Annotated in this window: 53 protein-coding genes, 1 other RNA gene and 3 pseudogenes (1 of these 57 cut by a window edge); 32 read left to right on the forward strand and 25 right to left on the reverse strand. The window is 53.2% G+C overall.

Annotated features, from left to right (window positions below):
* Positions 1–115 precede the first annotated feature (115 nt).
* A pseudogene (locus P3C52_RS08865) lies at positions 116–319 on the forward strand (IS4 family transposase); the annotation flags it as partial.
* A gap of 45 nt (positions 320–364) precedes the next feature.
* Here the strand turns inward: P3C52_RS08865 and P3C52_RS08870 are convergent.
* Positions 365–721: a hypothetical protein gene (locus P3C52_RS08870; RefSeq protein WP_275554656.1), complete on the reverse strand. Its 357-nt coding sequence runs from the start codon at positions 719–721 to the stop codon at positions 365–367.
* A gap of 180 nt (positions 722–901) precedes the next feature.
* Positions 902–1192: pseudogene (locus tag P3C52_RS08875) on the reverse strand (ABC transporter ATP-binding protein); the annotation flags it as partial.
* Positions 1193–1367: 175 nt separating this feature from the next.
* Between P3C52_RS08875 and P3C52_RS08880 the strand changes: the two are divergent.
* From P3C52_RS08880 to btsR, 4 genes are all read left to right on the forward strand, one after another.
* Positions 1368–2867 carry a PTS transporter subunit EIIC gene (locus tag P3C52_RS08880; RefSeq protein ID WP_275554657.1) on the forward strand — a complete coding sequence of 500 codons (1500 nt, stop codon included), beginning with the start codon at positions 1368–1370 and terminating at the stop codon, positions 2865–2867.
* Between the two features lie 77 nt (positions 2868–2944).
* A complete protein-coding gene (gene malI, locus P3C52_RS08885; protein ID WP_275554658.1) occupies positions 2945–3961 on the forward strand; it encodes a Mal regulon transcriptional regulator MalI in 1017 nt (338 codons plus the stop codon).
* Positions 3962–4242: 281 nt separating this feature from the next.
* Positions 4243–5931 (forward strand): sensor histidine kinase, encoded by a 1689-nt coding sequence (locus P3C52_RS08890; protein ID WP_275554723.1) that lies wholly within the window; start codon positions 4243–4245, stop codon positions 5929–5931.
* Positions 5925–6644, forward strand: coding sequence for a two-component system response regulator BtsR (gene btsR / locus P3C52_RS08895; RefSeq protein WP_275554659.1), 720 nt, complete (start codon positions 5925–5927; stop codon positions 6642–6644). The genes P3C52_RS08890 and btsR overlap by 7 nt, the downstream gene beginning before the upstream one ends.
* A 14-nt stretch (positions 6645–6658) precedes the next feature.
* On the opposite strand, the gene yjiA is transcribed toward btsR, so the two are convergent.
* The 3 genes from yjiA to P3C52_RS08910 form a co-directional block, all read right to left on the reverse strand.
* Positions 6659–7621 carry a GTPase gene (gene yjiA / locus P3C52_RS08900; RefSeq protein WP_275554660.1) on the reverse strand — a complete coding sequence of 321 codons (963 nt, stop codon included), beginning with the start codon at positions 7619–7621 and terminating at the stop codon, positions 6659–6661.
* A 13-nt stretch (positions 7622–7634) separates the two neighbouring features.
* A complete protein-coding gene (locus P3C52_RS08905; protein ID WP_275554661.1) occupies positions 7635–7838 on the reverse strand; it encodes a YbdD/YjiX family protein in 204 nt (67 codons plus the stop codon).
* A gap of 126 nt (positions 7839–7964) precedes the next feature.
* A complete protein-coding gene (locus tag P3C52_RS08910; protein WP_275554662.1) occupies positions 7965–10118 on the reverse strand; it encodes a carbon starvation CstA family protein in 2154 nt (717 codons plus the stop codon).
* 953 nt (positions 10119–11071) lie between these two features.
* Here P3C52_RS08910 and P3C52_RS08915 point away from each other — a divergent pair.
* Entirely contained in the window at positions 11072–12631 is a 1560-nt protein-coding gene (locus P3C52_RS08915; RefSeq protein ID WP_275554663.1) for a P-loop NTPase fold protein, read from the forward strand.
* 153 nt (positions 12632–12784) lie between these two features.
* Here P3C52_RS08915 and P3C52_RS08920 read toward each other — a convergent pair whose 3' ends face one another.
* Genes P3C52_RS08920 through P3C52_RS08945 form a run of 6 tightly spaced genes read right to left on the reverse strand, consistent with a single transcriptional unit; the run spans position 12785 to position 16745 of the window.
* Positions 12785–15100 carry a primase-helicase zinc-binding domain-containing protein gene (locus P3C52_RS08920; RefSeq protein ID WP_275554664.1) on the reverse strand — a complete coding sequence of 772 codons (2316 nt, stop codon included), beginning with the start codon at positions 15098–15100 and terminating at the stop codon, positions 12785–12787.
* Between the two features lie 13 nt (positions 15101–15113).
* Complete coding sequence (locus P3C52_RS08925) at positions 15114–15455, reverse strand: DUF5375 family protein (protein WP_275554665.1); 342 nt, start codon at positions 15453–15455, stop codon at positions 15114–15116.
* Entirely contained in the window at positions 15442–15708 is a 267-nt protein-coding gene (locus P3C52_RS08930) for a hypothetical protein (RefSeq protein ID WP_275554666.1), read from the reverse strand. The genes P3C52_RS08925 and P3C52_RS08930 overlap by 14 nt, the downstream gene beginning before the upstream one ends.
* Positions 15705–16229 carry a host cell division inhibitor Icd-like protein gene (locus P3C52_RS08935; protein ID WP_275554667.1) on the reverse strand — a complete coding sequence of 175 codons (525 nt, stop codon included), beginning with the start codon at positions 16227–16229 and terminating at the stop codon, positions 15705–15707. Before P3C52_RS08935 ends, P3C52_RS08930 begins: the two co-directional genes overlap by 4 nt.
* Positions 16230–16242: 13 nt before the next feature.
* On the reverse strand, positions 16243–16491 hold the full coding sequence (locus P3C52_RS08940; protein WP_275554668.1) for a hypothetical protein: 249 nt from the start codon (positions 16489–16491) through the stop codon (positions 16243–16245).
* On the reverse strand, positions 16488–16745 hold the full coding sequence (locus P3C52_RS08945) for an AlpA family transcriptional regulator (RefSeq protein WP_275554669.1): 258 nt from the start codon (positions 16743–16745) through the stop codon (positions 16488–16490). Before P3C52_RS08945 ends, P3C52_RS08940 begins: the two co-directional genes overlap by 4 nt.
* A gap of 508 nt (positions 16746–17253) precedes the next feature.
* Here P3C52_RS08945 and P3C52_RS08950 point away from each other — a divergent pair.
* From P3C52_RS08950 to P3C52_RS08960, 3 genes are all read left to right on the forward strand, one after another.
* Positions 17254–17964, forward strand: a complete 711-nt coding sequence (locus P3C52_RS08950) for a hypothetical protein (protein WP_275554670.1) — start codon at positions 17254–17256, stop codon at positions 17962–17964.
* Entirely contained in the window at positions 17961–18212 is a 252-nt protein-coding gene (locus tag P3C52_RS08955; RefSeq protein WP_275554671.1) for an ogr/Delta-like zinc finger family protein, read from the forward strand. Before P3C52_RS08950 ends, P3C52_RS08955 begins: the two co-directional genes overlap by 4 nt.
* A gap of 726 nt (positions 18213–18938) precedes the next feature.
* Positions 18939–20129 (forward strand): hypothetical protein, encoded by a 1191-nt coding sequence (locus tag P3C52_RS08960; RefSeq protein ID WP_275554672.1) that lies wholly within the window; start codon positions 18939–18941, stop codon positions 20127–20129.
* A 179-nt stretch (positions 20130–20308) separates the two neighbouring features.
* Here P3C52_RS08960 and P3C52_RS08965 read toward each other — a convergent pair whose 3' ends face one another.
* The 3 genes from P3C52_RS08965 to smpB all read right to left on the reverse strand — a co-directional run bounded on the left by P3C52_RS08965 (position 20309) and on the right by smpB (position 22582).
* Positions 20309–21499 carry an integrase domain-containing protein gene (locus P3C52_RS08965; protein WP_275554673.1) on the reverse strand — a complete coding sequence of 397 codons (1191 nt, stop codon included), beginning with the start codon at positions 21497–21499 and terminating at the stop codon, positions 20309–20311.
* A 192-nt stretch (positions 21500–21691) separates the two neighbouring features.
* Positions 21692–22055, reverse strand: a transfer-messenger RNA (tmRNA) gene (ssrA, locus tag P3C52_RS08970).
* A gap of 44 nt (positions 22056–22099) precedes the next feature.
* Complete coding sequence (smpB, locus tag P3C52_RS08975; RefSeq protein ID WP_275554674.1) at positions 22100–22582, reverse strand: SsrA-binding protein SmpB; 483 nt, start codon at positions 22580–22582, stop codon at positions 22100–22102.
* Between the two features lie 159 nt (positions 22583–22741).
* Between smpB and P3C52_RS08980 the strand changes: the two genes are divergently transcribed.
* Both P3C52_RS08980 and P3C52_RS08985 read left to right on the forward strand, forming a co-directional pair.
* Positions 22742–23176: a type II toxin-antitoxin system RatA family toxin gene (locus P3C52_RS08980; RefSeq protein WP_275554675.1), complete on the forward strand. Its 435-nt coding sequence runs from the start codon at positions 22742–22744 to the stop codon at positions 23174–23176.
* A complete protein-coding gene (locus tag P3C52_RS08985) occupies positions 23169–23456 on the forward strand; it encodes an RnfH family protein (protein ID WP_275554676.1) in 288 nt (95 codons plus the stop codon). Before P3C52_RS08980 ends, P3C52_RS08985 begins: the two co-directional genes overlap by 8 nt.
* Before the next feature lie 37 nt (positions 23457–23493).
* On the opposite strand, the gene bamE is transcribed toward P3C52_RS08985, so the two are convergent.
* The 3 genes from bamE to nadK all read right to left on the reverse strand — a co-directional run bounded on the left by bamE (position 23494) and on the right by nadK (position 26660).
* The gene (bamE, locus tag P3C52_RS08990) at positions 23494–23847 is read right to left on the reverse strand and encodes an outer membrane protein assembly factor BamE (RefSeq protein WP_275554677.1); all 354 of its coding nucleotides are present in this window, start codon (positions 23845–23847) and stop codon (positions 23494–23496) included.
* Between the two features lie 185 nt (positions 23848–24032).
* The gene (gene recN / locus P3C52_RS08995) at positions 24033–25694 is read right to left on the reverse strand and encodes a DNA repair protein RecN (RefSeq protein WP_275554678.1); all 1662 of its coding nucleotides are present in this window, start codon (positions 25692–25694) and stop codon (positions 24033–24035) included.
* An 87-nt stretch (positions 25695–25781) separates the two neighbouring features.
* Positions 25782–26660, reverse strand: a complete 879-nt coding sequence (gene nadK / locus P3C52_RS09000) for an NAD(+) kinase (protein ID WP_275554679.1) — start codon at positions 26658–26660, stop codon at positions 25782–25784.
* Positions 26661–26782: 122 nt separating this feature from the next.
* On the opposite strand from nadK, the gene grpE reads away from it, so the two are divergent.
* Positions 26783–27376: a nucleotide exchange factor GrpE gene (gene grpE / locus P3C52_RS09005; protein WP_275554680.1), complete on the forward strand. Its 594-nt coding sequence runs from the start codon at positions 26783–26785 to the stop codon at positions 27374–27376.
* Positions 27377–27416: 40 nt separating this feature from the next.
* On the opposite strand, the gene ung is transcribed toward grpE, so the two are convergent.
* On the reverse strand, positions 27417–28094 hold the full coding sequence (ung, locus tag P3C52_RS09010) for a uracil-DNA glycosylase (RefSeq protein WP_275554681.1): 678 nt from the start codon (positions 28092–28094) through the stop codon (positions 27417–27419).
* Between the two features lie 274 nt (positions 28095–28368).
* Here ung and grcA point away from each other — a divergent pair, with 274 nt between their 5' ends.
* Positions 28369–28752 carry an autonomous glycyl radical cofactor GrcA gene (gene grcA / locus P3C52_RS09015; protein ID WP_275554682.1) on the forward strand — a complete coding sequence of 128 codons (384 nt, stop codon included), beginning with the start codon at positions 28369–28371 and terminating at the stop codon, positions 28750–28752.
* A gap of 227 nt (positions 28753–28979) precedes the next feature.
* Here grcA and srmB read toward each other — a convergent pair whose 3' ends face one another.
* Entirely contained in the window at positions 28980–30329 is a 1350-nt protein-coding gene (srmB, locus tag P3C52_RS09020) for an ATP-dependent RNA helicase SrmB (protein WP_275554683.1), read from the reverse strand.
* 132 nt (positions 30330–30461) lie between these two features.
* On the opposite strand from srmB, the gene P3C52_RS09025 reads away from it, so the two are divergent.
* A complete protein-coding gene (locus P3C52_RS09025) occupies positions 30462–31199 on the forward strand; it encodes a tRNA1(Val) (adenine(37)-N6)-methyltransferase (RefSeq protein ID WP_275554684.1) in 738 nt (245 codons plus the stop codon).
* On the opposite strand, the gene nadB is transcribed toward P3C52_RS09025, so the two are convergent.
* Positions 31184–32803 carry an L-aspartate oxidase gene (gene nadB, locus P3C52_RS09030; RefSeq protein WP_275554685.1) on the reverse strand — a complete coding sequence of 540 codons (1620 nt, stop codon included), beginning with the start codon at positions 32801–32803 and terminating at the stop codon, positions 31184–31186. The two genes, P3C52_RS09025 and nadB, sit on opposite strands and share 16 nt — an antisense overlap.
* 452 nt (positions 32804–33255) lie before the next feature.
* Here nadB and rpoE point away from each other — a divergent pair, with 452 nt between their 5' ends.
* From rpoE to acpS, 11 genes are all read left to right on the forward strand, one after another.
* Positions 33256–33831 carry an RNA polymerase sigma factor RpoE gene (gene rpoE, locus P3C52_RS09035; protein WP_103060111.1) on the forward strand — a complete coding sequence of 192 codons (576 nt, stop codon included), beginning with the start codon at positions 33256–33258 and terminating at the stop codon, positions 33829–33831.
* Between the two features lie 30 nt (positions 33832–33861).
* Complete coding sequence (rseA, locus tag P3C52_RS09040; protein ID WP_275554686.1) at positions 33862–34512, forward strand: anti-sigma-E factor RseA; 651 nt, start codon at positions 33862–33864, stop codon at positions 34510–34512.
* Entirely contained in the window at positions 34512–35468 is a 957-nt protein-coding gene (rseB, locus tag P3C52_RS09045) for a sigma-E factor regulatory protein RseB (protein WP_275554687.1), read from the forward strand. The genes rseA and rseB overlap by 1 nt, the downstream gene beginning before the upstream one ends.
* On the forward strand, positions 35465–35932 hold the full coding sequence (gene rseC, locus P3C52_RS09050) for a SoxR-reducing system protein RseC (protein ID WP_275554688.1): 468 nt from the start codon (positions 35465–35467) through the stop codon (positions 35930–35932). Before rseB ends, rseC begins: the two co-directional genes overlap by 4 nt.
* Before the next feature lie 238 nt (positions 35933–36170).
* The gene (gene lepA, locus P3C52_RS09055; protein ID WP_275554689.1) at positions 36171–37970 is read left to right on the forward strand and encodes a translation elongation factor 4; all 1800 of its coding nucleotides are present in this window, start codon (positions 36171–36173) and stop codon (positions 37968–37970) included.
* A gap of 9 nt (positions 37971–37979) precedes the next feature.
* Positions 37980–38954, forward strand: coding sequence for a signal peptidase I (gene lepB, locus P3C52_RS09060; RefSeq protein WP_275554690.1), 975 nt, complete (start codon positions 37980–37982; stop codon positions 38952–38954).
* A gap of 130 nt (positions 38955–39084) precedes the next feature.
* Entirely contained in the window at positions 39085–39765 is a 681-nt protein-coding gene (gene rnc / locus P3C52_RS09065; RefSeq protein WP_275554691.1) for a ribonuclease III, read from the forward strand.
* The gene (era, locus tag P3C52_RS09070; RefSeq protein WP_275554692.1) at positions 39762–40667 is read left to right on the forward strand and encodes a GTPase Era; all 906 of its coding nucleotides are present in this window, start codon (positions 39762–39764) and stop codon (positions 40665–40667) included. The genes rnc and era overlap by 4 nt, the downstream gene beginning before the upstream one ends.
* Before the next feature lie 7 nt (positions 40668–40674).
* A complete protein-coding gene (recO, locus tag P3C52_RS09075; protein ID WP_275554693.1) occupies positions 40675–41409 on the forward strand; it encodes a DNA repair protein RecO in 735 nt (244 codons plus the stop codon).
* Between the two features lie 58 nt (positions 41410–41467).
* Positions 41468–42199 carry a pyridoxine 5'-phosphate synthase gene (gene pdxJ / locus P3C52_RS09080; RefSeq protein WP_275554694.1) on the forward strand — a complete coding sequence of 244 codons (732 nt, stop codon included), beginning with the start codon at positions 41468–41470 and terminating at the stop codon, positions 42197–42199.
* On the forward strand, positions 42199–42579 hold the full coding sequence (acpS, locus tag P3C52_RS09085; RefSeq protein ID WP_275554695.1) for a holo-ACP synthase: 381 nt from the start codon (positions 42199–42201) through the stop codon (positions 42577–42579). Before pdxJ ends, acpS begins: the two co-directional genes overlap by 1 nt.
* Before the next feature lie 12 nt (positions 42580–42591).
* Here acpS and P3C52_RS09090 read toward each other — a convergent pair whose 3' ends face one another.
* Both P3C52_RS09090 and P3C52_RS09095 read right to left on the reverse strand, forming a co-directional pair.
* Positions 42592–42846, reverse strand: coding sequence for a YfhL family 4Fe-4S dicluster ferredoxin (locus tag P3C52_RS09090; RefSeq protein WP_275554696.1), 255 nt, complete (start codon positions 42844–42846; stop codon positions 42592–42594).
* A gap of 59 nt (positions 42847–42905) precedes the next feature.
* The gene (locus P3C52_RS09095; RefSeq protein WP_275554697.1) at positions 42906–43745 is read right to left on the reverse strand and encodes a MurR/RpiR family transcriptional regulator; all 840 of its coding nucleotides are present in this window, start codon (positions 43743–43745) and stop codon (positions 42906–42908) included.
* Positions 43746–43976: 231 nt separating this feature from the next.
* On the opposite strand from P3C52_RS09095, the gene yfhb reads away from it, so the two are divergent.
* On the forward strand, positions 43977–44612 hold the full coding sequence (gene yfhb / locus P3C52_RS09100; protein ID WP_275554698.1) for a phosphatidylglycerophosphatase C: 636 nt from the start codon (positions 43977–43979) through the stop codon (positions 44610–44612).
* Between the two features lie 58 nt (positions 44613–44670).
* On the forward strand, positions 44671–45174 hold the full coding sequence (tadA, locus tag P3C52_RS09105; RefSeq protein ID WP_275554699.1) for a tRNA adenosine(34) deaminase TadA: 504 nt from the start codon (positions 44671–44673) through the stop codon (positions 45172–45174).
* 5 nt (positions 45175–45179) lie between these two features.
* Here the strand turns inward: tadA and mltF are convergent, their stop codons facing one another.
* Positions 45180–46637 (reverse strand): membrane-bound lytic murein transglycosylase MltF, encoded by a 1458-nt coding sequence (mltF, locus tag P3C52_RS09110; protein ID WP_275554700.1) that lies wholly within the window; start codon positions 46635–46637, stop codon positions 45180–45182.
* Between the two features lie 267 nt (positions 46638–46904).
* Between mltF and purL the strand changes: the two genes are divergently transcribed.
* The 5 genes and pseudogenes from purL (at position 46905) to glnB (ending at position 55454) form a co-directional block, all read left to right on the forward strand.
* Positions 46905–50795 carry a phosphoribosylformylglycinamidine synthase gene (gene purL, locus P3C52_RS09115; protein ID WP_275554701.1) on the forward strand — a complete coding sequence of 1297 codons (3891 nt, stop codon included), beginning with the start codon at positions 46905–46907 and terminating at the stop codon, positions 50793–50795.
* 704 nt (positions 50796–51499) lie between these two features.
* Positions 51500–52923, forward strand: a pseudogene (locus tag P3C52_RS09120) (HAMP domain-containing sensor histidine kinase).
* Positions 52924–52929: 6 nt separating this feature from the next.
* A complete protein-coding gene (gene qseG, locus P3C52_RS09125; RefSeq protein ID WP_275554702.1) occupies positions 52930–53658 on the forward strand; it encodes a two-component system QseEF-associated lipoprotein QseG in 729 nt (242 codons plus the stop codon).
* On the forward strand, positions 53658–54992 hold the full coding sequence (gene glrR / locus P3C52_RS09130) for a two-component system response regulator GlrR (RefSeq protein ID WP_275554703.1): 1335 nt from the start codon (positions 53658–53660) through the stop codon (positions 54990–54992). The genes qseG and glrR overlap by 1 nt, the downstream gene beginning before the upstream one ends.
* A 123-nt stretch (positions 54993–55115) precedes the next feature.
* Complete coding sequence (gene glnB / locus P3C52_RS09135) at positions 55116–55454, forward strand: nitrogen regulatory protein P-II (protein ID WP_038624670.1); 339 nt, start codon at positions 55116–55118, stop codon at positions 55452–55454.
* A gap of 88 nt (positions 55455–55542) precedes the next feature.
* On the opposite strand, the gene P3C52_RS09140 is transcribed toward glnB, so the two are convergent.
* A complete protein-coding gene (locus P3C52_RS09140; protein WP_275554704.1) occupies positions 55543–56235 on the reverse strand; it encodes an aspartate/glutamate racemase family protein in 693 nt (230 codons plus the stop codon).
* Between the two features lie 38 nt (positions 56236–56273).
* Positions 56274–57415, reverse strand: the 3' portion of a protein-coding gene (hmpA, locus tag P3C52_RS09145; protein WP_275554705.1) for an NO-inducible flavohemoprotein. The gene runs 43 nt beyond the window's last position; 1142 of the gene's 1185 nt are visible here — the last part of the coding sequence; the start codon falls outside the window, past its right edge — the gene reads right to left on this strand; its stop codon occupies positions 56274–56276.

The following is a 57415-nucleotide window of genomic DNA, read 5'->3' on the forward strand; positions in this document are numbered from 1 at the left end:
TTTACTCCGGCCGATTATCTCTCGCGGGTAGGTATGGTAAAGGGTGAACGGGCATCATCAGATGAACTGTTGAAGCCCCAATCCTGAGAACGCTGGATACAAAAGGCTTACGGATTATCTTGCTGGAAATGAAGGATTAAAGCGGGGATGCCAGGCGCGCAGCATTAAGCCACGACAGGTAATCTCGTATCTGAAATTAACGGAGAATGTCCTGTACCACTCTCCACTAATTTTAAAACGAACGGCATTAAGTACCGTTCTTGTTCACTTCCTCAGAACCTACCGAAATAGAGTGCTGGTTCAGTTAGCGCTGATTTAATGGATCCCTCAGCGCTAACGCAGCCTTTTTAAGGGTAGAAGAAGGTTATTCGCTGACTTTGTTTTTCAGCTCGTTAGCGCCTTCTTTGGTTTTGTTCCAGCCTTTTTCCGTTCCTTCTTTCGTAGCGTCCCAGCCTTTCTCGGTGCCTTCTTTGGTGTTATGCCACGCTTTTTGCGTACCTTCGCTGGCTTTGCTGCTCAGGCTGTCGCTTTTACCTTCGGCGGCATGTTCCGATTTAAGCTTTAATTCCTGCCCCTCATGCTGCGTTTGATGCAGTTTTTCTTTAGCGTTATTGGCCCCTTCATGGGCGCTGGCGACAGTGTCATCCGTTGCGTGTGTGGTCGCGGCGAAAACGGGAGAAGCCAGCAGCAGTGCTGATAATGCCATAATTGTTTTTTTCATCATTCCCTCACTAAATCAACGTCATTAATCTCTTCGTATGGTTAACAATGGCACGGTTAGCGCGCATCTGCCTTCGGAATAAACTGGAAACCGCGCCGGCAGCGCGGGGCGTCAGAAGCGGGGGCAAAGTCGCAGGAAAGCCGCCCGGGGGGCGGCCAGAAAGGGAAGTGCTACGCCGCGTTAGTCAGCGTAATAGTGGATATGTTTTTTGCCGTGTACCGGCGATGGCGCGATTTTCGTTCTGACGTTAAATACTTCCCAGAGCAGGGATTCGGTCAGGACATCGTCTGGCGTGCCGTGGGCAATAATCTCGCCGTTGAGCATCACAATCAGCATGTCGCAAAACAGGGCTGCATGATTCAAATCGTGAATGGCGACGATGCTGGTAACCGGCAGCTCGCTGATCAGCTTCATCAGCTGAATTTGATGATGAATATCGAGATGGTTGGTCGGCTCATCCAGCAAGATTTCCCCCGCCGATCTTTGACGGGCTTCAAACAATCATTATTCCCTATGACTGAACGTACGATTCCTGTTGCAGGTCGTTAACGCTTATTTCACGATAGTAGAACGTTTTAATAGAACGTTCTACCTACAATAACAGCGCGTTTTTAGCGTGATTATCGGCCTTTTCCGGGGAATAACTATGAGTCTGGGTACAGGGTTTATTAAGTCGTTGTCTAAGCTTTCGATGATTGGTCGCGCATTAATGCTGCCTATCTCTCTACTACCGGCCGCCGGGCTGCTGCTGGCCTTTGGCGATAAGTTTCATTTACCGCTGATGATGAACGCGGGCGGGGTGATTTTCGATAACCTGCCGCTGCTGTTTGCTATCGGCTCTGCCGTAGGACTGGCGTCTGAATCGGGGATCGCCGCGCTTTCCGCCGCCGTCTCGGTATTTATCACTAATATGACTATCGGCACCGTCCTGTCGATTACGCCGGAAATGGCTGCGCAGGGCGGAAAATACGCCATGGTGGTCGGTATTCCTACGCTGCAAATGGGCGTATTCGGCGGCTTGCTGTGCGGCATTCTCGCTGCCTGGTGCTATAACCGCTTTCACGCGATTCAGCTGCCTGAGTTTCTTGGCTTTTTCTCAGGTAAACGCTTTGTCGCTATCGCCACGGCGTTTCTCTCTTTTCTGCTTGGCCTGTTGCTACCCTATATCTGGCAATATATTCAATCCGGTATTGATGCGCTGTCAGTCGTGGTTAACGGCGATAATCAGGCGGCCTCCACCTTTATTTTCGGCCTCGTTGAACGTGCGCTGATCCCGCTGGGCCTGCACCATATCTGGTATCCCTCTTTCTGGTATTCGTTCGGCGATTACACCACCCAGGCGGGGCAGGTGATTCATGGCGACCAGACTATCTGGTTTAAAATGCTGGAGGAGGGCGTGAAATCCTTTAGCAGCGACAGTTACCAGAATGCCGGTAAATTCATGCAGGGTGAATTTCCGCTTATGCTGTTTGCGCTGCCCGCAGCTTGCCTGGCGATGTATCACGAGGCGCAAACCAAAAATAAAAAAATCGCCGCCGGGATCTTATTTTCCGCCGCACTCACCTGCTTTCTGACGGGGATAACCGAGCCGGTTGAATTTACCTTTATTTTTGTCGCGCCGATTCTGTATGTCTTTAATGCAATAATGGCCGGGCTTTCCTATATGTGTATGTATCTGCTGCATGCGCATATCGCTAAATCGTTCTCGGCCGGATTGATTGACTATATTTCATTCGGCATCCTGCCTTCCTTTAACGGCTATCAGACCAACTTCCTCAATGCCATTATCATTGGGGTGCCGATGGGGCTGATTTATTACGTGACGTTCCGCTTTGTGATTCGCCGTTTTGATGTCAAAACGCCGGGCCGCGCTGATGTTACCGCCGATGCCAGTGATAAAACCGATGAAGAACTCGCTACGGAGATTGTGGGTCTGCTGGGCGGCGCCCGCAATATTGATTCCGTCGGAGCCTGCATTACCCGTCTGCGACTGGAAGTGACGCAGGGCGGGCTGGTGGATAAAGATGGGCTGAATGCGCTGGGTGCGCGTGGCGTCGTCTTCGTCGGCGATCGAGGTGTTCAGGTCATCTTTGGTGCCAGGGCACAATTTATTGCGCAAAAACTCTCTGGCATGTTAGGCAAATAAGCGGAGCGAAACAAAAGCGACCTCTTGTGGAAACAGAGGAGGTCGAAATCGGCGTCATGCACTTTCAGGGAGAGGATGTGAAAAGGGTCAGTATCGTTGATGTCGCCAGAGAGGCCGGAGTTTCGGTTTCAACCGTTTCACTGGTCTTGCGCCAGAAAGGGAAAATATCTCCTGCCACCATTGCGCGCGTACAGGCGGCAATGGATGCGCTGGGTTATGTACACAATGTGGCGGCGGCGAATCTGCGCGCCAACACGTCTAATTTGATTGGCCTGATTGTGCGTGACTTCAGCGACAGCTTCGCGACCAAAGTGATGGCCAGTATTGTTCAGGCGCTGGAGCGCCAGAATTACATGGTGTTTCTTGGCCAGCCACAGGACGAGGAGCAGGCGCTGGAACGCTGTCTGCTCTCTTTCAAACAGCAGGGCATCGCCGGCGTTATTTATCTTTCATCTGATAACTCCACCTCAACGCTGCCGGAAAAGCTCCGTCGCTGTCAGCTGCCGCTGGTGGTCGTCTCGCAATCTTTGCCGGAAGAAAACTGTGATTTGGTGATGCGCGACAACCGCCAGGCCGCCAGCCTGGCTACCCGTTATTTAATCGAGCGCGGGCACCGCAATATCGCTTATATCGGCGGCGCGGAAAACGATCGGATTCGTTTACAGCGGCTGCTGGGGTTTCGCAGCGCGCTGAGCCAGTACGGGATGGCGTTTCGTGAGGAGTTTACGCCCGCCTGTGCCGAGAGTACCCAGGCGGCGAGCCAGGTGACGCGTCAGCTGCTGGAGAGGAACAATACCGTTACGGCGCTGCTTTGCCATTCGCCGAATGCGGTGATTGGCGGCATTAGCGGTATTCATCAGGTTGGCCGTACGCTTGGCAAAGATGTGTTTCTGACGCAGCAGGTCGCGCTGCTTGGCTTTGAAGATATGCTGCATATTAATCTTACCTCGCCCTCTGTTACCTATGTCTCCTCTGCCAGCGAAGAAACGGGCCGTCAGGCAGCCGGATTAATTCTGCGTAAGATTGGCGAGCCGGATCTTCTGCCGCAACGCATTACGCTCTCCGGGCATCTGGTCGTCCGCGAGTCCGCATAACGCTTGCTGTTTTTTAGTTTTTTCCGCTGCGGAAAGCGGCGCTTCGCCTGAATAGCGGGCGGCGCTTTCAGGAATTGCTGTCGAAAAAGAGCGGGGCGGTATCAAATAACAGGCCCAGCGCGCAGCGTAACATCAGGCGCTTAATGTTGTACTCGCCGCCGTTCAGCGGGTGACTGCGCCGCTCTTTGTTGGCGAGCAGCTTTATTATTTTTAGGCTGTTTCAAAGTAATATTTTTTTGCAGGCGTTAGATTACGCGCATGATGGATTACGGATGTCCGAGATGTATGAATTTAATTTGATCCTGCTGCTGCTACAGCAAATGTGTGTCTTCCTGGTAATTGCCTGGCTAATGAGTAAGACCCGTTTATTTATTCCATTAGTGCAGGTGATTGTGCGTTTGCCTCATAAGCTGCTGTGTTATTTCACCTTTTCCATTTTTTGCATCCTGGGTACCTATTTCGGCCTGCATATCGATGATTCTATCGCCAATACGCGTGCGATCGGCGCCGTGATGGGCGGATTACTGGGCGGCCCGTTTGTCGGCGGCCTGGTCGGTCTGACGGGAGGGATACATCGCTATTCGCTGGGCGGAATGACGGCGCTGAGCTGCATGATTTCCACCATCGCTGAAGGGCTGTTGGGCGGGCTGATACACAGCGTTTTAATTAAGCGTGGGCGGATCGATAAACTTTTTAATCCGCTGGTGGCCGGCGCGGTGACGTTTGTCGCCGAAGCGGTGCAGATGGTCATTATCCTGCTTATCGCCAGGCCGTTTCAGGACGCCTTCGCGCTGGTCAGCAGCATTGCCGCGCCGATGATGGTGACCAATACGCTCGGCGCCGCCATGTTTATGCGCATTCTGCTGGATAAGCGCGCCATGTTTGAAAAATATACGTCGGCATTTTCTGCAACGGCGCTCAAAGTGGCGGCATCGACCGAAGGCATCTTGCGGCGGGGCTTTAACGAAGAGAACAGCATGAAAGTGGCGCAGGTGTTGATTAGGGAACTGGACATCGGGGCGGTCGCTATTACCGATCGCGAGAAGCTGCTGGCCTTTACCGGCATTGGCGACGATCACCACCTGGCGGGTAAACCCATCTGTTCTGATTACACCTGGCAGGCGATTGAAAACGGCGAGGTGGTCTACGCTGACGGCAACGAGCTGCCCTATCGCTGTTCGCTGCATCCCAACTGTAAGCTCGGCTCAACGCTGGTCATTCCGCTGCGCGGTGAGAACCGGCGGGTGATCGGCACGATAAAATTATACGAAGCGCGTAACCGGCTTTTCAGCTCGATCAACCGCACGCTCGGCGAAGGTATCGCCCAGCTTTTGTCGGCACAGATCCTCGCCGGAAAATTTGAACAACAAAAGGCGCTGTTAGCACAGTCTGAAATTAAGTTATTGCATGCGCAGGTCAACCCGCATTTTCTTTTTAATGCGCTGAATACTTTGATGGCGGTGATTCGTCATGACAGCGAGAAAGCCGGACAGCTGGTGCAGTATCTGTCGACGTTCTTCCGTAAAAACCTTAAGCGCCCTTCGGAGATTGTAACCTTGGCCGATGAGCTTGAGCATGTAAACGCCTATCTGCAAATTGAGCTGGCGCGATTCCCGTCACGGCTGAAGGTGGATCTACAGGTTCCGGCTGAGTTTTTGTCTCACAGTTTGCCCGCCTTTACCCTACAGCCGCTGGTGGAAAATGCGATTAAACACGGCACATCACAACTGTTGAATAACGGCCATATTGTTATTCGTGCCTGGGGTAAGGAACGAATGACCATCGTGGAAGTGGAAGATAACGCCGGGCTGTATCAAGCGGAGCAAAACGGTGATGGGTTAGGGATGAGCCTGGTAGATAAGCGCCTGCGCGCGCGTTTTGGTGACGATTACGGTATCACTGTCAGCTGCGAGCCAGATGCTTTCACCCGTGTTACGTTACGTCTGTCGATGGAGGGAGCCGGATGTTAAAAGTGTTGATTGTTGATGATGAACCGCTGGCGCTTGAGAATTTACGTTTGCAGCTACGGGACGAGGAGGATATCGATATCGTCGGCGAGTGTACTAATGCCATTGAAGCGATTGGCGTTATCCATAAGTTACGTCCCGACATCGTCTTTCTTGATATTCAGATGCCGCGTATCAGCGGTCTGGAAATGGTTGGCATGCTGGATCAGCAGCATCGGCCTCATATCGTTTTTCTTACTGCCTTTGAAGAATATGCCGTTGAAGCGTTTGAACAGTGCGCCTTTGACTATCTGCTAAAACCCATTCAGACGGCACGGCTGCAAAAAACGCTGGCGAGGCTTCGTCTTGGGCAGCGGGCACAGGATACCTCTTCGTTACCTCATTACCAGCAGCCTCTGAAGTTTATTCCCTGCCTTAGCAGCAACCGTATCTGGCTATTAAAAATGGCCGAGGTTGCTTTTGTCAGCAGTCGGATAGGCGGGGTTTATGTCACCAGACAGGATGGCAAGGAGAATTTCACCGAGCTGACGTTACGTACGCTGGAAAGCCGCACCCCGCTGCTGCGCTGCCACCGGCAGTATCTGGTGAATATTAATTACCTGAAGGAGATCCGCCTGGGGGATAAAAATCAGGCGGAGTTGTTGCTGAGTAACGGTCACATCGTGCCGGTGAGCCGCCGCTATTTAAAATCGCTAAAGGAGACGGTGGGGCTGTGAAAACCGCCGCCTCGTCACGCCGACCGTAACCGGTCAAACGCTGCGCGAATAGCGCTTTCGGGCAGATCTGAACCGATAAAAACCAGGGTGCTGCGCGGCGTTTCATCCGGCTGCCAGGCTTTGTCCCAGTCGGCGTTGTACAGCCGTTGCACGCCCTGAAACAGGAGTCGACACGGCTGGTCTTTGATCCACAACATGCCTTTATAGCGCAGCAGATTATCCGCAAAGCCGGAGAGCAACTCTTCCATAACGGCCGAAACGGCTGCCAGCTCTACCGGCCAGCTTAACTCCACCACGATAGAGGAGACGCTATTCTGCTTTGGCACGACAGGGCGGAACAGGGGTTTGGCCGCCAGTACGTGTTCGTCCAGCATAAAACCCCGGGTGTTAAACAGCAGCGCGGGATCGATATCGCCCTGGACTATTTTATAGACCGGCGCGCGCGCGTTAATCCGTTGCAGCCGTTCGAGCAGTTCCGGGTTCTCTCCGGCAACATCGGTTTTGGTCAGCAGGATACGGTCGGCATAGCCAATCTGCGCCTGGGCAAGAGGAAAACGATCCAGCTGGGAGTCAGCGTGCAGCGCATCAACCAGCGTAATCACGCCGTCCAGCACATAGCGCTCGCAGATAACCTCATGGGCGAAAAAGGCCTGAATAATCGGCCCGGGATCGGCCATGCCGGTACACTCAATCATTAACCGATCAAAGTACACCTCGCCCCGATCGTAACCGTCGAGCAAATCCAACAGCGCGTCTTCCAGTTCATTCGAACGGGTACAGCAGATACAGCCATTACTGAGCGTAGTGATGCGCGTGGCGCGATCGCCTATCAGCTGGCTATCGATGGGCATCTCACCAAATTCGTTTTCAATAACCGCAATTTTATCGTTCTGCTGCTTGTGTAATATCTGGCGTAAAAGGGTGGTTTTACCCGCGCCCAGAAAACCGGTTAATACTGTTACCGCAATCGGTGCCATAACTCTGTTCCTCTTAACAGCAGCGCATTCCGCCTTTGCCGTCACCGCCATAACGTGCCTGCTGGCGCTCACGGAAAAATTCTTTGTAGGTCATAACCGGCTGATCCGGGTGGTTAGTCTGCATGTGCAGAACATAGGTATCGTAATCGGGAATACCGACCAGCATGCGTGCAGCCTGACCGAGGTATTTTTTTGCTGCGCCTAAGTTGTCGAACATCGGTGACTCCTGTGAACATTTTCTTTGTCAGCGCATTAAGCGCCCCGTACCGGCTTTACATCGCTTCATGCAGGGATACGCCGGGGCTGAGGCTCCGGCGTTTTCGCTTAAGTAAACGACAAAGCGTTAATGACCAGAGGAGATTTTTATGCCGCCTTCAGGAACCGCAACATAAGGCGTCTCTTTATCGGTCCGCTGGTCTGATTTGCGTGCCTGCAGACAGGCGCGAATACCGTAGAAGATAATACTGTACACCACGATCAGGAACAGAATACTCAGCCCGGCGTTAGTATAGTTGTTGACCACGATATGCTGCATATTGCCGATCTGCTCTGGCGTTAGCTGTGCGGCCTCTGCGCTGATACGTTCTTTATACTGTCCCGCCATAAAGAAGAAGCCTTCCAGCTGCGGATTGGTGCTAAACAGCTTCAGGCCCAGCGCCCAGGTGGTGCAGATCAACAGCCAGAGGGCAGGAACGATGGTCACCCAGAGATACTTTGTGCGCTTCATTTTCGCCAGCACCACGCTGGCAAGGATCAGCGCCACGGCAGCCAACATCTGGTTCGAAATCCCGAACAGCGGCCACAGGCTTTTCACTCCGCCCAACGGATCGACCACGCCCTGATACAACAGATAGCCCCATAACCCGACACAGCCAGCGGTGCCGATCACACCGGCCACCAGCGAGTCGGTTTTTTTCAGGAACGGGATAAAGTTGCCCAGCAAATCCTGCAGCATAAACCGCCCGGAGCGCGTACCGGCATCCAGTGCCGTCAGGATAAACAGAGCTTCAAACAGAATGCCGAAGTGATACCAGAAGCCCATATCCGCCAACGGTAAAATTTTGTGGAATACGTGCGCAATCCCGACCGCCAGCGTCGGCGCGCCGCCGGCACGGTTTAAGACCGAAGGCTCGCCGATATCTTTAGCGGTTTGCAGGATTTGTTCAGGTGAAATCACAAATCCCCACGAGCTGACGGTAGCAGCGGCGTGAATCGTCACTTCTTTTAACTGCGCCATGATCAGCGGAGCGTTATCGCCGCCCAGCTCGTGCAGATTAGGCATCGTAATGCCCAGCCCCGCCGGTGGCGTGTTCATGGCGAAGTAAAGGCCAGGTTCGATAATCGAGGCAGCGACCAGCGCCATCACCGCCACAAAGGATTCCATCAGCATCGCGCCGTAACCAATGAAGCGGGCATCGGTTTCGCAGGCCAGCAGCTTGGGCGTTGTACCGGAGGCGATCAGCGCATGGAAACCGGATACTGCGCCACAGGCGATAGTAATAAACAGGAACGGGAACAGCGCGCCTTTCCACAGCGGCCCGGTGCCGTCGATATATTGGGTCAGGGCGGGCATTTTCAGCTCAGGATTGAGGATCACGATACCGACCGCCAGCCCGACGATAACGCCGATTTTCAGGAAGGTCGCCAGGTAATCACGCGGCGCCAGGATCAACCAAACCGGCAGCAGCGCGGATACGAAGGCGTAGCCAATCAGGGCAAAGGTAATGGTGGTGTCTTTGAAGGTTAAAGCCGGGCCCCAGTAAGGATCGTGGGCGATAATGCCGCCAAACCATATCGAGGCGATCAGCAGCAGTACGCCGATGACCGAGACCTCACCTACGCGGCCCGGACGAATAAAGCGCATGTAGATGCCCATAAACAGGGCGATGGGCACCGTTGAGCAGACGGTAAAGACGCCCCACGGGCTTTCCGCCAGCGCTTTAACCACGATTAACGCCAGCACGGCCAGAATAATAATCATGATCAAAAAGCAGCCGAACAGGGCGATAGTACCGGGAACCGGCCCCATCTCTTCTTTAATCATTTCGCCCAGCGAGGCACCGTTACGGCGTGAGGAGATAAACAGCACCATAAAATCCTGTACCGCCCCGGCCAGCACCACGCCAGCTAAGAGCCAAAGCACGCCGGGCAGGTAGCCCATTTGCGCGGCAAGCACCGGCCCGACCAAAGGACCAGCCCCGGCGATGGCGGCGAAATGGTGACCGAACAGTACGTTGCGGTTGGTCGGCACATAGTTCAGCCCGTCGTTGTTCAGCACCGCAGGCGTCGAGCGTGTAGGATCAAGCTTCATCACTTTTTGGGCGATATAGAGGCTGTAATAACGGTAGGCGACGAGATAGACCGATACTGACGCAACCACGATCCAGAGCGCGCTGATGTGTTCACCGCGCCGTAGGGCTACGACGCCCAGACAGCAGGCACCGAGAAACGCAAGTATCGCCCACGGTAAGTGTTTGAAAAGTTTTTTCTTATTCATAGAAAAACCTGGTTTTAATAGCTAACGAAATGCCCTTCTCAAATTAATGTAGTTAGGCTTGATGTCAGAGAAGGAGCCCTGTTTTACTCCGCGGCTAGGGTGACAAATTTAGCGGCTGACCAGGGGAAAATTTGCTTAGCGGTCACAGGCGGAAATAAGCGGCTATAAGCCAGGATAAGCGGTAAAAAACGGCGCGAAAGGGCTGAAAATTGGGATGTAAATCACAGGTGGTTTAGATAGGGCAGGGGAGCCGGCTCAGGCGGCACAAAGTGCAGGCACAAAAAAGCCCGCAGGGCTTGCGCCATGCGGGCTCTCAGGACTTCATCGGATGACTCTGGTAATCACCGATGGAGAATTTTGGTGGGCTGGCGGAGTCTGAGTTTTTATTGCAAGTACCTGTAATATTGGGTTTTTATGTAATTCAACTTTTATTTGTGTACCTAAACGTGTACCAATTATTTAATGCCATGTCCTAAACGGCTTCGCCAGGCTCACAAACGTTCAGCGTTAAATCCAAATAAAATGATTTATTGATAAAGTATTCACACTGTTCACTCTTGCTTTTTATTCATTGAATTCATCAGGTTGCATAGTGAATGGTTTTATAACAATGTTCATGAGTGAACACTAGGAGTAATCACCTACACTCGAGTAATTAGAAATCAGTCTAAGCCGGTTTAAGTGGAGGAAGTTATCAGGTGCTGCATGTTCACTGCACACCTGTCTCGTTGTTAGCATGGCAACGTTTGCAACGGTATCATGGTCGGCTTTGTGCCAAAAGCGGATACCATCGATAGTGTAATAAGAGGTAAACTGCTATTTTTAAGATAAATATTAATCTCATGTGCATTTATGTGATAAAGATTATCCTTTTTCAAAAAGTTAGGGATTGACATTAAATTATCTCATAAGCATATTTGATTTTAGTTTGGTTACTCAAAGGACTAAGCCAAGTGAACACTTTCATATTCAGAAATAATGATGAAATCGGGAAGTTAGAGGCTGAATCAGACACTTACTTAGACTCTTGCTTTTTAGAGACAAGTATATTCAAAGGTATCATGAACTTTGATTCATCTGAGAAAAATCCAGATTTCACAAAAAGAATCATAGTTGGAAGAACTGGTAGTGGTAAGTCAGCGCTTTTAAAAAAGATTATCGATGAAGGAAGCATAAAGGTTTATGATAAAATTGAAGCGGAAAATACTATTTTTGAACATGTTAAAAATAATGTTTTTATTTCATCTCTAAATGATAGCGGGATCGACTTGAGAGTTTTTTATAAGTCTTTATGGCTACACGCGCTACTAATAAAAGTCATTCCAGCCTTACATCGATCAACTTATCAAAGCTTTTTCAACAAAATTCAAGAATTAATTGGTGGGAAAAAGAAACCATATAATCCAGAACTAGCAAATGAATACATCGAACAATTTAAAGACGTTTTTTTTAATGACAAGGCTTTAGTGGAAATAAGCAATAAAATGCAGACCGAGTTATCTTCTAAGATAGGTATAAAGGGTATAGATCTCGGAGGTAAACTTGGTCGAGAAGATACACAGAAAGTACAATCTGAAACATCCAGTTATGTAAGTAGAGAGTTAATCAGAAAACAAAAAGAATTGATAAAAATATTAAATGAAGAGTTTTCTGAAGTTGGGCAATTTAGGATTATTATAAGTATCGATGATCTTGACCGCTCTTGGCTAAGCTCTAGCGATATAAGGTATGATTTTATAAATGCATTGTTAGAAGCATTTAGAGAATTGCTTGACGTTAAATCAGTTAAGATATTGATTTCGATCAGAACTGATATACTTATGGGTATCTATAACAAAACATTAAGGCAAGACGAGAAAGATCAGTCACTTATCTACTCAGTTTCTTGGAATAAAACTGAAATACGACAAATAATTGACATGCGCATTAATCACTTGGTTAAAAACAAATATCAAGGTTCTCGCAATATTACAATGAGAGATATTTTTGATTTTGATATTGATAACGTACATGCTGATGACTATATTTTGGATAGAACAATGTTAAGACCTAGAGACGCGATAAGCTTTGTAAATTATTGTCTAAAGGAGTGCGATGGAAATGTAAGCATTAATCAAGATATAGTTTTAATGGCGGAAGAGAAGTTTTTTTCTTCTAGAAAAAGAGCCCTGGTTTCAGAGTGGGTAACTATTTACAAAAACATTTCTGACTATATAGACTCTTTGTCCTTGTTAAAAAAGCACGAATTTTCATTAAAATCGATTGAGGAAGATAATAAAAATGAAATCTTAACTTATATCCTTGATAGGGCTTCATCAGACACCGAGAATGATTTACATTCCAAGATAGTAATGAACTTTGATGAATTAATGAAGGTATGGTTTATTGTTGGTGTCATAGGGATAAAAAGGACTGAAACTCTAATAATATACTCTTCATATGATAAACCTGATCTTGATATAACTGACATCAATCGCACCTTCATTATTCATCCTTTATTTAATAGAAGGTGAAACTTTTGGATAGGATCTTGATAAGGACTTGATCTAAATTTTCTACGTCCGCACCTCGCTCAGAGCTGACTTAGGATGCCCTGATTAATTGCGTAAACTTATCCAACATCAAATGTAAAAAACCGGCCTGAGCCGGTTTGCGTTTTACGCGGTTTACTGACTGCATGCGGGCAGCCAGTCTGCCTCGCTATCCTCGTGTAACATAAGGTTAGTCTGGACGCCGTTGCTTGTACGGCGCTTCAGCAGCACCCGCTCATATTCCTTCAGGGTCTGTGGTACAGCCTGACCAAACGCCGTCAGGCTGAGCGGGTGCTGATGGCCGCGCGATTCCATAAACGACAGATAGGCATGATAGAGGTAGCGCTTCGGATTTATCGGCCGGATATTAGCGTTACCCATAAACAAGCCGTTCGGCGTACTCAGCGGCATCAGGTAGCCGCAGAAATCAACCAGCGGGTCGGCCTGCCGCTTGATATCCAGCGCCTCGCCGGAGTTCTGCTGCATCTGTAGCAGCTCGCGGGCCTCTTCCGGATTTGCAAAGCGCAGCATCAGATGGCGCACGATAACGGCCAGCTCTCCGGCTATTTTGTCCAGCAGGCGCGGATCACGCTCCTTTGCCGGCACTACCTCCGGAAACGTCAGAATCACCCGGCGGCGCGACACGCCGCCGCTGCGATCGCTGAAGCGCATCGGGTTATTGTTCACCGCCAGAATTACCGCCGGGATATGCATTGAGTAGGCATCACGGTACTTCGGGTCAATAGCCACCGCATCACCGCCAGTGATCGCCTTAATGCCTGCGCCGTCACCGCTCCATTTTTCCTGGTCAGGCAGAATGATAAGCGAGAAGCCCACCACGCTGGCGCGCTCGCGGGATGACTCCAGCGTGTCGATGGTCGCCGACGTGGTGTTGTCCTTTCCGGCCAGCAGCGTGGCAATAGAGGCCATCACGCTTTTCCCGCTACCGCCGGGGCCGGTGACCTCAAGGAACATCTGCCAGTCGTAGCGGTTAGCCAGCACCATAAATAACGCCGCGAGGATACGCTCCTGCTTGTCGTGATTACGCCCGGCAGCCCGCGTCAGCCACTGCCAGAAAGACGGGGCGTGTTCTTCGAGGTTTTCCCCCGGACGCGGGTCGGTATAGTCCACGCTGTTAACCGTGCGCAGCCAGTTCTCCCGGCGGTGCGGGCCAAAGGTGCCGGTCACGGTGTCAAAGACGCCGTTGCGAAAGCCAATCAGGCGGCGGGCCGGTTCGCCCGTTTGCGGCACCATCAGCTTGAGCGTGTCCAGTACGCTGCCGATACCGGCAGCCGAAAAGGGCGCGCGTACCTTCTGAAACAGTGCGGCGATTTCGCGGCGCAGCGTCTGTACCGGTATTACCTGCCAGGCACCGTTCTCATAGCGGCAGATTTCCTCGCCCACCGGCGGTACGGCCAGCGCCTGACCGTAATGCTCCAGAAGCAGCTCCGCCTTTTCGCTGGCGCTCATGGCCTTCAGGTCAGCCTCGCTGACTGACTCAAACGGGCTGGGCTTCTGCGGCTGCGTAAAGGTAACAAGCTGCGCCTGCGTGGCGATATCCCCCTGCGCCTGCCAGACGTCGTTCCAGTCGCCATTAACCGGCGGCAGGGCAGCTTTGCCACCGCAGATTTTTGCCGCTTCCTCTGCCTTCAGCTGGCCGGTGCCGTTGTCGTCATGGTCTGCGGCAATCAGCATCAGCGCGTCGGGGTAAACCTGACGCAGCTGTGCTGCCAGTGCGGGCAGGTTGTTGGCGCTGAGCGCCACGTAAACTGCCTGCCCGGTAAGACGGTGAACGGTCAGGCCCGTGGCGTAACCTTCCGTAAGCCACAGCGTTTTGCCGTCCGGTCTGCCTGCCAGATGCCAGGCACCTTTTACCCGTCCGCCCGGCAGGGTGCGCTTGTCACCTGCAGCGCTGATAAGCTGCACGTTAACGGCCGTACCGTCTTCACCGGTCAGCGGTACGAGCAAATCCCCGGCGGCAAAACTGATGCCGCCACAGCGCAGCCCGGCGCTGAGCGTGAGCACCTGCGTGTCGTGCAGCCCTTTTGATAACAGGTAGGCATTATCCGTGCGGATGACAGCGGCGGCGATAAGCGCCTGCGCCTGCTCAGCGGCGTCAGTCTGTGCGCTTGCTTTGTCTTCCGGCTTACCGGGCCCGGTAAGAGTCGCCTGCGGCAGCGTGCCGAGCATTCCGGCCACCCTGACGGCGGCCTCTTTTGTGTTCACGGCGAGCGCCTTTTCCACCAGGTTCAGGCCGTCACCGGCCCCGCACTGGTTACACAGCCATGTGCCGCGTCCGTCCTGATTGTCAAAGCGAAAGCGGTCTTTCCCGCCGCAGACCGGGCAGGCGCCGTGCCGGCCGCAAGCGTGAATGCTGATGCCGAGCGCCGGCAGAAGCTGCGGCCACAGTCCGGTAGCCGCCTTTACAGTGTCAGAGACAATGTGTTTCATGTGCCGTTCCCCCTCAGTGCAGCGTGGCGCGGTTTGCGGCAGCCAGCTGGCTGCAGAACAGTTCATCCATCATGGTGACGCCGAGCGACGTGAGGCGCGGCGGCGCGGTCAGCAGGTCAGGCTCCACCATATCGCCCAGCATGGTGCAGGCCATTTCCATGCCCGCGTCCGGCCCGTGGCGACGCACGTAAAAGCCTTCCAGCTCAAGGGCGATGGTCATCTGCAGTTCATCCAGCGTGGCCGGGACGGTAATGCCCAGGCTTTTACAGGCGTTAAGGTAGCCCTGTGCCAGCGCACGGCGGTAAACGGCGGTGCGCACCTCAACGGGCAGGCAGGAGTGGTTAGTGGTCATCATGGCGGGCCTCCGTGGCAAACATCCGGGATTCACAGGTTTCAACGACTTTGCCGAGCTGGTCGGTCAGCAGGGCAACGACCGAGGCCAGCGCCGCGCCGTCGGGAACGCAGCCGGGCGCGCTCAGGCAGGTAACAGAATCAAACATGTCGAGGACAGTCACGCCAACCGAATGGGCGTGCAGCAGGCGCAGGTAATCGGCATGCGAAATGGAGCAGGCCGACTGGCTGTTCTGGCGTTCAGCTAGGGTGTTCATGCCGCCACCGCCTTAACCGGCAGGCGACCGGCAAAGGAGAGAACGTAGTTGCGAACGAGGCGGGCACGGGCGGTGCGCTCATCTCCGGCAACGGTACGCAGCATGCAGGGGGGCGCGAAGGTATCGGTGCGGCGCACGGCGGCAAAGATAAAAGTGAATTCGGGATGAGTGGCAGCAGGGGCCGTTGTCATGAGGACAATCTCCAGGGTTAGCTTTGTACAGCCACCACAAGAGTTCTCACGCTCTGGTGGTGACCCGAACGGGGGTGAGAAACCGGCAACCTTGGAAACCGGCCAGCCCGAAGGCTGCCCCGCCCGGGCCACCATAACTCGGATGCAGCTGCGGCATAAGAACCGCAGCGCAAATGACAGGCGCACGAGGGCAAAGACACAAAAAAAGACGCACGGCGCGTCTGGTGTCGCCAAGATTAAGCTCGGGTTCTCACGCCCGGCTGCCGATTTTGCGGCAGCGCGAAAACTGTATAACGGCCGCTTGCCAGAGAAAAGCCTTTTTTCACACATCAGGGCGTTTTCCTCAGCAATCGGTCAGGACGTGATCGGATTGCGGCGGATTTGATCGGAAGTTCTCACCTGAAGTAGTCCCATTATCCTTTGCCGGTTTCCGTTGCGCAGCAAACACGGAAATATGACCGTGACGGATGCTGTTGAATACGGGTGGCGTACCGGATTTGCCGCCAGCGGCGGAAAGGAGGCTTTCAGCCATGTATACGGCCTCCTCCCGGCTGAGCGGGTAGCTGCGGGTACCAACGTTCAGCTGGATCATGATGCACCTCCGGCACGCAGAGCAATACGTGCCTGCATCCAGTCATCAATCTCAGAGGCCAGCCACGCGACGTTCTTGCCGCCCAGCGAAATTTGTGACGGAAACTGCTCGCGGCAGATTAGGTCGTAAATAGTGGAGCGGGACAGGCCGCAGGTATTGATGACCTCCGGCAGGCGCATAAAGCGATCACGGGGATAAGTAACCTCGCGGGAAACGGGTGCGGCCGGGGCCGAAGTGGATGAAGCTGTGTACATGGTGTTACCTCTGTTTATGTCCGGCCGGTACTGACCGGCTACGGTGGTGTCTTCAGGTAACCCCCTATTTTGAGAATATTTTTTCCTGTGTAAACAAGCCCCGACTGAACAAAAAATAAGCGCGGGAGCCTTCTGTTCTACCCTGTTATCCACTGTTTGCCAAAACAGACCATCGATAAAAAATTTCGCTTAATTATTTAATGATTAACAGGTAAAAACATTCAAAAACTGCTCGCCAGAAAAAAGACGACTCAGAAGCGGATGAACAGGAGTGAAGACCGGGTGAACAGTAATATTTCAAGTATTCACCGTCTTAATGACTGTATTTATTATCTTTTTTTAAGGGTGAAGAGTAGTGAACAGTTTTATATAAACTTAAATTCAGGAAAGGGCTAACGGGCCGGTAAACGGGGCTGTTTGTTGAGCGACAGGCAGGCAGCAATGAAATGATTTGTTCGCTGGTGAACGACAGAATAGCTCCATCCTTTACAGACGATGAGACACAACGATGAGCATTCCGGAAAACAGTACCGCCCTGGGAAAATTTGAGCAGGCCCGCAACGCGCACATCGCAAAGATGAAAGAGTACAATGCCATCTGCGCCGATATTACCCGCTGCGGGAAAGAACGTGACGCAGCCATTGAGGCCGGTAAGGAAGCCGAAATTAACTGGCGCACGCGCTTTCGCAACCTGCGCGGTAATCTGACCGATGAAATGAAAGCTGAACACAGCCAGCGCATCGCCAGCCGTGAACTGGCTAATGAATTTACCGGCCTGATAGAAGAACTGGAGCTGGATAAGCAGCTCGCCATGATTGGCAGCTGTGGTACCGCTCATTCCTACATAAACGCTCACCGAATGGCTTTTAACGAGTTTGCCGACGTGACCTGGCAATCGGCCCTGCGCAACGTCAGTCCGTCCCTGCTGTGGGCCATCCGTCTGCGACTTCAGCGTGAGAAGGTTAATCCCCGTGAGGATGACGAACGGAGCGACATGCAGGTGGTAGCAGAGCTGGTTGGTAACGCGCTGACGCGGGCAGCGGCCGCACTGCCTGAAGAAGTGCTGAAGGAAGCTCCGGTGCTGGAAAATATTGGGCTGTGGCGCCCGTCGCTGACCGGCGTTGACATGAAATTGTATAACAGCCCATGCAGCCGTCACCAGCTGATGCAGTCAGTTAACGAGAAACGCGCCAGACTGAAACAGGGCAACGAAAAATGATGCACTGTCCGTACTGCAAAAGTCCGGCACACGCCAAATCGAGCCGCTACATGTCCGAACAGGTGAAAGAGCGTTATCACCAGTGTACAAACCTTGACTGTTCCTGCTCGTTTAAGACTAGCGAGAGCGTTACAAAGGTAATTACTGCGCCGCCACAGCCTGAACCGGCGAAAGTGGCTGCGCCAGAACCGGTAAAAGAGTGGCAGACGCTCGGGCGTTATGGATCATCCTTTCGCACCCTTCATTAACCACAACGGCCGCTGGATACACAGCGGCTTTTTTGTGTCCGGTTTATGCCCTTCACCGCCTTTTTTCTGGCCAGCCCGGTTTGTAAAGGGCAATGCATGCATACGGTGCATGTATTTGCATGCAGAATGCAGCCCTCAGACAACCCATCAGGCGCATATCTGGCGCGGCTTCACTCGGTTTATGCAGCTGCATTAAAAACGATGCATAAAGCGGGCAGGCGAGGCGGGGATAGCATTGCGCGCTGACCTTTTTGTGTAATTCCTAGGCGCAATTGGCTTCCTTTCATGTGTATTAGCTCAAACTTGAGCTGACAGTTTTCACCGGCAGCACACAATTAAATCTGACAGTCTGCTTAGAGCGAGAAAGAGACATCTAACCTTCTTAACGAATGATTCGTGGTAGCACTACAAAAGTGCCTAGATTAGCCGCAGTAATCCAAGAAGAATAAGTCACACGCCCATATTTTTATCAAAAAAAACCATGATGCAAAACAGCGCTTGTATTTTTTTTAATAAATAGTAGTGTTACTTTTTCCCTGAAAATAATCAATCTAAAATGAATATTAGAAAAATAAAGCAGTCCAGATTTGATTCTCTAGCGGCGTATGCGAGGGACCCCCGGGCAAAACCTTTGGTAGGGAGATCGCTTGGTATGAAACTGAAGACAAAAGTATTGTTTCATGCATCATACAAGATTACACTGATAAAGATTTTTTCGGGATATTAATGGCTCGTGATGAATCTGAACGATACCGTTTTATTGATAATTCCGAATGGAATGAAAATTTTTCTCTTTCTGAATCCGCCTTGTTGGCCAAAATACTAGAAATACATGAAAATATTGATAAAGAAAGATTGCAAGGGGGGGCTCATAAGGCCCCGGTTGATTTTTTTACCCCACTAGTAAAAACAAAAAACAAACTATCTCCTCTTTTCAGCGAGTTGGTGTCTAATTCATTATTTGCTTCTGCAAAGAATATTATTGAACCCATGATGCGTTGGTATGAAGATGCAGATGGTAATTTTGTAGAGCAATTTCAGACAACAGGTTTTAATCAACGAATATGGGAGCTGTATCTATTCGCTCTGTTGACTGAGAATGATATAACATTCAATCAGAAAGAAGCTATTCCTGACTTTATTTGTGACAGTTTTCAAGGTGAATTTTGCATAGAAGCTACAACTGTCAACCCTTCAATAATAGAGGGTAAAGATGAAGAATTGCCACAATATCACAACTTAAAAGATTTGGAAGATATAAAGAATAACTATTATCCTATAAAATATGGTAGTGCTCTTTTTTCAAAACTTAAAAAAAAGTATTGGGAAAAGCCAGTTTGTAAAGATAAGCCTTTAGTTTTTGCTATCACAGACTGTCTCAGTCCTGCTTCCGGTAAGGATTCAAGGGCGTCATTACCATATTATCTTTATGGGTACAGACATGAGGCCAAAGTAGACGATAGTGGGAGTGTGACAATAGTTCCTGTAAAGATCGAAGAGCATACTTGGGGGAAAAAAGTAATACCTTCAGGTTTTTTTAATCTTCCAGAAGCGGAAAATATTAGCGCTGTGATTTTCTCTAATGATGCATCATTTGGAAAGTTCAATCGTATGGGACTTCTAAATGAATTTGCACCTGAAGGTTCAGAGATGATTAGGACAGGACTTAGAATTAATCATGATGTCAATGCAATAAGACCTCAATCATTTAGCCTGGAAGTCGGCTCTCCTTCCTACCATGAGCAATGGAGTGAAGGTCTAGAGGTTTACCATAACCCTAACGCTTTACATCCTCTATCTAGGAATGTATTTCAAGAGGCCGCGAATCATTATTTATTAGCTGATGGGCAAATTAAAACATATTTACCAGACTTTCATCCGCTTGGTTCAATTACTAAAGTAAAACATTTAGAGTAAGCGTTAGTATTTATTTTAAAAGGCTAAAATATACTATTTTGTTACCGAAGGTGGGGCAACCCACCTTCGATTTATGTCAGCAACGTCCGCTACTGGCACAGAGCTGCCTGTCAGATTAGGTTTAGTACTGTGCCATAGCTGTGTCACGTCAAATTTAAGCTAATACATTTCATGTTGGGCTAACTTTTATAGGTGAATGTGCCCCACCAACTCATCATGTCTTTACGTTGTTCGAGATAAGTAGAACGGTTGTAGGCTCTCCTTACTTCGTTTTTATCGCTATGTGCAAGAGCTGACTCGATGACATCAGGGTTAAAGCTGGCTTCGTTGAGCGCGGTACTGGCTATGGAACGCAGACCATGAGCAACCAACTTACCGCCATAACCCATGCGCTTTAATGCGGCATTCGCAGTCTGGCTATTCATTGGTTGTTTGGGATCGTTACGGCTTGGAAAAACATGTTGCCGGTTAGCGCTTAGCGGCCTCATAACCCCGAGAATTTCCAAAGCTTGTTTCGATAAAGGAACGACATGTTCACGCTTGGCCTTCATGCGCTCTGCTGGAATAACCCAAAGTTTCGAATCGAAGTCGATTTCTGCCCATTCTGTGCCAGAGGCTTCTGACGGTCGTACAAGGGTGAGAAGTTGCCATTCGATTAAACAGCGAGTCGTGATTGAGAGATTGGACATTACTAAGGAACGCATTAGCTTTGGCAGTTCTTCCGGTCGTAATGTTGGCATGTTCTGTTTTTTTGGCCTTTCGAAAGCCATACCAACGCCCGAAGCAGGGTTAGCATCAATCAACCCGGTGTTGACTGCATAAATCATGATCTCGTTGATACGCTGAACTAGGCGGCGAACTGTTTCAAGCGCCCCACGAGCTTTAACCGGCTCCAGTGCTTCAACAATCGTCCTGGCTTTGAGTGCCTGGACAGGAATTTCGCCAATAGCGGGAAATACATCCTTTTCCAGCGATCGCCAAATATCCTTCGCGTAATCTTCGGTGACGCTTTTGCTTTTGAGCTGGAACCACCTTCCGGCCACAACTGAAAAAATGCTATCCAGTTCGATTTGGCGTTGTTCCGATACTTCCTCTTGCTGCTTCTGCGGGTCAATCCCTTGCGCAAGCATCGAAAGATATTGGTCACGCATTTGGCGTGCGGCAGCGAGCGTTAGGGCAGGGTAAGAGCCGAGACTGAGATTTGTGCGACTGCTGCTATTAGGCCGCTGATAGCGAAAACGCCACAGCTTTTTACCTGATGTTTTGACGAGCAGGAAAAGCCCGTCGCCATCGTGCAGCGTGAAGTCTTTTTCTTGAGGCTTAGCTTTGAGGATTTCGTTATTGGTGAGGGGGCGTGTCATCCGCGCCATGACTGGTTTCCGTCCATAATTGGTACACGTTTTTGGCCCACATTATAACGTGTACCTAAACGTGTACCAATTTTCTCTGGATTTAGCCGGAACGCTACGGACTGTTACAGACACAAAAAAGCCCGCAGGGCTTACGCCATGCGGGCTTTCAGGACTTCTACGGATGGCTCTGGAACCATCTTTGAAGAATTTTGGTGGAGCTGGCGGGAGTTGAACCCGCGTCCGAAATTCCTACATCCTCGGTACTACATGCTTAGTCCAGTCTTTACATTCGCTTGTCAGCTGCGGACGGACACGCCACTAACAAACTAGCCTGATTAGTTTTAACGCTTCAACCCCAGGCAGGGCATCCACGCGATCTCTTTTGGGTTTGACCTCTCTTGATCCCCGTCCTAAGAGCGGAGGCTAGGGAGAGAGGGCTCTAAGCAGGTTATTAAGCTGCTAGTGCGTAGTTTTCGTCGTTTGCGACTATTTTTTTGCGGCTTTTTACGAGGCCAACCGCCCCTCGGCATGCACCTTGGGTTTCGCGAATCCCGTCGAATCCAGAATCAGCCCCAAGAATTAATGAGTATAGCAAAAATCGATTGATGAATCCAGCGCTTAGCGGTGCGCATTCTTCATGATGCGCGCTTTATCTAACTGCCACTCGCGATTTTTCACATCGTCGCGTTTGTCATGCTGTTTTTTACCGCGCGCAACGCCAATCTTCAGCTTGCACCAGGCATTTTTCCAGTAAAGAGACAGCGCAACGACGGTATAGCCTTCGCGATTAACGCGACCGTACAGGCTGTCCAGCTCACGCTGGTTTAGCAGCAGTTTACGGTTACGTGTGGGATCGCAGACTACGTGGCTGGAAGCGACCGACAGCGGTTGAAAGGTTGCACCGAACAGATAAGCTTCGCCATCGCGCAGCAAAATATAACTGTCGCTGATATTGGCCTTACCGGCTCGCAATGATTTAACTTCCCATCCTTGTAGCGCCATTCCCGCTTCGAACTCTTCTTCAATGAAGTATTCATGACGGGCGCGTTTGTTAAGGGCAATAGTGGCAGAACCGGGTTTATGTGCTTTTTTCTTTGTCATAGTGCAACTTAGTTTACATCAGACCAGTGTTAATCGCATCCCCGGCCCCAAAGTCGCCGGGAAAAAAAGCTATTCTAGCACGTCTACAGCCGCAGAGAATTTCTGTTTGACGGTTGAAAATGCTATTATTTGTACGTTTTATGAATGACAGGAAACGATATGGCCCAGATTAGCCGTTCCGCACTCGTGCCTTATAGCGCTGAACAAATGTACCAGTTAGTTAACGATGTTGACGCCTACCCGGAGTTTCTGCCGGGCTGCTCCGGAAGCCGCGTGCTGTCTTCTTCCGAACAGGAGATGACGGCATCGGTTGATGTTTCCAAAGCGGGCATCAGCAAGACCTTCGTAACGCATAATACGCTGACAAATAATCAGAGTATTCGTATGCAGCTGGTAGACGGCCCGTTCCGTAAGTTAACCGGCGGCTGGACGTTCACCTCTTTAGGCGACGATGCCTGTAAAGTTGAACTCAATCTGGAGTTTGAATTTACTAACATGCTGGTTGAACTGGCGTTTGGCCGCATCTTTAAAGAGCTGGCGAACAGCATGGTTCAGGCTTTTACCCATCGTGCGAAAGAGGTTTATCGTGCCTGATGTCACTGTCGAGGTTGTTTACGCGCTGCCCGAAAAACAGTACCTGCGTCAGGTAAAACTGGCAGAGGGAAGCAGCGTTGAACAGGCTATTCAGGCATCCGGTTTACTGGAACTGCGTCATGATATTGACCTGACGCAGAACAAAATCGGTATCTACAGCCGGCCAGTAAAGCTTCAGGATGAGGTTAATGACGGCGATCGCGTCGAAATTTATCGTCCGCTAATTGCCGATCCTAAAGAGCTGCGACGCCAAAGAGCGGAGCGCTCGGCAAAAAAATAAAGGCGCCTCAGCGCCTTTTTTTACATCTGGCTACGGCTTAACTGTTAGTGTTGTTGCCGCTCAGATTCGGTTTGTTATCGATATTGGTCAGAACGCCGCTGCTGTCGAAGGTCAGCGTCAGCGTCTGCTGAGAAACTTTTTCATGGCCAGGCTGCTGGCGGAACACGTAATACCAGGTATTGTTGCCGAACGGATCGCTCATCATCGGCGTACCCAAAGTGTAAGCAACCTGCTGTTTGGTCATGCCCACTCGCAGCTTAGCAATATCAGTGCTGCTGAGATAGTTACCCTGATTAATATCAGGACGGTAAACCACGCGCTCCAGAGTGGAACAACCAGCAGTCATCATGAGAAGTAACACTGCAGCAGCAGTCAGCGTTTTACAGCGCATTTATACATTCCTTTTTTGGGCTCAACGCCTTTTAATCAGCGAATTTAGTGCCAGCACAGTCTGAACTCAGCCTGCGGTCATCGTGTTTCATTCAGGCGACAAGCTGTCGATGATAATAAACCTGACCGCAGTTGGAAACCTCTACAGAGTAAGCATATGACCGCAGGAATGTAAAAAAGTGCGGATCAGGCGGCCAAAAGCTCTTTCGCGTTGGCCAGCGTGTTACGCGTGACTTCGCTGCCGCCCAACAAACGTGCCAGTTCCTGCAGACGCGCCCGCTTATCCAGCGGTTGCATATGGGTTTCGGTCATGGCGCCATCGGTTTCCTTGCTGACAAAGAAATGATGATGACCACAACCCGCCACCTGCGGCAGGTGCGTAACACACATTACCTGCGTCGATTCGCCCAGCTGGCGTAACAGCTTACCGACGACCGCCGCCGTCGGGCCGCTGATGCCCACGTCCACTTCATCGAAAATCAGCGCTGGCGTATCCATTTTACGCGCGGTGATAACCTGAATCGCCAGTGCAATACGCGACAGTTCGCCGCCGGATGCCACTTTCGCTAACGGTTGTAACGGCTGGCCAGGGTTAGTGCTAACGCGGAAGTCGATACGATCGGCACCTTCGGCGGTAAGCTGCTCGGGATTGAATTGTACGGCGATCGTAAACTGCCCGTGCGGCATAGAAAGGGTATGCATACTTTCGGTGATCAGCTGCGTCAGCTCCTGCGCGAAGTGAGTACGCTGTTCATGCAGCTTCTGGGCACTGGCTAAGGCCGCCTGATGATGCTGCGTTACTGCCAGGCTCAATGCTTCCTGATCGCTTTCCTGCTGCGAGAGCAGTTGCTCTTCTTCCAGCAGTTGCTGATGGAAAGCGGGCAGCGTTTCTGGCGTAACATGATGTTTGCGCGCCAGGTTTATCTGACGTGACAGACGCTGCTCAAGCTCATAAAGCCGGTTAGGATCGAGATCGAGGCGGTCGCAATAGTGACGCAATTCATCGCTCGCCTCGCTAATCTGAATTGCCGCTTCTTCCAGCATATTCAGCACGCCGCCCAGCTTCTCATCCATCGTAACCAGGTCGCCCATCATCTGGCGCGCGGTATACAGCAGGCTTTGCAAATTGCTGTCCTCGCCATCCGCCAGCAAATGCAGCGCCTGCTGGCTGGTAGAAAGCAGCTGGCCGCTATTGGCGAGGCGCTTATATTCTTCGTCGATCTGCTCAAACTCGCCGGCAACGGGCGCAAATTCATTCAGCTCTTTGAGCTGATATTGCAGCAGCTCGCGTCGTGCTTCGCGTTCCTGCATTTGCTGCTGATGCTGCGCCAATGCGCGGCAGCTCTGATGCCATTGACGATAGTTAGCTGCCATGCTTTGCATCAGCAGCGGCTGATCGGCATAGGCGTCCAGCAGCGATTTTTGATGTTCCGGTTTGAGCAACAGCTGATGCGCGTGCTGGCCATGAATCTGGATCAGATGCTGACCTAAATCGCGCAGTTGAGAAAGCGGCACCGCAGTACCGTTAATGAAACCGCGTGAGCGGCCGTCGCTGCTGATAACGCGGCGCAGCAGACACTCCTGACCATCATCAAGCTGGTTTTCCTCCAGCCAGCGCTGGGCAGAAGGCGTATCTTTCAGGTTAAAGCGCGCGCAGAGATCGGCACGGCTGGCGCCCTGACGCACCATATCCGCTTCAGCACGTCCGCCCAGGCACAGGCCGAGCGCATCGATAGCAATAGATTTACCGGCCCCGGTTTCACCGGTAATGGCGGTCATGCCACGTTGAAAATCAATTTCCAGCTCGCGAACAATAGCAAAATTACTGATGGTGAGTTGGGCCAGCATACGTGCCTTCCTGTACATAAACACAGACATGGTTTTCCGTACAGTATAATCTGGTTTTATATACAGTAAAGTGGTGCGTCGCGCTTTTTAAAATAATTTTTTCGACCAGCCCAGTTTTGAACTCAGCGTATTGAAATAGCTGTAATTTTTAGGGTGAATAAGGTTGAGATGGTAATCACTGCGGCGTACCAGCACATCTTCACCTTCCTGGATCGGCAGAGCGATCTGGCTGTCGCAGCTGATTTCCAGATCGTTACGTAAATCAGAAAAACGGAGGCGAATGGTGCTGCTGCTGTTAATCACCAGCGGCCGGGCGGAAAGCGTATGCGGGAACATCGGCACCAGTGCGATAGCATCCAGGGACGGGGTTAATATTGGGCCGCCCGCAGAGAGGGAATAGGCGGTGGAGCCGGTTGGCGTAGAGATAATCAGGCCATCGGAGCGCTGAGAGAAGGCGAAGTTTTCATCAATATAAACTTCGAATTCAATCATATGGGCCACTTTGCCAGGATGCAGCACGACTTCATTAATTGCGGTACCGATGCGCGGTGCGCCTTCGCCGCGACAGACGCGCGCTTCCAGCAAAAAACGTTTTTCGCTGATGTAGTCGCCGCGCAGCACATCATCCAGCTGCTGTTGGGCGTTATCAGGATCCAGGTCGGTGAGGAACCCCAGATTGCCGCGGTTAATGCCGATCACCTTAATATCGTAACGCGCCAGCACGCGTGCCGCGCCCAGCATATTGCCGTCGCCGCCGACGACGACCGCCAGATCGGCACGTTGGCCGATTTCCGCCAGCGATCCGGTTTGCACATGTTCCAATGCCAGTTCGCGCGCAATCTGTTGTTCGACAATGACGTCGTAGCCTTTTTCGCTAAGCCAGCGCCAGAGCATTTCATGAGTGGTCAGGGCGGTAGGATGGCGGGGATGTCCAACGATGCCGATACACTGGAAATGTTTATTCATTATGCTGGTATTCCTCACGGGCAAATCTGCCCTGACATTGTGACTGGTTCCCTTGAAACCATTAATCTGATCCCCATAATAAGCGAACCAGCGAGATGAATGTGCAAAACGCGGAGAAATTCATGAGTAGTAAAGATCAGAAAGCACCAAACGAGCAAGTCTCAGACGAGATTGAAATGGAACAGCAGCAAAACGATAGCGTGGAGACGGCAGAGTCTGAAGCAGACGTGGTGGATCCGCGTGATGAACGTATTGCTCAGCTTGAAGAACAGCTGGCCGGTTTGCAAAACGGCGTGCGTGACGCTCAGCTACGTGCCCAGGCAGAGATTGAAAATATCCGCCGCCGTACTGAACAGGATGTAGAAAAAGCGCATAAATTTGCGCTGGAAAAATTTGCTAACGAACTGCTGCCGGTGATCGATAGCCTGGAGCGCGCGCTGGAAGTAGCGGATAAAAATAATCCGGAACTGAGCGCAATGATCGAAGGCATCGAGTTGACGCTTAAATCGCTGCTGGCTGCGGTACGTAAGTTCGGCGTTGAAGTCGTCGGCGAAACCAACGTGCCGTTTAACCCAGACGTTCATCAGGCGATGTCGATGATGGAATCAGACGACGTCGCGCCGAATCACGTTATGATGGTGATGCAGCGCGGTTATACCCTGAATGGTCGCCTGCTGCGTCCGGCGATGGTAGCCGTCGCGAAAGCAAAAGGCTAAGGCTCTTTGCGCCGTGACGCAATGCCACGGCGCGGCTGCATCAGGGAAGATGCGGCGTCCAGTCAATTGGCGTATCGCCCTGCTGGCTGAGGATTTCATTGGTGCGGGAAAAATGTTTGCAGCCGAAGAAACCCCGATGGGCGGAAAGCGGCGAGGGATGCGGTGCCTTCAGCACATGATGCCGTTGCGTATCAATGATGCTGCCTTTTTTCTGCGCGTGCGAACCCCAGAGTAAAAAGACCACATTCTCACGTCGCTCATTAATCACGGCAATCACTCGATCGGTAAAGGTTTCCCAGCCAAAGCGCGCATGAGAATGTGCTTTGCCGGCCTCCACGGTTAAAACCGTATTCAGCAACAGCACGCCTTGTTTTGCCCAACTCTCCAGAAAGCCATGATCCGGGCGTTGAAAGCCAGGAATATCATTTTCCAGTTCCTTGTACATATTCATCAGAGAAGGCGGAACCGCGACGCCTGGCCGTACGCTAAATGCCAGTCCGTGTGCCTGATTAGGGCCGTGATAAGGATCCTGCCCTAAAATAACGACCTTTACATCACACAGCTCGGTTAGACGAAAAGCATTAAAGACATCCTGCTTAGGCGGATAGACCGTTACGCCCGCCGCTCGCTCCTTTGCCACCATCTCCAGCGTTTCTGTAAAGTAGGGCTGCTCTTTTTCCGCCGCCAGCACATCATGCCAGGTCACCGTTTTATCCATGACGTTTTCCTTCTTCCAAATAAAACATCAGAGTAGCGGCTCTACGCTGGCGAGCAACCCCTTAAAAAAAATTGAAAATTTACAAAAATAATTAAGAGGTGAAATTTGATTTAAAACAAAAATTTAGCTGTGTACCAAAAATGAGTGAGGGCTTTTTATTGACCTGAGTCAAAGTTGGTCATGCGGCGCGTTGGTATATAAAACCCGGGATATTCTCTAAACACAAATCTGACGCTATCAACGGCGTTAGTGTCATTACGCCTGGGAGGCCAATATGATTACAGGTATTCAGATTACAAAAACAGATAACAGCGCACTGCTTAACTCTTTCTGGCTGCTGGATGAAGAAAAAGCCGAAGCACGTTGCGTCTGTGCAAAAAGCACTTATCAGGAAGATCAGGTCGTGCCGGTAAGCGATCTCGGCCAGTTTGAATATCGTGAAGTACCGCTGGAAATGAAACCGCAGGTACGAGTTGAAGGCGGCCAGCATTTGAATGTGAACGTTCTGCGTCGTGAAACGCTGGAAGATGCGGTTAAACACCCAGAAAAATATCCGCAGCTGACCATTCGCGTATCAGGCTATGCGGTACGTTTTAACTCACTGACGCCGGAACAGCAGCGTGATGTGATTACTCGTACCTTTACTGAAAGCCTGTAAGCAAATAAAGAATAAATAAGGTATGGCCCCGTTGAAAAAATCACCGACGAAACGGGTATCAAAGTTAATGAAAAGTAATAATTTTTAAAACGAATGGCATTTAATCGCTCAGTCAGGACGAATTTTTATAGGGTTGAGCGCAAAAAGGGTGTCATAACCGTTATTATGTTTGCTATACCTTAGAAAAAAACCGCCGATTTCGGCGGTTTTTTTGTAGCAGGGTGCAATTATTCAGCACTCTTTTTACTGGCATCATTGCCTGTCGCTGCGCTGGCGGCCGGCTTGCGTCGTTTACCGATATTTTTACGGTCACGGTGACGCACTTTAACGCGCGGCTTTTTCTCTTCTTCTTTTTTCTTCTCTTTCTCTTTGCGCTTCGCCAGCACTTTCTTCGACGGCTTGCCTTTCAGCTTTTGACTCGGCGCGCGCGTCGCCGGTCGCAACTCGTCAATAGTGCGCGCTTTCAGCGGTTCGCTAATGTAACGGCTGATTTTATCTAACAGCAGATAGTCGTGCGCTTCTACCAGCGACAGCGCTGTACCTTTCTTTCCTGCGCGACCGGTACGGCCAATGCGGTGTAAGTAGACATCCGCCGTGCGCGGCAGATCGAAGTTAAATACATGGCTGACATCGTCAACATCGATACCGCGAGCGGCAACGTCGGTAGCGACCAGCACGTTAACCCGGCCGTCCATCAAACGCTTCAGCGCTTCATTACGCTTCGCCTGAACCATCTCGCCTTCAAGATAGCTGGTCTGAATGCCCGCTTCGCGCAGCCAGCCGACCAGCTCATGCACGCGCTCACGTTTACGCACAAATACGATGGAACGGGTTGCTTCCGGTTGCTTCAGCAGATGTACCAGCAGCTTAGTCTTATGTGCGACGTCGTCTGCGCGGTAATACCACTGTTGGATCTTTTTGCGCTCACGACGTGAAGGATCGGAATCAATCTCTACCGGCTCATTGAGCAGGCGTTCGGCAAAATCTTTAATTGCATCGCCTTCCAGCGTGGCGGAGAACAGCATGGTCTGTTTGCGCCAGCGGGTTTCCGCCGCGATAGTTTCAATATCATGGGCAAAGCCCATATCAAGCATGCGGTCGGCTTCGTCAAGGATCAGGATCTCTACGGCCCGACAGTCGAAGTTCTCTTCTTTAATGTATTGCAGCAGGCGGCCTGTGGTCGCCACCACGACATCCTGGTTTTCACTGAACACTTCGGCATGGTTCATATAGGCCACGCCGCCGGTAATCGTCGCGATGTCCAGCTGAGTATGTTTGGCAAGTTCCTGCGCCTGGTCGGCAACCTGCATAGCCAGCTCACGCGTTGGCGTTAAAATCAGCACCCGTGGCGGGCCAGATTTTTTGCGTGGGAAATCCAGCAGGTGTTGTAGCGCGGGCAAAAGATAAGCCGCTGTTTTCCCGGTCCCGGTTGGTGCTGAACCCAACACGTCGCGACCATCCAGCGCAGGGGGAATCGCTTCTGCCTGAATAGCGGTAGGGCGGGAAAAGCCTTTATCCTGCAATGCGTCCAGCAGGCTTTCGTCAAGTTCGAGTTCGGAGAATGTGGTTGCGGTCATGTTCTACCTCAGTTTGGGGCGCTGATTATAGACAGATTGACGGCGATCTTCATCTGTTTGTCGGCAGTTTATCGCTTTTAACCCTTTCTTATTTCCCCTATGCTGGCTCCGTTTTTGTCTTTGGTCCTGATTATGTCGCAATCAAAAAGTCAGTTACGTGGCAATGGTTTTACTTTTAAACGTTTTTTTATCGCGCACGATCGTTGCGCGATGAAAGTCGGTACCGACAGTATCCTGCTTGGCGCATGGGCGCCGGTGGCGCAGGCTACGCGTATTTTAGATATTGGTACCGGGAGCGGCTTGCTGGCCTTAATGCTGGCGCAACGCAGCGCGGAAACGGTAGCGATCGACGCGGTCGAGCTGGACAGCGACGCGGCTTTGCAGGCTACGGAAAATGCTGCCCGATCGCCCTGGGCACAGCGCGTCCATATTCATCAGGCGGATATAACCGAGTGGGCGGCGCGTCAGGAACAACGCTATTCGCTGATTGTCAGCAATCCGCCTTATTTTACGCCAGGGCCAGCCTGTGCGACTTCTGCGCGAGATAATGCGCGCGCAACTCACACCTTAAACCATGAGAGCCTGCTGCACTGCGCAGAGATGCTAATTGGCGAAGAGGGGTTCTTTTGTCTGGTATTGCCGGAAGATGAAGGGAAGCGCTTTAGCAGCATGGCGCTGGCGCGCGGCTGGCATTTGCGTTTTCGTAACGACGTCGCGGAAAACAGCACGCGTTTGCCGCACCGCGTGCTGCTGGGATTTTCTCCGGCTGCTGGCGAAGTATTAGAAGAACGCATGGTTATCCGTGGGCCAGATGGGCGCTACTCGCCCGCTTTTTGTAGTCTGACCCAGGATTTTTACTTGTTTATGTAGCCTGGCGGAATCAGTATTGTTGGCTCTGATTCCGGCAACGTAGCCGGATAATCGAGATTGAAATGCAGCCCGCGGCTTTCCTTACGCATCATGGCGCTGTGAATGATCAGTTCAGCGACCTGCGCCAGGTTGCGCAGTTCCAGCAGGTTATTTGAAATGCGGAAGTGGCGGTAATACTCTTCAATCTCTTGCTGTAACAGGGCGATACGGCGGCTGGCGCGCTCCAGACGTTTGTTGGTACGCACAATGCCGACGTAATCCCACATAAACAGCCGCAGCTCATGCCAGTTATGCTGAATCACGACGCGTTCATCCGAATCATCCACCTGACTGTCATCCCAGGCGGGCAGCGTATCGATACGATCGATATGCGGCAGCTTACCGATTATATCTTCCGCCGCCGACCAGCCATAAACCAGACATTCCAGCAGCGAATTTGACGCCATGCGATTAGCGCCGTGCAGGCCGGTATAGCTAACTTCACCGATAGCGTAGAGACCATCGACATCAGTACCGCCATGATGATCAACCATTACGCCGCCACAGGTATAGTGCGCCGCAGGTACTACCGGAATCGGTTCGCGCGTTAAGTCGAAGCCCAGCGAACGTAGCTTGTCATCAATCATTGGGAAGTGCGCGCGAATAAAGTCGGCAGGCTGATGGCTGATATCAAGATACATGCATTCGGCGCCAAGCCGTTTCATCTCATGATCGATAGCGCGCGCCACAATATCACGCGGCGCCAGTTCGGCGCGGGGATCGAAGTCGGGCATAAAGCGGCTGCCGTCAGGCCGACGTAAATATGCGCCTTCGCCGCGTAACGCTTCAGTTAGCAGGAAATTGCGCGCCTGAGGATGGTACAGACAGGTAGGATGGAACTGATTAAATTCCAGATTCGCTACACGACACCCTGCACGCCACGCCATCGCCACGCCATCGCCGGAGGCAACATCGGGATTTGTCGTGTACTGGTAAACTTTGGCCGCGCCGCCGGTCGCCAATACCACGGCGCGGGCGCTGCAGGTTTCCACCCGTTCCCGATTGCGATTCCATATCCAGGCGCCCAGGACACGTCGTGCGCCCGGCAGGCCCAGCCGGTCTGATAAAATTAAATCAACGGCGTTGGTACGTTCTAAGATGCGGATATTGGGATGGCTCAGCGCCTGGCTTACCAGCGTCGTCACCACTTCGCGGCCGGTCGCATCGGCGCTGTGCAGAATTCGGCGATGGCTGTGGCCGCCTTCACGCGTCAGGTGATAGCGCTCTTCACCATCAGGCTGCGTTTCTTTATCAAAAGCGACACCATGCTCAATAAGCCATTCGACACAATGGCGTGCGTTGCTGGCAATGAAATCCACTGCATCACGATCGCAAAGCCCGGCTCCGGCAACCAGCGTATCCTCCACATGGGATTCGATACTGTCCATCTCATCAAAAACGGCTGCAATGCCGCCCTGGGCATAAAAGCTGGAGCCCTCGCTGACCGGCCCTTTACTCAACACGGTAACCTGCTGAGTTTGCGCAAGACGTAGCGCCAGAGACAGACCCGCTGCCCCGCTGCCAATAATTAAAACATCACATTGATAATCGGAAATATTGCTCATGGTGTTTATTTTACTAAACAAGTGGTCGGCAGAGCATAAGCGGAAAACGGCGATTAAAAAAGCTCTAAAACGGTATCAGGCTACGATCTGGCGCAATGTAATCCCAAGTTTTATCAAAGGGACTGGGGAAGGGAGGCACTTTAACGGCAAAATGTTTAATATGGCGAACAGATGGCAATAATTCTGCTTTAGTGATGAAAATGTCATGCGCATCGGGTACTCTGCGGCTTACGTCAGGTAGCAATTAATGATGAAAAAAATGATGGCGGCGTACATTTTCTCAGCTTATTAAACAGCTCTGTTATGTAAAAGTACCCGATGACGTAACAAAAAAGAGGCGTAACTGAACTATTGTCTTATGACCGGCTCTAACGAGAGCTTGCTCATAAATTTGAGTGATTGCTGGTGGTTCATTTACGCGTGGAGAATGATTTGGGGAGACATTACCTCGGATGAGCGAGCAATTAACGGATCAGATTCTCGTTGAACGGGTACAGAAAGGAGATCAGAAGTCATTCAATTTACTGGTTGTACGCTACCAGCATAAAGTGGCGAGCCTGGTTTCGCGTTACGTACCGTCAGGCGATGTACCGGATGTGGTACAGGAATCTTTTATTAAAGCTTATCGGGCGCTGGATTCATTCCGCGGCGATAGCGCATTTTATACCTGGTTATACCGTATTGCCGTTAACACCGCGAAGAACTATCTGGTTGCTCAGGGGCGCCGTCCGCCGTCCAGTGATGTGGACGCGATGGAGGCTGAGAATTTTGAAAGCGCCGGTGCGCTGAAAGAAATATCGAACCCTGAGAATTTAATGTTGTCTGATGAGTTGAAACAGATAGTGTTCCGTACCATTGAGTCACTCCCGGAAGATTTGCGTATGGCAATCACCTTACGGGAGCTGGATGGCCTAAGCTATGAAGAGATAGCCGCCATCATGGATTGTCCGGTCGGCACCGTCCGCTCGCGCATTTTTCGCGCTCGAGAGGCCATTGATAACAAAGTTCAACCGCTTATCCAACGTTAGTGATAACGGATACAGGAAGGGTACTAAGGCATGCAGAAAGAAAAACTTTCCGCTTTAATGGATGGCGAAGCTTTGGACAACGAAGTGATCTCCGCATTGTCTAAAGACGCTACACTGCAACGAAGCTGGGAAAGCTATCATCTTATCCGTGATACGTTGCGTGGTGACGTGGGCGAAACCGTGCATTTTGATATTGCTGCGCGTGTGGCCGCCGCTATCGAACAGGAACCTGTACGTAACGTGACCTCTCTGATCCCAGAGGCGCAGCCAGAACCTGCCCGCTGGGAAAAAATGCCCTTCTGGAAAAAAATGCGCCCATGGGCTGCGCAAATCACTCAGGTTGGCGTTGCCGCCTGTGTTTCGCTGGCGGTCATCGTCGGCGTCCAGCATTACAACCAGCCGCAGGATGCTGGTCAGGCTGCCGAAGCGCCGGTATTCAATACGCTTCCGATGATGGGTAAAGCATCGCCGGTGAGTCTGGGCGTGCCTTCCGACAGCTTCGACACCAACAGTTCAAGCCAGCAGGTGCAGGAACAGCGTCGTCGGGTAAACGCGATGCTGCAGGATTACGAATTACAGCGTCGCTTACATACTGAACAGATGCAGTTTGATCCGAACGGCCCGCAACAGGCCCAGGTTCAGGTTCCAGGAAATCAGTCGTTAGGAATACAGCAGCAGTAATGAAGCAACTCTGGTGTGCCGTTAGCCTTCTGGCTGGCGGCCTGTTTTATTCATCTATCGCCCCGGCGCAGGAAACTGCATCCGGGGCGTTGTTACAACAGATGGAACAGGCCAGCCAGTCACTCAATTATGAACTCGCCTTTATCAACGTTTCCCGGCTGGGTATTGAATCGTTACGTTATCGTCATGCGGTAATCGATAACAAAATTTATGCGCAGCTAATGCAAATGGACGGGCCGCGTCGGGAAGTCATCCAGCGTGGCAATGACATTAGCTATTTTGAGCCGGGACTGGAGCCTTTCTCACTTCCCGGCTCACATATCGTGGATGCGCTTCCTGCCCTTGTCTATGCCGATTTCAAGCGTCTGACCAGCAGCTATGATTTTGTGCCGGTTGGCCGCACGCGCATTGCCGATCAGCTGTGTGAAGTGGTGCGAATCGTTGCGCGCGATGGTACGCGTTACAGCTACATTGTCTGGCTGGATAGCGAAACCAAGCTGCCGCTGCGTATCGATCTGCTCGATCGCGATGGCGAAACGCTTGAGCAGTATCGCGTCGTCAGTTTTGCCGTTGACGAAGGCGTACGCAATTTAATGCAGGGGCTGGAAAAGGCTAACCTGCCGCCGTCCTTATCCGTACCGGAAAGCCAAAAAGTCGCGTTTAACTGGAAACCCAGCTGGCTGCCAGCGGGCATGAAGGAAATAGCACAAAGTCGTCGTGCGCTTCCTGCGGTTAATAAGGTTGTCGAATCAAGGTTTTATTCAGACGGGCTTTTTAGTTTCTCTATCAATATCAGCCCGGCGGATAAAAGTAGCGGCACACAGCTGTTGCGTACAGGCCGCCGCACGGTGCAAACTGCCACCCGCAATAACACCGAAATCACTATTGTTGGCGAGTTGCCGCCGTCTACGGCAAAGCGTATCGCTGACAGCATCAACTTAGGTACACCACGATGATGAGAGAATGGGCCACGGTGGTAGCGTGGCAGGACGGCATCGCCACGCTCCACTCGGAAGTGAAAACCTCCTGTAACAGCTGTTCAGCGCGCAAAGGCTGCGGCAGCGCCATGCTGAATAAGCTGGGGCCAAAAGATGCGCATGTCATGCAGATCGCCTGTGAAAAGCCGCTGCAACCCGGTCAGCGCATCGAACTGGGCATTCGCGAAAGCAGCCTGCTGGGTTCCGCGTTGCTGGTCTATATGACGCCGCTGCTGGGGCTATTTATGCTGGCCGGACTGTTTCAGATGCTGTTTCATACCGACCTGGCGGCTGCCTGTGGCGCGCTGCTGGGAGGAATTGGCGGCTTCATCGTCGCCAAAGGGATTTCTCTGCGTTTTGGCGATCGCGAAGCCTTTCAGCCGGTTATTCTTAACGTCATGTTGCCGCCCGATGCACTGCGCGTTGAACCGGAAACGCGGTAAATTTCAGCCGGACGTTAGCTCATCGTCCGGCTAATGTTTTGTACTTTTTTCCGCCGCCCTCATGTCAAATACGCTATCATCCCGTTTTCCTTGCTTTATCTCCCGGCGCGATGATTCCACCACTCAGATATGTCGTGTACAATGCGCCATTCGGGCTGTCTCCGCCTGTGATATTCCACGCTCTCCTGAGGTTGCATCGCGAGAGTTTCAGCATTTGTAAGGCAGAATAACCTCCATAATGAAGCATATAAGAAACTTTTCGATCATCGCGCATATTGACCATGGCAAATCCACCTTATCAGACCGTTTGATACAGATTTGCGGCGGCCTGACCGAGCGTGAAATGGCTGCGCAGGTTCTGGACTCAATGGATCTGGAGCGTGAGCGCGGCATCACCATTAAAGCGCAGAGCGTGACGCTCGATTACAAAGCGCAAAACGGTGAAACTTACCAGCTCAATTTTATCGACACCCCAGGCCACGTTGACTTCTCTTATGAGGTCTCACGTTCACTTGCCGCCTGTGAAGGTGCGCTGCTGGTGGTGGATGCAGGGCAGGGCGTGGAAGCGCAAACGCTGGCCAACTGCTATACCGCCATTGAAATGGATCTGGAAGTGGTGCCGGTACTGAACAAAATTGACCTGCCGGCGGCCGATCCCGATCGCGCTGCGCAGGAAATTGAAGATATTGTCGGCATCGACGCCACGGATGCTGTGCGCTGCTCGGCGAAGACCGGCGTCGGCGTACCGGAAGTGTTAGAGCGCCTGGTGCGCGATATTCCACCGCCGGAAGGCGATCCTGACGGCCCGTTACAGGCGCTGATTATCGACTCCTGGTTCGATAACTATCTGGGCGTCGTCTCGCTGGTGCGTATTAAAAACGGCTCCCTGCGCAAGGGCGAGAAAATCAAAGTGATGAGCACCGGCCAGGTGTACAACGCCGATCGCCTGGGGATCTTTACGCCGAAACAGATCGACCGCGATGTGCTGAACTGCGGTGAAGTGGGCTGGCTAGTTTGCGCCATTAAAGACATCCTTGGCGCACCGGTCGGCGATACCTTAACCGGCGCGAAATTCTCTGCGGAGAAAGCGCTGCCCGGTTTTAAAAAGGTAAAACCACAGGTTTACGCCGGTCTGTTCCCAATCAGTTCAGACGATTATGAAGCCTTCCGTGATGCGCTGGGCAAGCTGAGCCTGAACGACGCCTCGCTGTTTTATGAGCCGGAAAGTTCGACGGCGCTGGGCTTTGGTTTCCGCTGCGGCTTCCTTGGCCTGCTGCATATGGAGATCATCCAGGAGCGTCTGGAGCGTGAGTACGATCTCGATCTGATCACTACCGCGCCTACCGTAGTGTATGAAGTGGAAACCACCGGCGGTGAAACCATTTACGTCGACAGCCCTTCCAAGCTGCCGCCGCTGAATAATATTCAGGAACTGCGCGAGCCAATTGCTGAATGTCACATGCTGCTGCCGCAGGAATATTTAGGCAACGTGATTACGCTGTGCGTTGAGAAACGCGGCGTACAGACCAATATGGTTTATCACGGCAACCAGGTTGCGCTGACCTACGAAATTCCGATGGCGGAAGTGGTGCTGGACTTCTTCGATCGCCTGAAATCAACCTCGCGCGGCTACGCGTCGCTGGATTACAACTTCAAGCGCTTCCAGGCATCCGATATGGTGCGCGTTGACGTCTTAATCAACTCAGAGCGCGTTGATGCGCTGGCGCTGATTACGCACCGTGACAATGCGCCGTATCGCGGTCGCGAGCTGGTTGAGAAAATGAAAGATCTGATCCCGCGCCAGCAGTTTGACATTGCGATCCAGGCCGCGATCGGCAACCACATTATTGCCCGCTCAACGGTAAAACAGCTGCGTAAAAACGTACTTGCCAAATGCTACGGCGGCGACGTAAGTCGTAAGAAGAAACTGTTGCAGAAGCAGAAAGAAGGTAAGAAGCGTATGAAGCAGGTCGGCAACGTCGAGCTGCCGCAGGAAGCGTTCCTCGCCATTCTGCACGTGGGCAAAGAGAGTAAATAAGGAAATCTGATGGCTAATATGTTTGCCCTGATTCTGGCAATCGCAACGCTGATTACCGGCATTATCTGGTGTATCGATCGTTTTAAATGGGCGCCGGCACGGCGGGCCCAGCAGGCTCAGGCTCAGGCGCAAACCGGTAGCGCGCTTGATGATAAAACGCTGGCGAAAGTCGCGAAGCAGCCGGGCTGGGTGGAAACCGCAGCCTCGGTGTTTCCGGTGTTGGCGGTGGTATTTATTGTGCGCTCATTTATTTATGAGCCTTTTCAGATTCCTTCCGGCTCGATGATGCCGACGCTGCTGATTGGCGATTTTATTGTGGTAGAGAAGTTCGCCTACGGCATTAAAGACCCTATTACGCAGACGACGCTGATCCCGACCGGTCATCCTGAGCGCGGCGATATTGCCGTGTTTAAATACCCGAAAGATCCAAGCCTTGACTATATCAAGCGCGTTATTGGTCTGCCGGGTGACCGCGTCACCTATGATGCGTTAAACAAAACGCTGACGGTGAATCCGGCCTGCAACAAAGGCCAGTCCTGCGATAAAGCGCTGCCGATTACCTACTCTGACGTGGCGCCCAGTAATTTTATCCAGACATTCAGCGGTTTTGACGGCAATGAATCCGGTAACGGTTTCTGGCAGGTACCTCAGGGCGAAAGCATGCGCGGCGGCTTGCGTCTGGCAACCCGCAAAGAGACGTTGGGTGACGTAACCCACAATATTTTGCTGGTAACAGAGGCGCAAAGTCAGGCCAGCATGTATTATCAGCAGCCGGGACAGCCACAGGCGAGCTGGGTTGTACCAGCGGGCCACTACTTTATGATGGGCGATAACCGCGATAACAGCGCTGACAGCCGTTATTGGGGCTTCGTACCGGGGAAAAACCTGGTTGGCAAAGCGACGGCTATCTGGATGAGCTTTGAAAAACAGGAAGGCGAGTGGCCAACCGGCGTTCGCCTGAGTCGTATTGGCGGCATCCACTAAGGTTGCCGTTTGTAAAACGGATGGCTTCCCGCTGTCGGGAAGCCACTGCAAACGAAACTGTTTAGCGTTGACCGCTGTCAGCCCTGTTTCGTATGCAGCATAATTGACGCATTATTGAAATTGGTATCGCATGAACCCCATCCTCATTAATAAGCTTCAGCGAAAGCTGGGCTACACTTTTACTCATCAGGATCTGCTGCAACAGGCATTAACCCACCGGAGTGCCAGCAGTAAGCACAACGAGCGTCTTGAGTTTCTTGGCGATTCCATCCTGAGCTTTGTTATTGCGAACGCGCTTTATCATCGTTTTCCCCGCGTGGATGAAGGTGATATGAGCCGTATGCGCGCAACGCTGGTACGGGGCAATACGCTGGCAGAGATGGCGCGCGAATTTGATTTAGGCGAATGCCTGCGTCTGGGCCCGGGCGAGTTGAAAAGCGGCGGTTTCCGTCGTGAATCTATTCTCGCCGATACCGTAGAAGCGCTGATTGGCGGCGTCTTCCTCGATAGTGATATTCAGACGGTCGAAAAGCTGATCCTCAACTGGTATCAAACCCGTCTGGATCAGATTAGCCCCGGCGATAAACAGAAAGATCCAAAAACGCGTCTGCAAGAGTATTTGCAGGGTCGTCATCTGCCGCTGCCCTCCTATCTGGTGGTGCAGGTGCGGGGCGAAGCGCACGATCAGGAATTTACCATTCACTGTCAGGTGAGCGGCATGGCGGAGCCGGTAGTAGGTACCGGTTCGAGCCGTCGTAAAGCTGAACAGGCAGCAGCCGAACAGGCGCTGATTAAGTTAGGACTCGAATGAGCGAACAACAGATGCACTGCGGCTTTATTGCGATTGTCGGCCGCCCCAACGTTGGAAAATCTACGCTGCTGAACCAGTTGCTGGGGCAGAAGGTTTCCATCACCTCACGTAAGCCGCAAACCACGCGCCATCGCATTATGGGTATCCATACTGAAGGCGAATATCAGGCGATTTACGTGGATACGCCGGGCTTGCATATTGAAGAGAAGCGGGCGATTAACCGGCTGATGAACCGCGCTGCCAGCAGCTCTATCGGCGACGTTGAGCTGATCATTTTTGTCGTGGAAGGGACGCGCTGGACGGCGGACGATGAGATGGTTCTCAATAAGCTTAAAGAGAACAAGGTGCCGGTACTGCTGGCGATCAATAAAGTCGATAACGTGACCGACAAATCGGTGCTGCTGCCGCATATGAAGTTCCTCAGCGAGCAGATGGACTTCATGGATATGGTGCCGATCTCCGCTGAAAGCGGCAAGAATGTCGATACCATCGCCAGCATCGTGCGCAAGCGTCTGCCGGTGGCAGATCATCACTTCCCGGAAGATTACATCACCGATCGCTCGCAGCGCTTTATGGCGTCAGAAATCATTCGCGAAAAGCTGATGCGTTTTCTGGGCGCCGAGCTGCCTTATTCAGTGACGGTCGAAATCGAGCGTTTCATTACTAATGAGCGCGGCGGTTACGATATTAACGGCCTGATTCTGGTGGAGCGCGAAGGCCAGAAAAAGATGGTGATCGGCAACAAAGGCGCCAAGATCAAAACCATCGGTATCGAAGCCCGTAAAGATATGGAAGAGCTGTTTGAGATGAAAGTGCATCTTGAACTGTGGGTCAAAGTGAAGTCCGGTTGGGCAGACGACGAGCGTGCGCTGCGCAGCCTGGGCTATGTTGACGATCTCTGATTGCTGAATGGAAGGCTGGCAGCGCGCGTTTGTCCTGCATGGACGGCCCTGGAGCGAAACCAGCCTGATGCTGGATCTTTTTACGGAAAATCATGGCCGGGTACGGGTGATTTCCAAGGGCGCGCGCTCAAAACGCTCCCATCTTAAGGGAGCGTTACAGCCTTTTACGCCGCTGCTGGTGCGCTGGGGCGGACGTGGCGATGTGAAAACGCTGCGTAACGTAGAAGCAGTTTCGCTGGCGCTGCCGCTAAGCGGCATTGCGCTCTACTGCGGCCTGTACGTCAATGAACTGATTGCGCGCGTGCTGGCGCATGAATCTCCCTTTCCTGAACTCTTCTTCGATTATCTCCACTGCATTCAATCTCTGGCGGAAGCCAACGGCAGCCCGGAACCGGCGCTGCGCCGTTTTGAGCTGGCGCTGCTCGGTCATTTGGGTTACGGCGTCGATTTTCTGCATTGCGCCGGTACCGGTGAAGATATTGAAGATGGCATGACCTATAGCTATCGTGAAGAAAAAGGCTTTATTGCCAGCCTGGTGATTAACCAGCGCAGCTTTACCGGACGGCAGCTGCGGGCGCTGTATGAGCGCGAATTTCCTGACGGCGATCCGCTGCGCGCCGCAAAACGCTTTACCCGTATGGCGTTAAAGCCCTGGCTGGGTGGCAAGCCGCTAAAGAGCCAGGAGCTGTTCCGCCAGTTCATACCGAAAAAGCGCGCTGACGCGTCGGATCGCCAGGCGTAAAACCGGCGAGCGCAAGAGGCGCTTCGCTGCCTGAAATTGCAACATTCTGAGGACTGTCATGGCTGAGTTGTTATTAGGCGTCAACATCGATCATATCGCTACGGTACGTAATGCACGCGGCACGCATTATCCCGATCCGGTTCAGGCCGCTTTTGTCGCAGAACAGGCGGGAGCAGATGGCATTACCGTTCACCTGCGTGAAGATCGCCGCCACATTACCGATCGCGATGTGCGTTTACTGCGTCAGACCATTGAAACGCGCATGAATCTGGAGATGGCGGTTACGGAAGAGATGTTAACCATCGCCTGTGAACTCAAGCCGCAGTTCTGTTGCCTGGTGCCGGAAAAACGTCAGGAAGTGACCACGGAAGGCGGGCTGGACGTGGCCGGCCAGCAGGAAAAACTTAATGCGGCGGTCGCGCGTCTGAGCGCGGCGGGCATTCTGGTTTCGCTGTTTATCGATGCCGACAAGCAGCAGATTGACGCGGCGGTCGCGGCAGGCGCGCCTTATATTGAAATCCACACCGGCGCTTACGCCGAAGCGGAAGAGGGCAGCGCCCGCGACGCTGAGCTGGCGCGCATTCGCGAAGCGGCCAGCTACGCGGCGTCGAAAGGGCTGAGGGTCAACGCCGGTCATGGTCTGACCTACCACAACGTATTGCCAATTGCCGCGCTGCCGGAAATGCATGAGCTGAATATCGGCCATGCCATTATTGGCCGCGCGCTGATGAGCGGGCTGGCGGATGCGGTAAAAGAGATGAAGCTGCTGCTACGGGAAGCGCGTCGCTAATGGCTATTCTGGGACTGGGCACGGATATCGTTGAGATTGAGCGTATCGAAGGCGTGATAAGCCGTTCTGGCGATCGTCTGGCGCGTCGCGTGCTAAGCGAAAACGAATGGCAGCAATATCAGGCGCATCAGCAGCCGGTGCGCTTTCTCGCCAAGCGCTTTGCGGTGAAAGAAGCGGCGGCGAAAGCCTTCGGCACCGGGATCCGCGGCGGCCTGGCCTTTAATCAGTTCGAAGTTTATAACGATGCGCTGGGCAAGCCGGAGCTGCGCTTTTTTCAGCAGGCGGCAGAGCTGGCGAAACAGTTGGGCGTCCAGAACGTTCACGTTACGCTGGCCGATGAGCGGCATTACGCCTGTGCGACGGTAATTATCGAAGGGTGAGGCGGTGACGCCTCATACCGCGTGGTGAATAAGAACGAACTTTTCCCACAGCTGTTCGCGGGTTTCGTTGTGCGCCGGATCGGTAACGATGGTGTTATCGATCGGGCAGACGCTCATACAGGTTGGCGTATCATAATGGCCCACGCATTCGGTGCAAAGCCAGGGATCGATCACGTAGATTTCCTCCCCCATCGAAATCGCCTGGTTCGGACATTCCGGTTCGCACATATCGCAATTAATGCATTTTTTCGTAATCAGTAACGCCATAATGTCCCCGGTCCCGCCTGTATAACGTAAAGCGCGGCCATTATACGCGCGCTAACAGATCATACCAGTTTTTTTACCAGCGACTCGCTGTGGCGAATATAGTTTGAGGCGCGCTCGGCGTCCTGCTGTACCAGCGCCATAAACAGCAGATCGGTCAGCGCCAGCTGGGCCGAGGTTGAGGAGATCGCCGCGCTGCGCGTACTCTGTTCCTCCGCTACCGTATAAAGGCAGTGTGTAGCGCATTGTTGCAACGTATTCGGCGTAAAGCCGGTAAAGGCCAGCACATAGGCGCCGACGCGCACCGCTTCCTGCGCGGCGAGGTTGATCTCTCGCCGCTCGCCGCTATAGGAAATGGCCAGCAGCAAATCGCCGGCGCGCAACGCCTGTACACTGGCGAGCAGCGCGTGCATATCCTGTTCGGCCACCGCGCTGATGCCGATTTTCATCAGCTTCCATGAAAAATCCTTCGCCACCAGCCCCGATGCGCCTATTCCCACCAGCACAATACGATCGGCCCGTTTAATCAGATCGAGCGTCTCCATCAGCTTATCTTCACTGTTAATGTCCAGCGTGGCGCGGATCGCGGAGACTTTCTCGGTAAACAGCTTTTCGCCGACGACCTTAAGCGGATCGCCGCTAAGAATATGGTTATGTACCGTAATGGCATCTTTCGCCTTGAGCGATTCGCTTAGCGCCAGCTTGAGCGCCGGAAAGCCTTTATAGCCCAGCTTTTGTGCAAACTTCACCACGCTTGACTGACTGACACCCGCTTCCTGCGCCAGGCGCGGCGAGCTTAGCTGGCAGGCGTGAGCAGGCTGCGCCAGTAGATAGTCGGCCAGCCGACGTTCATTCAGCGCCAGGCCGGGATAGAGCTGGCGGATACGTAACAGGGCACTCATGACTTGCTCCTTCAGATAGTAATCGCCCAATAAGAAAAGCGGGCCTGCACGCCGCTTTAGCAACTTACCCGCTGAAGAATAAGCATAAAGCATTGTTTATGTAATTTTATAACGCGGATCAAACCGGAAGCCAAATTGCATCGCGATGACGCTGCCGTTAGCCAGCCATTGCTGCTACTGTCTACACTAATAACTGCTGAGGCAAAAGGTTTACCGGAGGAGAGGGGTTTAATGGCGGGTTCGCAACGGCGGGTGGTATTTTTCGATCTGGACGGCACCTTACATCAACAGGATATGTTCGGCACCTTTATGCGCTATCTGCTGTGGCGGCAACCGCTTAATCTGCTGCTGGTGGTGCCGCTGTTGCCGGTGGTAGGCGTGGGATTATTGATCAAAGGACGCGCGGCGCGCTGGCCGATGAGCCTGCTGCTGTGGTCGATTACCTTTGGTCATAGTGAAGCGGCACTACAGCGACGGGAAGCGAGTTTCGCCCGCTGGTTCCGCCAGCGCGTCGTGGCGTTTCCTGTGGTGCAGCAGCGGCTAACGGATTACCTCAGCAGCGAAGATGCGGACGTTTGGCTGATTACCGGTTCACCGCAGCCGCTGGTGGAGCAGGTCTATTTTGATTCCGCCTTTTTACCGCGCGTTAAGCTTATTGCCAGCCAGATGACGCGCGCCTGGGGCGGACGCATTCTTAGCCTGCGCTGCCTGGGCCATGAAAAAGTGGTGCAGCTGGAGGAGAAAATCGGCACGCCGCTGCAGCTTTATAGCGGCTACAGCGACAGCAAGCAGGACAATCCGCTGCTGTTCTTTTGTCAGCATCGCTGGCGCGTGACGCCGCAGGGTGAATTACAACAGCTGGAATAATTTGGTCCGCTGGCCGGTTTGGTTATAATGCCTGCCGCATTTTCCGCTGGAGAGTCGTGTGAGCGAAATGAGTGATGAATACTGGATGCGCTATGCCTTACAGCTGGCACGTAAAGCGCGTGAGCAGGGCGAAGTTCCGGTAGGCGCAGTACTGGTGCAGGGCGAGCAGGTTATCGGCGAGGGCTGGAACCGGCCGATAGGCCAACACGATCCCACGGCGCACGCAGAAATGATGGCGCTGCGACAGGGCGGCAAGGTGCTGGAGAACTATCGTCTGCTGGATACCACGCTTTATGTCACGCTGGAGCCGTGCATTATGTGCGCGGGCGCGATTGTACACAGCCGTATTGGCCGGCTGGTCTTTGGCGCCAGAGATGAAAAAACCGGCGCGGCCGGATCGCTGATGGATATTCTGGGGCATCCGGGCATGAATCATCAGGTCAAGGTTGAGCATGGCGTGCTGGCCAGCGAATGTGCCGCTATGCTGAGCGACTTTTTCCGCATGCGCCGCGAGCAGAAACGCGCGCAGCGCCAGGCGCAACGCGCGGCGCAGCACTCATGAACGCGTTAGTTCATTGCCACATCGGGCGCTACTGCCGGATAACCTTCCCCTAACGCCGCTTCCAGCGCCTGGCGCTGGGCCAGCTTTTTCTCCTGTTCCTGCAGATAGCCGACCAGACTCAGCTGATACTTGCGGATATTTTCCACATAGTTATAGGCTTCCTGGCCGCGCGCGTAGCCGTAGGTGGTCTGGCTGTAATAGCGTTTTTGGCTCAGCATCGGCAGACGCAGCTTCACGTCAGCCCAGCTATCGGGATTGCCGCCCTGTTTTTCCGTAAGCTTACGCACGTCCAGCATATGGGCGTAGCCCATGTTATAAGCCGCCAGCGCAAACCAGATCCGCTCATCTTCGGGAACCGAAACGGGAACCTTCTCCATCATGCGCTGCAAATATTCACTGCCGCCGCGCACGCTCTGTTCGGGATCGAGCCGGTCATTAACCTGAAGGCTGTCGGCGGTATTGCGCGTCAGCATCATCAGTCCGCGCACGCCAGTGGGGGAGGTCGCCTGCGGATTCCAGTGTGACTCCTGATAAGAGATGGCCGCCAGCAGCCGCCAGTCGATATCGGTGGCGTAGCGCTCGAACAGCGGTTTGATGTCAGGCAGCACATCATCAATGGCGCGCAGGAAGGTGCGGGTATCAACATAATCAAACGCGCCGACGTGGCCGAGATATTTCTCCTCCAGTCGCGCCATCGCGCCTTCCTCTTCCATCTGACTGAAAAAGTCGAGCATTGCCGCGTTCAGGCTGTCATCATCGTCGCGCTGCATATACCAGGTGACCGGCTCTTCGTCGGTAATATCAAACGCCACCGCCAGCTGCGGATGAATGCGCTGTAACAGGCCGATGGTCACGGAATCGCCGATGGTGTAATCAAGTTCGCCATCCGCCACCGCCTCCAGCAGCGCTTTCGGTCCCTGATCGGTCGAGATGGCCCAGTCCAGATCGGGATACTGGTTCTCTTTGATGTTGCGCAACGTGGACATATAGGCGGAACCGGAGGCCACCGTCAGCCGTCCTTTCAGACTGCCAAGGTTTCTGGGACGCGGCGTGCCGATGCGGTAGACCAGCTGTTGCGATACAGAGTAGTAGGTGGGGCTGGTACGAAAGCGCGCCAACCGTTCACTGTTGTAGATCAGGCCAGCAGCCAGCAGGTCCGCGTCGCCTTCATCTAAATCATCAAACAGATCGTTCAGGTTCTGGCGCACCGTCACCTGAAGCTTAACGCCCAGATAATCGGCGAATCGCTTCGCCAGCTCATAATCCATTCCGGCCGGTGCGTTATTGACGGTGTAGTAAGTCAACGGAGAATTAATGGTACTGATTCGCAGTACTCCCCGTGATTTTATCTGCGCAATTTTATCCTGTGTCCCGCCGTACCACGGGATGGTTGGCCAAAGCGCTACTGCCAGCAGCACGGTGATCAACCCGATAAGCAGATAATTAATTTTCAGGCGTTTCAAATAGTTATCTCTCGGCGGCTCTCAGGCCTCTGTCTCTTCGGGCAGCGTTTGTTATCTATTAAATCCCAGAGCGTGGGGCATTTTGCGCAACAAAGCGGCATAGAGCAACTCTAATAACAGGAATTGCGCAATTTTCAGGCTATTTCGCAACGCGGAAATTTCCACGCAAACGGTTTCGTTACCGGCCCCGTTTCTTTATAATACGGCCCGTTTTCCCTGTTGCGCCCAAAGAAGCGTCCTCCGGCGCTTCGAAGACGAGAGATCTTAATGATGGAAATTCTGCGTGGTTCGCCCGCTCTGTCGGCATTTCGTGTAAACAAACTGCTGACCCGTTTTCAGGACGCTCACCTGCCGGTGAGTGATATTTACGCCGAGTATGTCCATTTTGCCGATGTCAGCGCCCCGCTGAATGCCGATGAAAAATCCCGCCTGCAACGTCTGCTGAAATACGGTCCTTCTCTCGCCGAACATGCGCCGCAAGGGCGTTTGCTGCTGGTCACGCCCCGTCCGGGCACCATCTCTCCCTGGTCTTCTAAAGCTACCGATATTGCCCACAACTGCGATTTGCCGCAGGTACGTCGCCTGGAGCGCGGCCTGGCCTTTTATGTACAGGCGCCGCAGCTGACGGAAGCGCAGTGGTCACAGCTGGCCGCGCTGCTGCACGATCGCATGATGGAAACGGTGTTTAACGAGATGGCGCAGGCGGAAGCGCTGTTTGCGCAGCATCAGCCGCAGCCGCTGCAAAGCGTGGATATTCTGGGGCAGGGGCGCACGGCGCTGGAAGCGGCTAACCAGAAGCTGGGCCTGGCGTTAGCCGATGATGAAATCGATTATCTGCTGGCGGCCTTCACAAAACTGGGGCGCAACCCGAACGATATTGAGCTGTATATGTTTGCTCAGGCCAACTCTGAGCATTGCCGCCATAAAATTTTTAATGCGGACTGGGTCATTGACGGCGTATCGCAGCCGAAATCCCTGTTCAAAATGATTAAAAACACCTTTGCCGCCACGCCGGATTATGTACTGTCCGCCTATAAAGATAACGCGGCGGTCATGGAAGGATCGGCTGTTGGTCGCTTCTATGCTGATGCGCAGCAGGGCGTTTACGATTTCCATCAGGAGCCGACGCATATCCTGATGAAGGTGGAAACCCATAACCATCCGACCGCCATTTCGCCGTGGCCGGGCGCCGCTACCGGCTCCGGCGGGGAAATTCGCGATGAGGGCGCAACCGGACGCGGCGCCAAGCCGAAAGCGGGCCTGGTGGGCTTCTCGGTTTCCAACCTGCGTATTCCCGGCTTTGAACAGCCGTGGGAAGAGGATTTTGGCAAGCCGGATCGCATCGTCAGCGCGCTGGATATCATGACGGAAGGCCCGCTGGGCGGCGCGGCATTCAATAATGAATTCGGTCGCCCGGCGCTGAACGGCTATTTCCGTACCTATGAAGAACGGGTAAACAGCCATAACGGCAGTGAACTGCGCGGCTACCACAAGCCGATTATGCTGGCGGGCGGCATCGGTAATATTCGTGCCGATCACGTTCAGAAAGGGGAAATCAGCGTCGGTGCGAAGCTAATTGTGCTGGGCGGTCCGGCGATGAATATCGGTCTGGGCGGCGGTGCGGCCTCATCCATGACCTCTGGCCAGTCCGACGCCGATCTTGATTTCGCCTCGGTACAGCGCGACAACCCGGAAATGGAGCGCCGTTGCCAGGAGGTTATCGACCGTTGCTGGCAGCTGGGTGAGCAAAACCCGATTCTGTTTATTCATGACGTCGGCGCTGGCGGCCTCTCGAATGCCATGCCGGAACTGGTGAGCGACGGTGGGCGCGGTGGCCGTTTCAACCTGCGCGATATTCTCAGCGATGAGCCGGGTATGAGCCCGCTGGAAGTCTGGTGTAACGAATCCCAGGAGCGCTACGTGCTGGCGGTCGCACCCGACAAACTGGAGCTGTTCGACCGTCTCTGTCAGCGCGAACGCGCGCCTTATGCGGTGATTGGTGAAGCGACGGAAGAGCAGCACTTAACGCTCTCCGACAGCCATTTTGACAATCAGCCGATTGATATGCCGCTGGATGTGCTGCTTGGCAAAACGCCGAAAATGACGCGCGACGTCAGCCGTCAGCAGGCGCAGGGTGAAGTGCTGGTACGCGACGGCATCACCATTGAAGAAGCCGTTAAACGCGTGCTGCATCTGCCGACGGTGGCGGAAAAAACCTTCCTGATTACCATCGGCGACCGCACCGTCACCGGCATGGTCGCGCGCGATCAAATGGTCGGCCCGTGGCAGGTGCCGGTTGCCAACTGTGCGGTTACCACCGCCAGCCTCGACAGCTATTACGGCGAAGCCTTTGCCATTGGCGAACGCGCGCCGGTAGCGCTGCTGGACTTCGCTGCTTCCGCGCGTCTGGCGGTTGGCGAAGCGCTGACTAACCTCGCGGCGACAGATATTGGCGCGCTGAAACGCGTGAAGCTCTCAGCCAACTGGATGGCCGCAGCGGGCCACCCAGGGGAAGATGCCGGCTTGTACGAAGCGGTCAAAGCAGTCGGCGAAGAACTTTGTCCGGCGCTGGGGCTGACGATTCCGGTGGGTAAAGACTCCATGTCGATGAAAACCCGCTGGCAGCAGGACAATGAGCAACGCGAAATCACCGCGCCGCTGTCACTGGTGATCACCGCTTTCGCCCGCGTTGAGGATGTGCGCCGCACGGTAACGCCGCAGCTGTTAGCGGCTGAAGATAACGCGTTGCTGCTGATCGACCTGGGTAAAGGCCACAACGCGCTGGGCGCGACGGCACTGGCGCAGGTGTTCCGTCAGCTGGGCGATAAGCCTGCCGACGTGCGCGATGTCGGGCAACTGGCGGGCTTTTTCAATGCCATGCAGGTGCTGGTTAGCAGCAGAAAACTGCTGGCCTATCACGACCGTTCCGACGGTGGTCTGCTGGTCACGCTGGCGGAGATGGCCTTTGCCGGTCACTGCGGCGTCGAGGTGGATATTAGCCCGCTGGGTACGGATGCGTTGGCGGCGCTGTTTAACGAAGAGCTGGGCGCGGTAATTCAGGTGAGCGCCCAGGATCGCGCTGCGGTAGAGGCGCTGCTGGGCGAGCATGGTCTGAGCGACTGCGTTCACTACCTCGGCAAAGCGCTGCCGGGCGATCGCTTTACCATCCGCGCGGGCGATAAAGCCGTCTACAGCGAAAGCCGTAGCACGCTGCGCGTCTGGTGGGCGGAAACTACCTGGCAGATGCAGCGCCTGCGTGATAACCCGGCCTGTGCCGACAGTGAACACGAGGCGAAAAAGGATGACAACGATCCGGGCCTGAACGTACATCTTACTTTTGCGCCGCAGGACGATGTGGCTGCGCCGTTCATTGCCCGTGGTGCGCGTCCGAAAGTGGCCGTGCTGCGTGAGCAGGGCGTCAACTCGCATGTTGAAATGGCCGCCGCTTTCCATCGCGCCGGTTTTGATGCGGTAGACGTGCATATGAGCGATCTGCTGGCCGGACGGATTGGCCTGGAAGAGATGCAGGCGCTGGTAGCGTGCGGCGGCTTCTCCTACGGCGACGTCCTGGGCGCCGGGGAAGGCTGGGCGAAATCTATTCTGTTCAACAGCCGCGTGCGCGACCAGTTCGAAACCTTCTTCCATCGCCCGCAGACGCTGGCGCTGGGCGTCTGTAACGGCTGCCAGATGATGTCGAATCTGCGTGAACTGATTCCTGGCAGCGAACTGTGGCCGCGCTTTGTGCGTAACCAGTCTGAACGCTTCGAAGCGCGCTTCAGCCTGGTTGAAGTGGCCGCCAGCCCGTCGCTGCTGCTGGACGGCATGGTTGGATCGCGTATGCCGATTGCTGTTTCACACGGCGAAGGCTTTGTGGAAGTGCGTGATGGTGCGCATCTTGCCGCGCTGGAAAGCAAAGGCCTGGTGGCACTGCGTTTTGTTGATAACTACGGCAGGGCAACGGAAAATTATCCGTCTAACCCGAATGGTTCGCCTAACGGCATTACTGCGGTTACCAGCGCAAATGGTCGTGTAACGATTATGATGCCGCACCCGGAACGTGTTTTCCGTACCGTAAGCAACTCCTGGCACCCGGCGGAATGGGGCGAAGACAGCCCGTGGATGCGTATTTTCCGTAATGCGCGTAAACAGCTGGGATAACCTTTCAGCGCATTCAGTCTTTATCAACCGCACCGGTTTCCGGTGCGGTTTTTTTTATCCTGGGAAAACTGTTGCTAATAAACAACATATCGCTATCTTGAGTGTCTCTAAAAGGAGACATTTAAGTTATTGATATTTCCTGGGTTATGTTGTGGTGCTTATTAGTGTTGTTAATTAGAGACAAATCAGACGTTATTCTTCATAAATTCAGGCAGGCCACGTCAAAAGTTTTCAGTTTGTTGCTAATGTGCTTTTAAAATACAGCTAAAATAAAGACTTATTAAATTATTTTAAAGTTGGCACGCCGATTGCTAATATACCGGCAGTGGCTCATTCACCTTCTTATGACAGCCCTGCTAACGCGGACAAGCGCTTCATAAACTCTCGAATGACGCACAAAACGGTGCCTGCCGTCCACGTACCGATAATAGTTCGCTTGCGACTTTATCAATCACCGGGCGCAACGTTGAGTTAGGCACCACCTATTTTAATACGATGAACACTCATCGTATTGGTAACGGCAGAGCTTTGGCTCTGCCGTTTTCATTTCTGCGGCCTCCGCTGGTTATTCGCTTGAGCTGTTCTGACCGTTTGCATTTTTCTGCGGTCCTCGCCGCGTTTCCTGCCGTCGCCCCTTTTATCAGGCTTTCTTCCCGTCGCGTTGTTGGTTAGCATCCTCCTCACGTTAATAAAGGATAATGCGCGTGAAAAACTGGCGACTCTTTCCCCGTTCTCTGCGTCAGCTGGTGCTGATGGCCTTTTTGCTGGTACTGCTGCCGCTGCTGGTCCTCGCCTGGCAGGCCTGGGAAAGCTTGTCGGCGCTCAGCCAGCAGGCGGCCGACACCAACCGCACCACCTTAACCGACGTGCGTCGCAGCGAGGCGATGGCGCGCACCGCGCTGGAGCTTGAGCGTAGCTATCGACAATATTGCGTTCTCGGCGATCTGGTACTGGCGCGTCTCTATCAGACGCAGCGCGCGCGCTACTCACAGATGCTGGATGCCCATGCGCAGGTGCTGCCCGATCTGCGCGCCTGGCAAAGCCTGCGCCAGACGTTGACCCAGCTGGAACAGCTGCACTGCCTGAACAGTAATCCGATTAATTCCGCCGCTGACAGTCTGGAAAAATTTTCCAGTGCTAATGCGCTTATGGTTCAGGCTACGCGCGAGGCGGCGTTTACGCGCGGTTTGCAGCTACAGCGGGAAATTGCCGAGCGTGGCCAGTTCTTCGGCTGGCAGGCGTTGCTGTTATTTCTGGTCACGCTGGCGCTGGTACTGTTATTTACCCGTATGATTATCGGGCCGGTAAAAGGCGTCGAGCGCATGATTAACCGACTGGGCGAAGGCAGACCGATCGGCAATATGGCCAGCTTCAAAGGGCCGCGCAGATCCGCGCGCTGGGGCAGCGCATTTTGTGGCTTAGCGAGCGGCTGGCATGGCTGGAGTCTCAGCGCCATGAATTTTTGCGCCATATCTCACATGAGTTAAAAACGCCGCTCGCCAGCATGCGGGAAGGAACAGAGCTACTGGCTGACGAAGTGGCCGGGCCGCTCACCGCCGATCAGAAAGAGGTGGTGACCATCCTTGACGGCAGCAGCCGCCATTTACAACGTCTGATCGAGCAGTTGCTGGACTATAACCGCAAGCTGGGCGATACGCCGCAGCCGCTGGAAACCGTTAATCTCGAAGAGATCATCCACAGCGTCATCGATGCCCACGCACTGCCTGCGCGCGCCAAACTGATGCAAACCGAGGTCGATTTGCAAATAAAAAGCTGTCGCGCCGAGCCGGTGCTGCTAACACGCGTAATCGATAATCTCTACTCCAACGCTGTATATTACGGCGCTGAATCCGGTACCATTTGGCTGCGTAGCCAAAAGCAAGGCAATCGGGTGTGGATTGATGTCGCCAATACCGGTACGCCTATCCCTGAAGCCGAACAGGCGATGATTTTTGAGCCTTTTTTCCAGGGAAGCCAACAGCGTAAAGGCGCGGTTAAAGGCAGCGGTTTGGGACTGAGCATTGCAAAAGATTGCCTGCGGCGTATGCAGGGCGATCTGCATTTAATACCCACGGAAGAGGCGGACGTTTGCTTCCGTATCGAACTTAATTTGAGCGTCGGGAAATGACAGCTAATGACAATTTTTACATTCTCTGCCGCACAAGGTTTTGGACGACGAATGCTGTTGCTGGCGTCGTTGTTAATAACGGCCTGCCAGCAGCAGCCGCACAGCGTATTGCCGCGTCAGGCCGCTGCGCTGCCGGAGCCGGAAATTCATATCATTGATTATCTTGCCGTTGACTGTACCCGCGTCTGGCAGATTGATGATGACAACAGCATAAAGAATCCACTCTGCTGGATGCGCGCCATTGACTGTGCGGCGCGCCTGTCGCCGATTCAGGCGCGCGCGGAAGCCCATCGCTGGCCGGCAAGCAACTGGCAAAGCAGCTTCAAGCAGGGGATCTTATTAGATAACGGCAATGTCACGCCGGTTGAGCGGCGTCAGTATGTCGACCGGCTGGACAGTTTCAGCATGGTCTGGCCTGTTTCGGTGCGACCGCTGATTCAGCTCTGGCGCGCCAATCAGGCGGCCCAGCTCGATTTATCGGAAAGCCGCACGCGGTATCATCACCTGCAGCAAACCAGCGATAACCAGCTTGATGAGTTGCGCCAAAAGCAGGTCAGGCTGAACCGCGAGCTGGTGGAAACGCGCCGCAAGCTGGAGACGCTGACCGATATTGAACGGCAGCTTTCTTCACGTAAGTCGCCTGACGTTTCCGAAAATAATCATGCCGATGAGAACAGCGTCAGCAATACGCCCGCGCCATCTGGCGAAAACAGTAATGATAAAGAGGCGCAATAATGCCACGTAACTCTGCCCGTCTGCTGCTGGTTGATGACGATCCGGCGCTGCTAAAACTGTTAGGGATGCGTCTGACCAGTGAGGGATTTCAGGTTGCCACCGCTGGCAGCGGGCCAGACGCGCTGCGCCAGCTGAATAAAGAGAAGGTCGATCTGGTGATCAGCGATTTGCGCATGGATGAGATGGATGGACTGGCGCTGTTTGGCGAGATCCAGAAGCTGAATCCGGGCCTGCCGGTGATTATTCTTACGGCGCATGGTTCGATACCGGAAGCGGTCTCGGCGACTCAGCAGGGCGTATTTAGTTTCCTGACCAAACCCGTGGATCGCGATGCCTTGTATAAGGCGATTGATGAGGCGCTGGCGCACAGCGCGCCCGCCAGTAATGATACCTGGCGTGAAGCTATCGTCACCCGCAGCCCGCTGATGCAGCGTCTGCTGGAGCAGGCGCATATGGTGGCGCAATCGGACGTCAGCGTGCTGATTAACGGGCAAAGCGGCACCGGCAAAGAGGTGCTGGCGAAGGCGATCCATGCCGCCAGCCCGCGCGCCGGTAAGCCGTTTATCGCCATTAACTGCGGCGCGCTGCCGGAGCAGCTGCTGGAATCGGAGCTGTTCGGTCACGCCAGAGGCGCCTTCACCGGCGCGGTCAGCGCGCGTGAAGGGCTGTTTCAGGCGGCTGAAGGAGGAACGCTGTTTCTGGATGAAATCGGCGATATGCCGCAGACGCTACAGGTAAAACTGCTGCGCGTGTTACAGGAGCGCAAAGTGCGTCCGCTGGGCAGCAATCGCGATCTGGATATTAATGTGCGCATCCTTTCCGCAACGCATCGCGATCTGCCGAAAGCGATGGAAAAGCAGGAGTTCCGTGAAGATCTCTTTTATCGTCTGAATGTCGTGAGCCTGAAAATTCCGGCACTGCACGAACGCGCCGAGGATATTCCGCTGCTGGCGAATCATCTGCTGCGTCAGGCGGCGGAGCGGCATAAGCCCTTTGTGCGCACGTTTTCTACCGATGCGATGAAGCGTTTGATGAGCGCCAGCTGGCCCGGCAACGTGCGTCAGCTGGTTAACGTTATTGAGCAGTGCGTCGCGCTTACTTCCGCGCCGGTTATTAGTGAAGCGCTGGTAGAGCAGGCGCTGGCGGGTGAAAATACCGTGCTGCCCACGTTTGTCGAAGCGCGTAACCAGTTTGAGCTGAATTATCTGCGTAAGCTGTTACAGATGACGAAGGGCAATGTGACTAACGCGGCGCGGCTGGCAGGGCGTAATCGCACCGAGTTTTATAAGCTGCTGGCGCGTCATGAACTGGATGCCACCGACTTCAAAGAGTAGTTTTTAGTGCCGCAGCGGCGGCCAGATATGTTAGTTTAGCCTGCGAAAAAGACAGGGCGTATCTACCGCACATATACTGAGTGTTACCCGTCCGGCCACGGAGGGAGAGAAAAAGGGTCCGTTATGAAAAAGATTGACGCAATTATCAAACCGTTCAAGCTCGATGATGTACGCGAAGCGCTGGCTGAAGTCGGCATTACCGGGATGACCGTGACTGAAGTAAAAGGGTTCGGTCGCCAGAAAGGGCATACGGAACTCTATCGCGGCGCTGAGTATATGGTCGATTTTCTGCCGAAGGTAAAAATTGAAATCGTCGTCGCGGACGATATTGTCGATACCTGTGTTGATACCATTATGCAGACCGCGCAGACCGGTAAAATCGGCGATGGCAAAATCTTTGTTTACGACGTAGCGCGCGTGGTGCGTATCCGTACCGGCGAAGAAGATGAAGAAGCGATCTGATTTTTACTCGCTGAAAAAAGCCAGCCCCGTCAGGCGCTGGCTTTTTTATGGTGACCGGTAAACCGCCTCCGACCGAGAAAGCGATTTATTACGCCAGCGCCAGCGCGACGGCGGCGTCAGCATGAATGCGCGTGGTATCAAACAGCGGAACGGCAGCGTCCTGTTGATCGATAAGCAGCGTGATCTCCGTGCAGCCCATCACTATCGCCTCAGCGCCCTGATCGACCAGATCGGCAATCACCGCCCGATACTTTTCACGCGAGGCCGCATTAATATGGCCCAGGCACAGCTCCTGATAGATTACCTGATGCACCGTTTCGCGTCCGGTTTCATCCGGGATCAGCACATCAATGCCGTGGTCAACCTGCAGACGCTGTTTATAAAAGTCCTGTTCCATCGTGAAGCGCGTACCCAGCAGGCCGACTTCACGCAGCCCGGCCGTCTTGATCGCTTCGGCGGTGGCATCGGCGATATGCAGCAGCGGCAGCGAAACCGCCGCCGTGATTGCTGGCGCAATTTTGTGCATGGTATTGGTACAGAGAACGAGAAAATCAGCGCCCGCTTTTTCTAAGGAACGGGCCGCTGCCGCCAGTTTTTCACCGGCCTGCTGCCAGTCGCCTGCCGCCTGCAACTGCTCTATTTCATAAAAATCGACGCTGTACATAATAAGCCGGGCGGAATGTAATCCGCCAAGCTGCGCGTTCACGCCTTCGTTGATAATTTTGTAATAGAGCGCCGTCGACTCCCAGCTCATGCCGCCCAGCAAACCAATGGTTTTCATGCCTCACCTGCGTAAATATCGGGGTTCAGCTCACCAGCTTAAACCACTTTATGCGGGCCAAACACCTCATAATGAATATGCTGATTCGGCACGCCCGCGTCCAGCAGCTGGCGGGCGACAAATTGCATAAAGCTGACCGGGCCGCACAGATAATATTGACGGTTAGCGTCAGCCAGATCTGCTGCAATGGTCGACAGGTTCATGGTCCCCTGCTCGTTAAAACGTCCGGCATCTTCGGCCAGCGGCTGGCGATACCAGACATGGCTGCTGAAATGCGGAAGCTGCGCACCGGTTTGCACTACTTCATCGGCAAAGGCGTGCAGCGATCCATTCTCTGCCGCGTGCAGCCAGCTTACTGGCGCCTGATGCTGCTCTTTAGCCAGTACATGCAGCATCGCCAGCATTGGCGTTAAGCCTACGCCCGCTGAAATCAGGGTAACCGGCGTGGCCGGGTCGACCTGCAGGAAGAAATCGCCAGCCGGCGCCGCCAGATTCACCACGTCACCGACCTTCGCTTTAGCATGCAGCCAGCCGGAAACCGTACCCATGGCCTCACGTTTTACGGCGATACGATAGCTTTGACCATTTGGCGCATGGGTCAGGGAATACTGGCGGATCTCATGATTCGCAAAGTCAGGATCCTGAACATGAATGCCCAAATATTGACCCGGATTAAAATCGGCCACCGCCTTGCCATCGACCGGCATCAGGGTAAAGCTTTTAATTACCTCGCTCTGCTGCCCGATTTCAGCGATGCGGAAAGGCCGCGTACCGCGCCAGCCGCCAGGTTTCACTTCGTGTTCGTGATAGATCTCTTCTTCACGCTGGATAAACACATTAGCCAGCACGCCGTAGGCCTTTGCCCAGGCATCCAGCACTTCAGCGCCCGGATGCAGCATTTCATCGATGGTTGCCAGCAGATGTTTACCAACAATCTGATACTGCTCAGGCTTAACCGAAAAGCTGGTGTGTTTCTGGGCGATACGTTCTACGGCAGGCAACAGCGCCGCCAGGTTTTCCAGATTAGCGCCGTAAGCGCAGATTGCGTCAAACAGGGCCTGACGCTGATCGCCATTGCGCTGGTTGCTCATATTGAACACATCTTTCAGCTCAGGATTATGGGTAAACATCCGGTCATAAAAGTAAGCGGTCAGCGCAGGTCCGGTTGCCGCAACGGCAG

Origin of the sequence: Mixta sp. Marseille-Q2659 (assembly GCF_940807255.1) — a bacterium.
Classification (GTDB): Bacteria; Pseudomonadota; Gammaproteobacteria; order Enterobacterales; family Enterobacteriaceae; genus Mixta.

Coding starts and splice junctions, on each gene's coding strand:
- P3C52_RS08870 (WP_275554656.1), bottom strand. CDS start 721: ATGAAAAAAACAATTATGGCATTATCAGCACTGCTGCTGGCTTCTCCC.
- P3C52_RS08880 (WP_275554657.1), top strand. CDS start 1,368: ATGAGTCTGGGTACAGGGTTTATTAAGTCGTTGTCTAAGCTTTCGATG.
- P3C52_RS08890 (WP_275554723.1), top strand. CDS start 4,243: ATGTATGAATTTAATTTGATCCTGCTGCTGCTACAGCAAATGTGTGTC.
- btsR (WP_275554659.1), top strand. CDS start 5,925: ATGTTAAAAGTGTTGATTGTTGATGATGAACCGCTGGCGCTTGAGAAT.
- yjiA (WP_275554660.1), bottom strand. CDS start 7,621: ATGGCACCGATTGCGGTAACAGTATTAACCGGTTTTCTGGGCGCGGGT.
- P3C52_RS08905 (WP_275554661.1), bottom strand. CDS start 7,838: ATGTTCGACAACTTAGGCGCAGCAAAAAAATACCTCGGTCAGGCTGCA.
- P3C52_RS08910 (WP_275554662.1), bottom strand. CDS start 10,118: ATGAATAAGAAAAAACTTTTCAAACACTTACCGTGGGCGATACTTGCG.
- P3C52_RS08920 (WP_275554664.1), bottom strand. CDS start 15,100: ATGAAACACATTGTCTCTGACACTGTAAAGGCGGCTACCGGACTGTGG.
- P3C52_RS08925 (WP_275554665.1), bottom strand. CDS start 15,455: ATGATGACCACTAACCACTCCTGCCTGCCCGTTGAGGTGCGCACCGCC.
- P3C52_RS08930 (WP_275554666.1), bottom strand. CDS start 15,708: ATGAACACCCTAGCTGAACGCCAGAACAGCCAGTCGGCCTGCTCCATT.
- P3C52_RS08935 (WP_275554667.1), bottom strand. CDS start 16,229: ATGTGTGAAAAAAGGCTTTTCTCTGGCAAGCGGCCGTTATACAGTTTT.
- P3C52_RS08940 (WP_275554668.1), bottom strand. CDS start 16,491: ATGATCCAGCTGAACGTTGGTACCCGCAGCTACCCGCTCAGCCGGGAG.
- P3C52_RS08945 (WP_275554669.1), bottom strand. CDS start 16,745: ATGTACACAGCTTCATCCACTTCGGCCCCGGCCGCACCCGTTTCCCGC.
- P3C52_RS08950 (WP_275554670.1), top strand. CDS start 17,254: ATGAGCATTCCGGAAAACAGTACCGCCCTGGGAAAATTTGAGCAGGCC.
- P3C52_RS08955 (WP_275554671.1), top strand. CDS start 17,961: ATGATGCACTGTCCGTACTGCAAAAGTCCGGCACACGCCAAATCGAGC.
- P3C52_RS08960 (WP_275554672.1), top strand. CDS start 18,939: ATGGCTCGTGATGAATCTGAACGATACCGTTTTATTGATAATTCCGAA.
- P3C52_RS08965 (WP_275554673.1), bottom strand. CDS start 21,499: ATGGCGCGGATGACACGCCCCCTCACCAATAACGAAATCCTCAAAGCT.
- smpB (WP_275554674.1), bottom strand. CDS start 22,582: ATGACAAAGAAAAAAGCACATAAACCCGGTTCTGCCACTATTGCCCTT.
- P3C52_RS08980 (WP_275554675.1), top strand. CDS start 22,742: ATGGCCCAGATTAGCCGTTCCGCACTCGTGCCTTATAGCGCTGAACAA.
- bamE (WP_275554677.1), bottom strand. CDS start 23,847: ATGCGCTGTAAAACGCTGACTGCTGCTGCAGTGTTACTTCTCATGATG.
- recN (WP_275554678.1), bottom strand. CDS start 25,694: ATGCTGGCCCAACTCACCATCAGTAATTTTGCTATTGTTCGCGAGCTG.
- nadK (WP_275554679.1), bottom strand. CDS start 26,660: ATGAATAAACATTTCCAGTGTATCGGCATCGTTGGACATCCCCGCCAT.
- grpE (WP_275554680.1), top strand. CDS start 26,783: ATGAGTAGTAAAGATCAGAAAGCACCAAACGAGCAAGTCTCAGACGAG.
- ung (WP_275554681.1), bottom strand. CDS start 28,094: ATGGATAAAACGGTGACCTGGCATGATGTGCTGGCGGCGGAAAAAGAG.
- grcA (WP_275554682.1), top strand. CDS start 28,369: ATGATTACAGGTATTCAGATTACAAAAACAGATAACAGCGCACTGCTT.
- srmB (WP_275554683.1), bottom strand. CDS start 30,329: ATGACCGCAACCACATTCTCCGAACTCGAACTTGACGAAAGCCTGCTG.
- P3C52_RS09025 (WP_275554684.1), top strand. CDS start 30,462: ATGTCGCAATCAAAAAGTCAGTTACGTGGCAATGGTTTTACTTTTAAA.
- nadB (WP_275554685.1), bottom strand. CDS start 32,803: ATGAGCAATATTTCCGATTATCAATGTGATGTTTTAATTATTGGCAGC.
- rpoE (WP_103060111.1), top strand. CDS start 33,256: ATGAGCGAGCAATTAACGGATCAGATTCTCGTTGAACGGGTACAGAAA.
- rseA (WP_275554686.1), top strand. CDS start 33,862: ATGCAGAAAGAAAAACTTTCCGCTTTAATGGATGGCGAAGCTTTGGAC.
- rseB (WP_275554687.1), top strand. CDS start 34,512: ATGAAGCAACTCTGGTGTGCCGTTAGCCTTCTGGCTGGCGGCCTGTTT.
- rseC (WP_275554688.1), top strand. CDS start 35,465: ATGATGAGAGAATGGGCCACGGTGGTAGCGTGGCAGGACGGCATCGCC.
- lepA (WP_275554689.1), top strand. CDS start 36,171: ATGAAGCATATAAGAAACTTTTCGATCATCGCGCATATTGACCATGGC.
- lepB (WP_275554690.1), top strand. CDS start 37,980: ATGGCTAATATGTTTGCCCTGATTCTGGCAATCGCAACGCTGATTACC.
- rnc (WP_275554691.1), top strand. CDS start 39,085: ATGAACCCCATCCTCATTAATAAGCTTCAGCGAAAGCTGGGCTACACT.
- era (WP_275554692.1), top strand. CDS start 39,762: ATGAGCGAACAACAGATGCACTGCGGCTTTATTGCGATTGTCGGCCGC.
- recO (WP_275554693.1), top strand. CDS start 40,675: ATGGAAGGCTGGCAGCGCGCGTTTGTCCTGCATGGACGGCCCTGGAGC.
- pdxJ (WP_275554694.1), top strand. CDS start 41,468: ATGGCTGAGTTGTTATTAGGCGTCAACATCGATCATATCGCTACGGTA.
- acpS (WP_275554695.1), top strand. CDS start 42,199: ATGGCTATTCTGGGACTGGGCACGGATATCGTTGAGATTGAGCGTATC.
- P3C52_RS09090 (WP_275554696.1), bottom strand. CDS start 42,846: ATGGCGTTACTGATTACGAAAAAATGCATTAATTGCGATATGTGCGAA.
- P3C52_RS09095 (WP_275554697.1), bottom strand. CDS start 43,745: ATGAGTGCCCTGTTACGTATCCGCCAGCTCTATCCCGGCCTGGCGCTG.
- yfhb (WP_275554698.1), top strand. CDS start 43,977: ATGGCGGGTTCGCAACGGCGGGTGGTATTTTTCGATCTGGACGGCACC.
- purL (WP_275554701.1), top strand. CDS start 46,905: ATGATGGAAATTCTGCGTGGTTCGCCCGCTCTGTCGGCATTTCGTGTA.
- qseG (WP_275554702.1), top strand. CDS start 52,930: ATGACAATTTTTACATTCTCTGCCGCACAAGGTTTTGGACGACGAATG.
- glrR (WP_275554703.1), top strand. CDS start 53,658: ATGCCACGTAACTCTGCCCGTCTGCTGCTGGTTGATGACGATCCGGCG.
- glnB (WP_038624670.1), top strand. CDS start 55,116: ATGAAAAAGATTGACGCAATTATCAAACCGTTCAAGCTCGATGATGTA.
- P3C52_RS09140 (WP_275554704.1), bottom strand. CDS start 56,235: ATGAAAACCATTGGTTTGCTGGGCGGCATGAGCTGGGAGTCGACGGCG.